Source organism: Aeromicrobium flavum (assembly GCF_007992115.1).
Lineage (GTDB): Bacteria > Actinomycetota > Actinomycetes > Propionibacteriales > Nocardioidaceae > Aeromicrobium > Aeromicrobium flavum.
On record NZ_BJZQ01000004.1, the window covers coordinates 1 to 56,136 of the forward strand.

A 56,136-nucleotide genomic window follows, 5' to 3' on the forward strand; every position below is an offset into this window, starting at 1 on the left:
GGCGGGCGAATCTGCGCCACTCGCGGAGGTGGGGCGGGCCGAACTGCGCGCCTCGCGGAGGTGGGGCGGGCCGAACTGCGCCACTCGCGGAGGTGGGGGGTCAGCGGGCGGCGAGGGCGATGGCCAGCAGCAGGCAGCTCACGAACGAGATCGGCACGAGCCACAGGGCGGCGAAGGTGAGCGTGATCGTGGTGCCGATCTTCGGCGGGAAGAACCAGCGGGCGCGCGGCAGGTCGCCGGCCCCCTGCAGGACGCCCGGACCGACGCCGAGGCCTCGCCCCAGCCCCTTCAACCGCGAGAACACCCGGACTCCGCCGTTCGTTCCGGCCAGCTGCCCGAGCGCCTGCCGCGCCTCGGCGACGTCGTCGCTCATGGCGACGGCCACGCCCAGCTCGGTGGCGAACTGCTGCTCGTCGCCGACAGCCTCGAGGATCCGATGGCGCCGCCAGGCGAACGCACTCCAGACCGCAGCACCACCCGCGAAGGGCGCGCCCGAGACGACCTGCAGCCACACGTCGTCCGCAGCCAGCATGATGAGGCCGAGCCCCAGGACGAAGGGCGCGGAGGCGACCAGCAACGCCAGCGTCGGCCACCGCAGCACCCGGACGGCGAGCGTCAGCACCTTCGCTGCGCGCGCGGCGATCTCGGCGGTGCGGCCGTCCACGCGACCGGCGAGCCCGCCGACCGCTGCGTTGACGCGACGTCCCGTCCTCCCGATGCCCATACCGTCAGCCTAGGCGGCCGACCCACGCCGCCATGCGACCCATCCGTGCTCTCGCATGGGGCGTGAGTGACACATGGGACCAGCAGTGACGACACCGGGATCCCCGTTCGCGAACGTGTCTTAACTCACAGTTAAAACCTTGTTACGCTGCTGCCTCCACCGTTCCGCTCCTCGCGAAATCCCACCCTTGCGAGGCTCGTTCACCCGAAAGGTTCACCCGTGACCCGAACACCCCGTGCGGCGCGCCGCCTGGCCGCGCCCTTGTCCGTCAGCCTGATCGCCGGCATGGCCAGCGCGATGTCGCTGGCCGGCGCCGGTTCCGCGAACGCCGCCGACGTCACGCTCGCGAAGGACTTCGTCTACGACTGCAACGTGGTCGCCGGAGGCCTGAACCTCCGCCAGCACAACATCGGTGTCGCGATCTCGACCACCGTGCCGACCACCGTCTACCCGGGCCAGACGATCCCCTCGCGGGCCGTCAAGATCACGCTCACGATGCCCGAGAAGCTGCGCGAGTCCACGGTCGACCTGCTCGACGGCACGGCCGCGTCCGGCGCCTCCACGGACGCCGCCCTGGTCCTCACCACCGGCGGCAAGTCGTCGTCCGTCCGGATCCCGCGCCTCGCCGCGCCCAACACCGCGATCCCGCAGGTCGCCAACGCGCCGTGGAAGATCCCGGCCGCGGGCACCGTGCCGGCCATCACCGCCCCGAAGTACGCCACCGGCTCCGTCGCCCTCGGCGTGCCGGCCAACTTCACCATCGGAGCGACCATCCAGACCGGCGAGGGCCCGATCCCCTCGACGCTGACCTGCGTCGGCCCGGCCGATCGCGCCCTCGGCACGATCACGGTGGTCAAGGCGCCGAACGCCGCGCCGCGCATCGTCGGCAAGAAGACCATCAAGGTCGTCACCAAGAAGAACAAGGCGAAGTCCTTCGTCGTCAAGGCCAAGGACCCCAACGGCGATCGCCTGACCTACAAGGCCGGCAAGGTCTCCAAGAAGGCCGGCAAGGTCATCGGCAAGGGCCCGAAGTTCAAGTTCAAGCCGCGCAAGAACTTCAAGGGCAAGGCCTCCTTCTACGTCACCGTGAAGGACGGCAAGGGCGGCAGCGCCCGCGTGAAGGTCGCGGTCACCGTCAAGAAGAAGTGACCCTGTCACGTCCCTGACCGAAGGGGGCGGGCGCCGCGAGGCGCTCGCCCCCTTCGCCTATTTCAGGAACTTCGAGGTGCTGCGGTCCTTGAGCAGGTGCCCCCCGGTCTGGCACGTGGGGCAGTACTGCAGCGAGGAGTCGGCGAAGACCACCTCGGCGATGGTGCCGCCGCAGACGTCGCAGGCCTCGCCGGCCCGGCCGTGCACGCGCATCCGCTCGCGCTTGGCGTCCTTCAGCTGGGCGGCCGGCTTGCCGTCGGCCGCCGCGACGGCCTCGGCGAGCACCGTGGTGACCGCCGCCTCAAGCCGCGCGACCTCGTCGTCGTCGAGCTTCTCCGCGATCGCGAAGGGCGAGAGCCGGGCCGCGTGCAGGATCTCGTCGCTGTAGGCGTTGCCGATGCCCGCGATGACGGACTGGTCGCGCAGCAGCCGCTTGACCTGCATCCGGCGCTGCAGCAGGGGACGCAGCTCGAACCCCGGCGCCAGCGGGTCGGGACCGAGCCGCTCGATGCCCGCCACCTCGCGCGGGTCGCGCACGGCGTAGACCGCCAGCCCCTTGCGCGTGCCGGCCTCGGTGAGGTCGAAGCCCTCGTGCGGGCCCTCGCCGCGGTCGACCCGCAGGCGCAGGGCGATGGGTCCGCCCATCTTGACCCGCCCGTCGCCGAACCGGTCGCTCCAGCGCAGCCAGCCGGCCTTCGCGAGGTGGATCACCAGGTGCAGGCCGTCGACGTCGATGTCGATGAACTTGCCGTGCCGGCGCACGCCCGAGACGGTCAGCCCCGCGAACGCCGAGACCGGCGGGTCGTACGTCTTGAGCACCGCGAACGACGCGGGCTCGATCTCGGCCACGACGGCCCCGTCGAGCTTCTCGCCGAGCCAGCGCACCAGCGCCTCGACCTCGGGCATCTCAGGCATGGCGCCAGCCTAGGAGCATCAGCCGACGAACGTCAGCCACAGCAGCACGACGTTGAGCGCGACGATGGCCGACGCGGCCAGCGCCGCCAGGGCGGTGGTGAGTCGCCGGTTGACGTACTCCCCCATCACCGTCGACGACGAGGTGAGCCACACCAGCGGCACGACCGCGAACGGGATCCCCATCGACAGGACCACCTGGGACACGACCAGCGCCCGGGTGGGATCGATGCCCGCCAGCAGGATCGCGAGCGCCGGGACCAGCGTGATCATCCGGCGCACCACGGGCGTCAGGTTCCACGGCGTGAGGCTGCGCATCACCTCGGCGCCGGCGGCGCTGCCGACCGAGGTGGACGAAATGCCCGAGCCCAGCAGCGCCACGGCGAACAGCAACGCGACACCGGCACCGATCTCGCTGCCGATCAGGTCGTGGGCGCCGGCGATCGTGTCGGTGCCCGGCATCCCCTGCAGGTTCGCGGCGGCCATCAGCAGCAGCCCCAGGTTCAGCACCCCGGCCAGGATCAGCGCGAGGACGACGTCGGTGCGCGTGGCCGCCAGCAGCTCGCGCACGGACGTGTGCTCGCCGCGCCGGCCGAGCCGGTCGGCCGTGAGGCTCGAGTGCAGGTAGACCGCGTGCGGCATCACCGTCGCCCCGACGATGCCCGAGGCCAGCAGCACGCTCTCGGCACCGTCGAACCGCGGCACCAACCCGCCCGCGACGCCGCCGGCCGACGGGGGCCCGACCACCAGCCCGGCCAGGAAGCCCACCGCGATCAGCAGCAGGAAGCCGACGATGACGCGCTCGAGCGTCCCCTGACCCCGGCGGTCGCCGATCATCAGCACGAGCATCGCGACGACGGCGGTCAGGACCGCGCCCAGCGGCAGCGGCAGGTCGAACAGCAGCTGGAACGCGATCGCGCCGCCGATCACCTCGGCCAGGTCGGTCGCGATCGCGATGCCCTCGGCCTGCAACCAGTAGGCGAAGCGTGCTCTCGTCGGGATGCGCCCGCCCACCTGGGCCGCGAGCGACCGGCGCGTGACGAGGCCGAGCTTGGCCGAGAGGTACTGGATCAGCACGGCCATCAGGTTGGCCAGCACGATGACCCAGACGAGCGTGTACCCGAACTGCGCCCCGGCGGTCAGGTTGGTGGCGACGTTGCCGGGGTCGACGTACGCGACAGCCGCGATGAACGCCGGGCCCAGCAGGACGACGCGGCGGCGGAGCGCGTGCGTCACCCGGCCAGCAGGTCCTGGTACTCGGGGTGCTTCTCGATGTAGTGCTTGACGTAGCTGCAGGTCGCGCGGACCTTCTTGCCCTGCGAGCGGACGTCGTCGAGCGCGTGGGCCACGAGCTGGCTCGCCAGGCCCTGGCCCTCGAACCGCTCGTCGATCACGGTGTGGGGGAAGACGACGACGTCGCCCTCGACCCGGGCCTCGGTGTGCCCGGCCGTCTCGCCGTCGACCGCGATCTCGTACTGCCCATCCGCCTCGTGGTGCGTGATTTCGACCGTCATGGCTCGACCCTGCCACACTCGCGTGCCACCCGCCGCGCGTCTCAGGCGCGCTCGCCGCGCCCGGGACGACCGAACGGGTGCCCCCTGCCGATGGCAGCGGGCACCCGTTCGTCGTGGGGGGCGGGTGTCAGTCGATCTCGCGCTTGAGGATCTTGCCCGTGGCCGTCATCGGCAGCGCGTCGCGGAACTCGACGATGCGCGGGTACTTGTACTGCGCGAACTGGCCCTTGGCCCACTCACGCAGCTCGGCCTCGGTGGTGGCGTCGTCGGCGTTCTTGACGACCACGGCCTTGATCTCCTCACCGTGGGACTCGTGCGGGACGCCGATGACCGCGACCAGCGAGACCGCGGGGTGCGTCATCAGCACCTCCTCGAGCTCACGCGGGTACACGTTGTAGCCGCCGCGGATGATCATGTCCTTGCTGCGGTCGACGATGTAGAAGTAGTCGTCGTCGTCCTTGCGGGCGAGGTCGCCCGTGCGGAACCACTCGTCCCGGATCGCCTCCGCGGTGGCGGCGGGGCGGTTGTAGTAGCCCTTCATGATGCCGTGGCCCTTGATGGCGATCTCGCCGATCGCCTCGGGGTCGTGCGGCACGTCGCTCCAGTCGTCGTTGATGAGCTTCATCTCGACGCCCTCGACGGCGCGACCGATCGAGCCGACCCGGACGGGCTCGCCGCGCACGCCGAACGAGGCCACCGGCGACGTCTCCGACAGGCCGTAGCCCTCCTGGATGACGATGCCGAACTTCTCCTCGAACTGGCGGTGGATGTCGGCCGGCAGGGCGGCGCCGCCGGATGCGGCGACGCGCATGTTCTTGGCGATCGACTCGACGTCGACGCCGCCGTCGGACGCCGCGAGCGCCTGCAGCAGGCCCCAGTACATCGTGGGGACGCCGGCGAAGAAGGTGATCTTCTCCTTCAGCAGCAGCGACATGGCCGCGTCGGGCTCGAAGCGCGGGAGGTAGACGATCGTGCCGCCGTAGAGGACGGCGCTGTTCTGGATGACCGTCTGGCCGAAGATGTGGAACAGCGGCAGGACGGCCAGGTAGGTGTCGGGGTCCTCCTCGGACGCGCCGAACAGCGAGACGCCCAGGCCGGCGTTGGCGAGCAGGTTGCGGTGCATGAGCTCGGCGCCCTTGGGCTGGCCCGTGGTGCCCGACGTGTAGAGGATGACGGCGGTGTCGTCGTCGTCGCGCTCGACCGTGGTGAACTGCGGCGACTGCTGGGCGACCAGCGGGCCGTAGTACTCCGGGGGCTCCATCGGCTCCGGCGCGGCCGAGTCGAGCTTGATCAGGAAGAACTCCTTGCAGCCCTCGACCTCGTTGAAGCCGGCCCAGGCGCGGTCGCCGATCGGCAGGTCGGGCGTGCCCTCGAACGCGATGAACGCGACGGCGTCGGAGTCGTCCAGGTGGTAGGCGACCTCGCGCTCGGACAGCAGGACGTTCAGCGGGACGACCGCGGCGCCGGCCTTGAGGATGCCGAAGTAGGCGATCGTGAAGTAGGGCAGGTTCGGGATCGAGATCGCGACCTTGTCACCGGGCTTGATGCCGCGCGAGACGAGCAGGTTGGCCACCTGGTTGGCCGCGCCGTTGAGCTGGGCGTAGTTCAGGCGCGTGTCGCCGAAGACGATGGCGGTGCGCTCGGGGTACTTCGCGGTCGTGTCGTCGAGGATCGCGGCGAGGTTGGTCACGGTAGCTTCTTTCCGGGGGTGTGGCCTTCGTTACCCACGCACTGTAACGAAGCGCACACGCCCCGGAATCGCCCGCCCTCAGCAGCCGTCGCGCATCAGGCTCGGCTTGTCGCCCTCGGTCACCTCGACCATCGTGATCCGCGCGCCGTCGGAGAGCCGCTCGGGATTCTCGTCGAAGAGGAAGCCGATCCACCGGCTCCCCTCCCTCACGAACAGCCCGGTCTGGGAGTAGCCCGCCTCCTCCGGGTCCGACAGGGCGGTGCCGTAGGCGCGCCGCAGGAATCCGTAGCTGTTGCCGACCGAGATGCCCTGCGCGGTCTCGGCGCCGTCCTTGCGCATGCCCAGCGAGGCGATCGTGCCGTCCGGGCGCACCTGGAGGTCGAAGCCGTCCGCCAGGTCGCCGGCCCAGACGTACCGCGTGCCCTCACAGACCTTGCCGCTGTCGTCACGCTCGACCAGGCCGGTGGCCACGGCGTCGTCGACCGGCGTGCCGACCAAGATCGGCTCGATGGCCCCGGGCACGACGTCGCCGATAGCCAGTGCCTCGCCGTCCGGGCCGATGGGGTCGGCCGGCGACCAGGAGGGGCCCCGGCGGTCGCTGCGAGCGGCCTGGAGGTCGCTGCCCTTGGTCGGCGCCGTGGTGGGTGCGGACGTCGCGTCCTCTCGGACGGCGGCCGAGGCCGGGCGGGCGTCCCACTGGCGCGCGGTGAAGCCGGCGCCGATGCCGGCCACGACACTGGCGGCGACGAGTGCGGCTGCGATCTTGCGGTTCATGGTGTCCTCACCGACCGCCGCCCTGGCGGTCTCACTCTCCTGATGCCGCCGGCACCCGGAAAGTTGTCCCGAGTTCTCATCCGGCCGACAGCCGGTCGCGCAGGAACCCCCGAGCCGTGTGGATCCGCGCCTTCACCGTGCCCAGCGGCACGGCGAGGATCGTCGCGATCTCGTCGTACGTCAACCCGCCGAGATCGCGCATGACCAGCGCGTCGACCGTCTCACGATGCCTGACCTCGAGTGCCTCGATCGCGTCCAGCAGGTCCAACCGCGTGCCCGCCATCACGCTCGTGCGCGCCGGATCGGCCGCCTCGGGCACCGCGTCCAGGCCGCGCTCGTCGAACCGCCGCTTCAGCGTCCGGTAGGTCATCCGCGCCTGGTTGGTCGCGATCATGCCGGCCCAGGCCTCGAAGGCGCCGCGGCCGGACCACGAGTCGAGCTTCGTGGCGATGGCCAGCAGGGCGTCCTGGGTGGCCTCCTCGGCGTCCTGCGGATGAGGCAGGATCCGCCGGCAGCGGCGCAGCACGAGCGGCCGCACCTGCCCCAGCAGCGCCTCGAGGGCCGCGCGATCACCGGATCGCGCGCGGTCGACGAGGGGTGTCTCGACGTCCACCGTCCCTCCTGACCCGATACTGGTTCCGATGCGACAGATCGGACGGTACCGGCTCGACTCCGTGCACGGGGTCGGAGCCTTCGCGACGGTGTGGCGCGGGTACGACCCCGAGTTCGACGTCGAGGTCGCCGTCAAGGTGCTGGCCGACAACTGGGCCCACCACGCCGACGTCCGCGAGCGGTTCCTCGAGGAGGCCCGGCTGCTGCGCCGGATCGACGACGCCCGGGTCGTGCGCGTGCACGACGTCGGCGTCCAGGACGACCGGCCCTACTTCGTCATGGACTTCGTGCCGGGCGGGACCCTGGCCGACCGGGTCGGACACGTCAGCGTGGAGGAGGCGATCGCGGCGGCGGTCGCGGCGTGTCACGCGGTCCAGGCGCTGCACGACCACGACGTGCTCCACCGCGACGTCAAGCCCTCGAACCTGTTGGTGTCGGCCGGCGGCGCGGTCCTGGTCAGCGACCTCGGCAGTGCGAAGCGACTGGCCGAGGCCAGCGGGATCACCGTCACCACCGGCACCCCGGCCTACATGGCCCCCGAGCAGGCGTACGGACGGCCACTGGACGCGCGCACCGACGTCTACGCACTCGGCGTGCTGACGCACGAGCTGGTCACCGGCCGGCTGCCCTTCGACGGCCCGCTCGGACGCACCGCGAACGACCGCGTCGCTCCCGCCGGCGCCGGGCCACGGGTCGACGCCGCGCTCGCCGCGGCGCTCGCGGTCAGGCCCGAGGACCGTCCGGCCTCGGCCGCCGCGCTGGCCGAGCTGCTGGAGTCGACCGAGCACGCACCCCGGTCCTTCGTGTCGCCGTGGCTCGTCGCCCCGGTCATGGCACTGGCGTTCGTCGTGGCCGCGGTCACGACGTGGTGGCTCGGCTGAGCCGAGCAGTCACCAGGTGAGGCCGGTGAGCCGCTCGTAGGCCTCGATGTACCGGTCGCGGGTGCGCTCGACGATCTCGTCGGGCAGGCGCGGCGGCGGGGTGTCGGAGGCGCGGTCCCAGCCCGACTCGCCGGTCAGCCAGTCGCGCACGAACTGCTTGTCGTAGCTGGGCTGCGCCTGCCCGGGCTGGTACCGGTCGGCGGGCCAGAAGCGCGAGGAGTCGGGCGTCAGGACCTCGTCGGCCAGCACGATCGTGCCGTCCGGCCGCGCGCCGAACTCCAGCTTGGTGTCCGCGAGGATGATGCCGCGCTCGCGGGCGATCTCCTCGGCCCGGCCGTAGACGGTCAGCGTCAGGTCGCGCAGGCGCTCGGCCATCTCGGCGCCGACGGTCTCGACGACCGCCTCGAACGAGACGTTCTCGTCGTGCTCGCCCAGCTCGGCCTTCGTCGCCGGGGTGAAGATCGGGGTGTCGAGGCGCGAGGCGTCCACCAGGCCGTCGGGCAGCGGGATGCCGCAGACCGCGCCGGTCTCGCGGTAGTCGACCAGGCCCGACCCGGTCAGGTAGCCGCGCGCCACGCACTCGACGGGGAACATGTCGAGCCGCTCGACGACCAGCGCGCGTCCCGCGACCACGGCCGGGACGTCGGTGCTGACCACGTGGTGCGGCACCAGGTCGGCCAGCTGGTCGAACCACCACAGGCTCATCCGGGTGAGGATCTCGCCCTTGTCGGGGATCCCGGGCTCGAGGATGAAGTCGTAGGCACTCACGCGGTCGGACGCGACCATCAGCAGGTCGTCGCCGTACGTGTACAGGTCGCGCACCTTGCCCGAGTGCAGGTGGGTGGCTCCGGGGATCTCCAGCGGCATGGGATCAGGCTAGAGGTCGGCCCGCCCACCGACGTGGCGGATCCCGCGTAAATTCGAGTTACAGGTATGGCAGGCTGGCCCGGTGTCTTCCACCCGGGCCCTGACGACGACCCTCCTGGTGTCGGCCCTCGTGGTCTACAGCGCGCAGGGGATGCTCGTCCCGGTGCTCGCGCCGGTCACCCGCCTCGTCGGCCTCGGCGAGGTCGACCTCGGCGCCGTGATGACGCTCTCGGCCGCCATGCTCGTGATCAGCGGGCCGTGGTGGGGCCGCGAGGTCGACCGCATCGGCGTGCACGCCGTCCTCGTGCGCGGGCTCGTGCTGGCCACCCTCGGCGCGGTCGGCTTCGCGGTGATGACCGAGATCGCCGCTCGGGAGGAGCTTCCCCGCGCGGTCGTGCTGACGGCCTTCGCGCTCACCCGCGGCGTCCTCTACGGCCTGGGCTTCGCCGCCGTCCCCGTGGCGGGCCTCACATACCTCGCGTCCACCAGCGACGGAGCGGTCGCGCGCACCAAGGCGATGGGCGCGTTCGGTGCGGCCCAGGGCCTGTCGCTGGTCATCGGGCCGGCGCTGGGCGGCCTCGCCGCGATCGGCGGCCTGCTGCTGCCGGTGCACCTCGCCCCCGTGCTGGTCGGCGCCACCCTCGTGGCCGTGTGGCTGCTGCCCGCGCCCGAGCGCCAGCAGCGTCCCGAGCGCGAGCGACTCGGCTTCCGTGACCCGCGCGTCCTGCCCTACCTCGTCGCCGGCGGCGCGCTGTTCCTCGGGCTGGCCCTCGTCGAGATCATCCTGGGCTTCCTCGTGCAGGACCGGCTCGGCCTGAGCGACACCGAGACGGCCCAGGTGGTGGCCGTCGCCGGCGTCCTGATCGGCGTGGGGTTCGCCGCCACGCAGGCCTTCGTGGCGCCGCGGGTGCCCGGCGGCCCTCGCGGCCTGCTGGTGGCCGGCAGCCTGCTGGCCGCCCTGGGCTACGTCGGGGCGATGTTCGCCACGTCGACCGCGACGCTGCTGCCGGTGATGGTCGTGATCGCGGCGGGACTGGGGCTCGCCCTGCCCGGGTACAACGCCGGCGCCACGCTGGCCGTCGAGCCCTCGGAGCACGCCGCCGTCGCGGGCCAGCTGTCCGCGACCGTCGGCCTCACCTACGTCGCGGGACCGGTGCTCGGCGCCGGGCTCTACTCCGCCTACGACCTGGCGCCGATCATCGGTGCGGCGCTGCTGTCCCTCGTCGCTGCCGTCCTCGCCTCACGACTGACCCGCGCCGCCTGATCGTGCCACGATGACGCCATGGGCATCGTGCATCCGACCTCAGAGCTGACTCCGTCCAAGGCCGAGCTGTTGCGCGCCTGGCTCCCGGCCCAGCCGTGGTGGCCCGAGGGCGCTGCGGTCCCCGACTTCGAGGCGAGCTTCCGCTTCGACGACCCCGCGGGCGAGGTGGGCATCGAGACGTTCCTGTTCCGCGTCGGCGACACCGTGCTCCAGGCGCCGCTGACGTACCGCTCTGCCCCGGTCGACGGGAGCGTGCTGGTGGGCGAGCTCGAGCACTCGGTCCTGGGACACCGCTGGGTGTACGACGCCGCGAGCGACCCGGTCTACGTCGCGGAGGCGTCCCGCGTGATCCGCGAGGCCGGCACCGAGGTGACGATGCTGCAGCCGGACGGCACCCCCATCGCCCGGCGCCCGTTCACCGCCTCGGTCCGCGGCAGCGGCAGCGGCGACGGCTCACTGCACGTGGCCCGCCTCCTGCACCCCTCCGGCCCGACGGAGGCCTCCGGCATCCTCACCGCGACCTGGGCCGAACAGCCCGACCCCGTGGTCCTGGCCTGGCTCACCTGAACCGCTGGGCGTGACGTTCCGGGGGTCGACACGCCGTGCGACACCCCGCGAACGTCACTGCCAGCGCTTCGTCAGAGGATCGCGCCCGGGGCGTAGGCGGCGGCCTCGGGGTGGCGCTGCAGGACCGTCTCCGCCTGGGCGATGACGGCCGCGACCTGCGACGTGGCGGCACCGGTGAAGGTGAGCGGCTCGGCGACGAGACGGCGCAGGTCGTCGGCGGTCAACCCGAGACGGTCGTCGCCGGCGAGGCGGTCGAGCAGGTCGTTCTCGGCGGTGCCCTGCTCGCGCATCTGCAGGGCGACGCCGACCGCGTGCTCCTTGATCGCCTCGTGGGCGGACTCGCGGCCCACGCCGTGGCGGACCGCGGCCATGAGCACCTTGGTCGTGGCCAGGAACGGCAGGTAGCGGTCGAGCTCGCGCTGGATGACGGCCGGGAAGACCCCGAACTCGTCCAGGACGGTCAGGAACGTCTCGAAGAGTCCGTCGGCGGCGTAGAACGCGTCCGGCAGCGCCACCCGGCGCACGACCGAGCACGACACGTCGCCCTCGTTCCACTGGTCGCCCGACAGTTCGCCGACCATCGAGGCGTAGCCCCGCAGCACGACAGCGAGGCCGTTGACGCGCTCGCACGAGCGGGTGTTCATCTTGTGCGGCATGGCCGACGAGCCGACCTGGCCGGGCTTGAAGCCCTCGGTGACGAGCTCGTTGCCGGCCATCAGGCGGATCGTCAGCGCCAGGCTCGACGGGGCGGCCACCAGCTGCACGAGCGAGCTGATCGCGTCGAAGTCCAGCGACCGCGGGTAGACCTGGCCGACGCTGGTCAGCGTGCGCTCGAAGCCCAGGTGCGCGGCGACGCGCTGCTCGAGGTCGGCCAGCTTCGTCTCGTCGCCGCCGAGCAGGTCGAGCATGTCCTGGCCGGTGCCGACCGGGCCCTTGATGCCGCGCAGCGGGTACCGCGCGATGAGCTCCTCGACGCGCTCGATCCCCACGAGCAGCTCGTCGGCGGTCGTCGCGAAGCGCTTGCCGAGGGTGGTGGCCTGGGCCGCCACGTTGTGGCTGCGGCCGGCCATGACGAGCTCGGCGTTCTCCCCCGCCAGCCGGCCGAGTCGGGCCAGGGCCGCGACGGCGCGGTCGCGCAGCAGCGCCAGCGACTCCCGCACCTGCAGCTGCTCGACGTTCTCGGTCAGGTCGCGCGACGTCATGCCCTTGTGGATGTGCTCGCTGCCGGCGAGGGCGGCGAACTCCTCGATGCGCGCCTTCACGTCGTGACGGGTCACCCGCTCGCGCGCGGCGATGGACTCCAGGTCGACCTGGTCGACGACGGCCTCGTGCGCCTCGATCACGCCGTCGGGGGTCTCGATCCCGAGGTCGCGCTGGGCCTTCAGGACGGCGATCCACAGCTGGCGCTCGAGGACGATCTTGTGCTCGGGCGACCAGATGCGGGCCAGCTCGGCGGAGGCGTAACGGGAGGCCAGGACGTTCGGAGTGGTCACCGGCCCATTGTCGCAGGGCGACCGCCCGCTCCGGGACGGCGCTCAGTCCACGAGAGCGGTCAGCCGACCGGGCACGGCCGGACGACCCGGCCCTCGTCGTCCAGGACCTGGCCCTGACGCTTCACGCTGCGCACGATCGTCGACCGGTCCTTGACCCGCCAGCCGGGCACGAGCTCGGCCGCGCGGGCCTCGAGGTCGAACACCTCACCCAGGCTCGAGACCCGTGCCACCAGGGCCAGGTTCGCCGGGCCCACCACGGCGGCGCACCGCACGACGTACGGCTCCGCCCCGATCACGGCGCCGGCCTTCCGCGGGTCGTCGCAGCAGACCTCGAGCATCACGGCGCGGCCGGCGCCACCGGCCGATGCGACGACGTCGCAGCCCAGCCGCAGCGCCCGCGACCGCAGCACCCGGTCGAGCATGCGCCGAGCGGTCGGCTCGGGCTTGTCGAGCCGGCGGCCGATGTCCGCGACGGACATCCGGGGGTCCTCCATCAGGATCTTCGTGATCTCCTTGAGCACCTCGTCGCTCGGCGGCGTCGTCGCGCCACCCTGCGGGCGCGCCAAGCTGCGCTGCTGCTCCTCGTCGAGGATGTCGAGGCGCCACTGCGTGTCCTCGTTGTGCACCTGCGCCAGGAAGAACATCCGGGTCGCGAACACGTCGGGGTCGTCGCCCACGAGCGCGTGCACCGCCTCGCGCATCGGGGCGAGGCCGCGGCCGATGAGCACGACGGCCACGTCGTCGTCCCCGCCCAGCAGGTCGACGGCGTAGACGTCGGGCACCTTCGCGATCCGCTCGGCGACGCGGACCTCGGTGCCGGGGCGGCACCGCAGCTTGAGCACCACGCCGTCGCGGTCGGGCGCGAGCTGCTCGGCACTGGGGCGCACCACGAACCACGCCAGTCGCTCCTCGACGAGGCGGTCCCACCGCCGGGCGGCGGTGGCCGGGTCGACGCCGATGGTGCGGGCGATCGCACTCCAGGGGGCGCGTGGCGCGATCTGCAACGCGTGTACGAGCGCCAGGTCGATCTCCGGGAGCTCCGGCAGGGACTGGTGGGATCCGTACATGCGTCGGACGATATCGGTCTGCCGGTCAGGGGCGTCGGGGGATGACGGTTCTGGCACATCTGCCCCAGTTCTGGTGACGGAATTCAGCGCAGGGGCGACAGGGCGATGTCCCTGCGATGGTGGGCACCGCGGATCTCGACGAGGTCGACCCCGGCGTAGGCACGACGCCGCGCCTCGTCCAGATCGGCCCCGACCGCGGTGACCGACAGGACACGACCGCCGGAGGTCACCAGCGCACCGTCCTCGTCGATCTTCGTGCCGGCGTGGATCACGTCGACGCCCTCGAGCGCGTTCGCCGCGTCGAGGCCCTCGATGCGGTCGCCCGCGACCGGCGCCTCGGGGTAGCCCTCCGCCGCGACGACGACCGTGACCGCCGCGCCGTCGTGCCACTGCGGCAGGCCGACGTCGGCGAGCGACCCGGTGGCGGCGCCGTGCAGCAGCGCCGACAGCGGCGTCCTGAGCAGCGACAGCAGCGCCTGGGTCTCGGGGTCGCCGAACCGTGCGTTGAACTCCACGACCTTCGTGCCGCGGGAGGTGAGGGCGAGGCCGGCGTAGAGCAGTCCCTGGAACGGGGTGCCGCGAGCAGCCATCTCCTCGACGGTGGGCACGAGGACGCGTCGGGTCACCTCGGTCACGAGGTCGTCGGGCGCCCACGCGAGTGGCGTGTAGGCCCCCATGCCACCGGTGTTGGGGCCCTCGTCGCCGTCACGGGCCCGCTTGAAGTCCTGGGCGGGCTGCAGCGGCAGCACGGTCGAGCCGTCGGTGATCGCGAACAGCGAGACCTCGGGGCCGTCGAGGAACTCCTCGATGACGACCCGGTCGCAGGAGGCGGCGTGGTCGACGGCCTCCTGGCGGTCCTCGGTGACGACGACGCCCTTGCCGGCGGCCAGCGCGTCGTCCTTGACGACGTACGGGGGTCCGAAGGTGTCCAGTGCGTCGGCCACCTGCTCGGGGGTCTCGCACACGCGCGCCATCGCCGTGGGGACGTCGGCCGAGGCCATGACCTGCTTGGCGAACGCCTTCGACCCCTCGATCTGGGCCGCCGCGGCGCTCGGCCCGAAGCAGGCGATCCCCACCTCGCGGACCGCGTCGGCCACGCCCGCGACGAGCGGGGCCTCCGGGCCCACGACCACGAGGTCGGCCCCGACCCGCGAGGCGAGGTCGGCGACCGCCGCGCCGTCGAGCGGGTCGACCGGGTGCAGCGTGGCCACGGCGGTCATGCCCGGGTTGCCGGGGGCGGCGTGCACCTCGGTGACCTGGGGGTCGCGGGACAGGGCCAGGGCCAGGGCGTGCTCGCGGCCGCCGGTGCCGATGACGAGAACCTTCACGCGCCGAGCCTAGCGAGCGCCGTCGCCGCCCGGTCCATCCGCGGCCGCCCGATCGCGCGCCACGAGGGCCAGGGCGCTCCACGGCCGCGGCTCGTCGCCGCCGGTGAGGAAGCTGCCCCACGTCAGCGGCAGGTCCTGCGGCAGGCTCAGCTCGTCGAACGCCCGGCTCCACCCGCCCAGCAGGCCGGCGTCGTACCGGCCGGACGCGAGCAGGAACGACGTGACGGCCGAGACGGTGGCCCGCCGGTCGGCGTCCTCGTCGCGCAGGAGGCCGGCCAGGTCGGCGCCGAACCGCTCCGCGTCGAACTCGGGCCAGGACGCCGCCGCGTGCAGGCCGTCGCGGAGCAGCTCCGGGAGGCGGTCCCAGCCGACGACGTCGTCCCGGGACGGCTCCGACATCGCGGTGGACACCGCCACCACGACACCGCGCGCACCGATGCCGCTGAAGAGGCCCGCCATCGCCTCGGGTCGCGAGCACTGGCGCTCGAGGACGAGCAGGAGCCGCGTCAGGCCCGCGGAGTCCTCGCGCGTGGGCGGCTCGGTCATGAGCGAGTCGGTCATCGGCCGGTCATTCGTCCGTGTGGGTGTTGCGCCCGGTGACCACGTCACCGAGGACCGTGAGGACGGCGTCCAGGTCGAGCGGCACGAGCGTGACGTCGACCGGCTCGGCCCCGTGGCGCGGCGGGTGGTCGACGCGGTACCAACCCTGGGTGCCGGCGTCGACGATCGTGACGCTCGCGTCGATCGGGCGCTGGGCCCAGTTGCCGTTGGCCCGCCACGCGAGGCGCCAGTTCGCGATGACCTCGTCCAGGGCGTCGACACCGGTGGCCTCGACACCGCGCGCCGAGACGGCCGCGTCGATCACGGTGGTGTCGGTGCTGAGGGTCTGGCGGTCGTCGGCGACCTCACGCTCGAAGATGCCCAGCCACTGGCGCAGCTGGTCGCGCAACAGGCCGAACTCGGTGGCCGTCACGACGACGGCACCCTCGGCGTCCGGGGCACTCGTGGTGGCGCGTCCGTCGGGCAGCCAGCCGATGAACATCGGCGACAGGGTCGACCCGTCGAACCGCTCGACCACGACCGAGCGGGCCGGCGCCACGGCGACCTCGACGAGACCCGCGGCCGTGGGGTTCAGGCCCGCGGGACCGACGAGCCCCGCCTCGCGCAGGCGACCGGGCACGTCGCCGGGGGCGGTGGCGCCGGCGTGGACCTCCGCCAGCAGCAGGAGGTCGTCGTAGCCGACCGTCAGTTGCAGGAAGGTCTCGTCGAGATGAGGCACAGCAGCTCCAGTCTTGGCAGTGTCGTCGTTCATCGGATCACCACGGGGTGACCTTGTCCCAGGCCTTCGAGGCCGCCTCCCCGAGGTCGGACGCCCGCTCGCTGATGTCGTCCCAGTTGTCGACGACCTCGGCGCCCGCCCAGACCAGCCCGCTGCCCACGGCGAGGGTGGCGGTCACAGGGTTCGGCGCGATGAGGAACGCGGTGCTGGAGGCGCTGAACGCGGTCTCGGCGACGTCCGCGACGTACCCGGCACCCTCACGCTCGAACGCCTCGACCGGATTGCCCTGCTGGTAGAGGTCGTACGCACCCATGCCGGTACTCGCGACGCCGCCCACGATGCCCAGCCCGCGCATGGCGGCGAGGCCGCCCTTGGCCCCCTTCGCCAGCGGGTCGGCCCAGCCGGCGGCGGGCATCTTGCCCTTGACGAACGACCCGTCGGGGAGGGTCTTGCCGACCATCCACTTCGGTGCCTTGAGCAGCGACTTCGGAGGAGCCTGGTGCTTCGCTCCGCCGGAGAGCATCCACTCGGCCCACTTCCCCGCGCGGCCGCCGCGAGCCATCAGCTTCTCGTACATCTTGATGTTGAGCTTGCTGGTCTGGGCGATCGGTGCGACGCCCTGGCTGATCTTCTTCATCTTCATCAGGCCCGTGGCCACGGCGATCAGGGGGAAGTCGTCGTCGTCGCCGAAGCCGAAGTTGTTGCCGAACTCGGCCAGCAGGTACGAGCCCAGCAGCTCGCCGAGCTTGTCGCGGACGTCCGCCACGGGCAGGTCGACCTGCCCCGAGTCGTCCAACAGCACGGCGAGGTCGGCCAGCCCGTACAGGACGTCGGCCTGCTCCTCCAGGTACGTGGCCTTCTGCTCGATCCCCTCCAGGCTGGGCAGCGCGATCGGACTCGCGCTGCGCGCCGCGGTCGCCTGCGTGCGGATCGAGGACGCGAGGCCCTCCGCCCGCCCGGCAGCGCGGGTCAGCTTCGTGTAGTCGAGTTCAACGGTCATCGCAGCAGCTCCCCCATCACCGAACCAGCACACCAGGTGCTCACGCCGGGTCCCCTCGGCCCGGGCGCGGAGTCACCACCGACGTGATGCCCCGGGAACGAATAGTGCCACGTCAACTGCCGGGGCGCCGCAGTCTGCGTGCACCGTGCCTCGGGGCGCGGCGTCACCAGGACTGCTTCTGGCTCATCACCATCCACAGGGCGATGTGCTCGGGCCTCGTGTCGCGGGCGACGCGCGGCGCGATGATGTCGTACTCGCGCACGAACGACCACTCCGCCACCGCCATGTTGATCGGCGACGCCCAGCGGCGTGAGCTCACCAGGGTGCCGGCGTCGCAGCGCAGCGTCAGCAGCGTGGGCAGCGCCCGGTTCGTGAAGTGCATGCCCGGCAGGACGAACGAGGGGTCGCCGGTGATCTCGTGCCGTTGCCGGCGCAGCAGGCCCACGGGGCCGTTCGGGACGCTGGACACCGTGGCGACCTGACGTCCGTTGAGGGCGATCGGGACCCCGTCGGCGAAGAGGTCGTGGAACCGGCTCTCCTGCTGCTCGCGGACGGGCCGGCGGTCGGTGATGTCCATCGTCACCGTCACGTCGCCGATCGTGGCGTCGATCGCATCGCGGCGCCGCGCGATGTGCACCGGTCCCCACCGGGTCCAGCGGAAGAACCGCTGCGTGTGGCTCACCTCGGTCACAGAACTCCCCCGTTCTCGTCGTCTGTCAGAGCAGGTCGTGCAGGACGATCGTCTGCTCGCGGTCCGGACCCACGCCCACGGTGCTGATCCGCGCGCCGCTGATGGCCTCGACCGCCCGGACGTAGGCCTGGGCGTTCGCCGGGAGGTCGGAGAACTCGCGCGCGGCGCTGATGTCCTCGTGCCAGCCCGGGAAGTACTCGTAGATCGGCTTCGCGTGGTGGAACCCGGTCTGCGTCATGGGCATCTCGTCGACCCGCTCGCCGTCCACGTCGTACGCGACGCAGACCGGGATCTGGTCCCAGCCGGTGAGCACGTCGAGCTTGGTCAGGACGAAGTCGGTCACGCCGTTGATCCGCGCGGCGTACCGAGCCACGGGCGCGTCGTACCAGCCGCAGCGCCGCGGACGACCCGTCGTGGTGCCGAACTCGCCGCCGTTGGTGCGCAGGCGCTCGCCGTCCTCGTCGAACAGCTCGGTCGGGAAGGGACCCTCGCCGACGCGGGTCGCGTAGGCCTTGACGATGCCGATCACCCGGGTGACGCGCGTGGGCGGGATCCCCGAGCCGGTGCAGGCGCCGCCGGTGGTGGCCGAGGAGCTGGTCACGAACGGGTAGGTGCCGTGGTCGACGTCGAGCAAGGTGGCCTGGCCGGCCTCCAGCAGCACGGTCTTGTCGGCCTTGAGCGCCTGCTCGAGCACCAGCGTCGTGTCGGCGACCATCGGGCGCAGCCGCTCCACGTGGCCCAGCAGCGTCTCGACGATCTCGTCGGCCGACACGGCGCGACGGTTGTAGATCTTGGTCAGGATCTGGTTCTTCAGGTCCAGGGCGCCCTCGACCTTGGCGCGCAGGATCTTCTCGTCGAAGAGGTCCTGGATGCGGATCCCGAGGCGGTTCATCTTGTCGGCGTAGGTGGGGCCGATCCCGCGGCCGGTGGTGCCGATCTTGCGGCTGCCGAGGAACCGCTCGTTGACCTTGTCGAGCGTGCGGTTGTAGTCGGCGATGACGTGCGCGTTGGCGCTGACGAGCAGCTGCGACGTGTCGATGCCGCGGGCGTTCAGGCCGTCGATCTCCTGGAACAGGACGTCGAGGTCGATCACGACGCCGTTGCCGATGACGGGGACGCAACCGGGCGAGAGGATGCCGCTGGGCAGCAGGTGCAGGGCGTACTTCTCGTCACCGATGACGACGGTGTGGCCGGCGTTGTTGCCGCCGTTGAACTTCACGACGTAGTCGACGCGACTGCCGAGGAGGTCGGTCGCCTTGCCCTTGCCCTCGTCTCCCCACTGGGCTCCGACGATCACGACTGCGGGCATGCGATGCCACCCCTCCACCAGACGGAAAGCCCCGCAACGGGGGCTCTTGCCCGTCAATCCTAGCGAGGGGAGGCGGTGCGGGGGTTCGACGTGGGGCTCACGGGACGTCAGGGCCGGAAATTCAGTCAGATGTGCCAATTGAGACAACGTGATGGACGTCACGCCAAAGTGCAGTAGCCTCCATGCAACTGCTCGTGTAACGGTGAGTTGCAACACTCCCCCCGGGCACCATCCGGCGGCCGAAGGAGGACCCCCATGCATCCCCACCGTCTGACACTCGTCCCAGCGGGCGATGTCCATCTGTGGGTGCCGCGGTCCTCGACCCTGCGCGCGTTCGCGACGACCGCGCCCGATCCCCGACCCGTGACCCCTGACCAGGAGCGACGGCTCGAGGTGGCCGGTGTGCCGCGCCAGCCCGAGGACGAGGTCAACCCGTGGATCGGCCTGCGCGCCACCTTGCACGGCGCCGACTTCGTCTCGTTCGCCGGCACCCTGCGCCGCTTCTGCGCCCGCCACGAGAGCCTGCGCTGCATGTTCGTGCGGCGTGAGGACGGCAGCTTCGAGCGCCGCATCATCGACCCCGAGTTGATCGGCTTCCAGCCCCGGCACCTGGGTACCTTCGACGACCGCGGCGAGACGTTCGACGCCGTCATGGCCGAGCTCGACGACCGCACCGGCCCCCTGTCGTGGCCCGCGGCGACCGTCCTCACCGTCACCGAGCCGAACGGCGACATCACCGTGTTCGCGGCGTTCGACCACGTGACGTTCGACGGCTACAGCGCGTACCTGACGATGGGCGAGCTCAAGCAGCACCTCGAGGCCGAGATCAACCACGCGCCGCTGCCGGCCCCGGTCGGCAGCTACGTCGACTTCGCCGTCGACCAGCGCGCGGCCCAGGACGCCATCAGCCCCGACTCCCCGGCGCTCGAGCCGTGGCGCCGCGCGGCCGACGTCTCGGGCAACCTCCCCGGGCTGCCGCGCGCCACGGGCGTGCGTCGTGGTGACGAGATCCGCCACCGGCTCCGCTTCCCCACCTTCGCCGGGCCGCGGCTGAGCCAGGCGTTCGAGGACTGGTGCCACCAGCACCGCGTGCCCCAGCCGCTGGCCTACACCGCCGTCCTGCTGCGCGCGATGGTGGCCGAGGAGGACGACGCCGCCATCACCGTGTTGATGTCGACGCACAACCGCACCCGGCCCGAGTGGCACGAGGCCATCGGCTGGTTCTCCGGAATCGTCCCGATGACCGTCGACGTGGGGCGTGACCTGCCGCTGCTCGAGGTCATCCGACGGACCGCCGAGGCCTGGCAGTTCGGCAAGACCGCCGAGACCGTCCCGCTGCCGCTGGCCAACCAGCTGCTCGGCACCTCGATGCGCCCGGCCACCGTCCTGTCGTTCATGGACTCGCGCCACGTGCCCGGCCGCGACGGCTGGGAGGAGATGGACTCCACCGTCTTCCTCGGCGAGGTCGAGCCCAGCGACGAGATGCACATCTACATCAACGCGATGCCCTACGGCATGGAGCTGGCGCACCGCGCGCCCGACACCGCCCCGTGCACCGAGTTCCTCGACCGCGTCATGGGACGCATGCGCGAGCAGATGACCGCCGTCACCCGGCAGGTCAACGACCCGATGGAGGCCCTGGCATGAGGATGGCGCGGATCGAGGAGCTCGAGACGATCGACGGCGAGGTGTTCCTGCTCCGTCCGTCCGACGAGTCCCGCAGCGCCCTGGCCGCGGCGCCGGCCAACGACCAGCGCCCGTCGTACATGCAGGACCAGCACGTCCGGCTGCGCCGCGCGATGGAGCGCGCCGGATCCGCCGACGCGAACTGGCTGGGCCTGTGCTTCGACGTGCCCGGCACCCTCGACGTCGACGCGCTTCAGCGCGCCGCCACGCGGTGGGTGCAGCGCCACGAGGTCATGTGGGGCACGTTCCGTGACAACCCCGAGGACCCCAACGGCGAGATGACCCGCCACGCCATCGCCCCGGAGCAGCTGACCCTGTCGGTCACGCCGCTGGGCATGCACTCGGGCGACGGGGTCAACCAGGTGATCCTGAAGCAGTTCACCGACGCCGTCGACCCGATCGACAACTTCGGCTACGCGATCGCCGGCGTGTCCGGCACCGACCGCTCGACGATCTTCTGCGGCCTCGACCACTGTTACGGCGACGGGTTCAGCGTGCTGCTGGCGTACATGGAGCTCTCGCAGCTGTACGCCGCCGAGACGGGCCGCCCCCACACCGAGCTGCCCGAGACCAAGGGCTACATGACCTACGCCCAGGAGGAGCGCGCCGACGCCCAGCAGTACGGGATCGACCACCCGGCGATGCAGTTCTGGGCCGACTACGCGATGGACGGCGCCGGCCAGAAGGACGGCTTCCCGATGGACCTCGGGATCCCCGAGGGCGAGCGGTTCTGGCTCATCCCGATGGACTACGACATCCTCACCGGCGAGGAGTGCGACCGCCTCGACGAGATCGCCGCCGCCGAGGGCGCCACGTTCCCGTCGGTGATCTACGCGTCGTTCGCCATGGCCGCACGCGACCTGGCCGGCAAGAGCGCGTACCGCTTCCTCAACCCCGTGGCCACGCGCACCACGCCCGAGACCCTCACCACGATGGGCTGGATGGTCAACGTCCTGCCCATCCACATCCCGGTCGGTCCCGGCGACGGGCTCTTCGAGATCGCCCGCGGCGTGCGGCAGAAGTTCCGCGACGCCCGGGTGTGCGAGCCGGTGCCCGCCCTGCGCGTCATGGAGGTCATCCGCGAGGTGTTCGGGTTCTCGCCCGACGACGCCAGCCGGCCGGCGATCGTGTCCTACCTCGACGGCCGCATGATCCCCGGCCAGGAGCAGTGGGCGGCCGACCGGTTCTACGGCACCACGGGCCAGGGGTACGACGAGGACGTCAACGTCTGGATCAACCGCACGCCCACCGATCTGTACGTGATGTGCAGCGTTCCGCAGACCCCCACGGCCGTCGAGAACGTCGACCGCTTCTTCACGCACGCGTCGGCGATCCTGCGCGAGGCGCTGAACCGGTAGCGTCGGGGCGTGGACTCATGGCTCGCGGTCAGTAATGCGGATGCAGGAACCTCCGACGAGACCGTGATCGCCGAGGCGCTCGGCGCCCTGCGCCGGGTCGCCCACGTCGACCACGTCGCCACGGAGGATCCCGACGACCTCGGTCGCGCCCTCGCCCGGCATCCCGACGTCGACCTCGTGATCGCGATGGGCGGCGACGGCAGCCTCCACGCGGTCGTGCAGGCGCTCCACGACGCCGGTCGACTGCCGGACACGGCCGTGGGCCTCGTGCCGCTGGGCACCGGCAACGACTTCGCGCGCACGCTCGAGCTGGCGGAGGACCCCGTCGACGCCGCCCGCCAGCTCGCGGTCGGCACCGAGCGCGCCATCGACCTCATCGTCGACGACCACGGCATCGTGGTCGTCAACGCCGCGCACGTCGGGATCGGGGCCGAGGCCGCGGCCCGGGCGGAGCCGGTCAAGTGGGCCTTCGGCCCCCTGGCGTACGTGCTCGGGGCGGTGTCCACCCTGTTCAGCCGCAGCGCCGACGTGCACGTCACGATCGACGACGCCACCCTCAGCGGACGCGTCGCCCAGGTCGCCGTCGGCAACGGACGGTTCGTGGGTGGCGGTGGCGAGCTGCTGCCGCACGCCGTGATCGACGACGGCCTCATGGACGTCGCCGTCGCCTTCGCCGCGCGCGTGCACCAGCGCGTCCTCTACGCCCTGCACCTGCGGCGCGGCACGCACCCCGAGGCGAAGTTCGTCCACTACACCCGGGCGACGTCCGTGCGGGTCGTCGGCGATGCCGTCCGGTGCACCACCGACGGCGAGCTGACCGAGCTGCGCACCGAGCACGCGTGGAAGGTCACGGCCGGCGGCCTGCGGATGCGCCTGCCCCGCTGACCGCCGATCCGGACGTCAGCCGACGAGCGCCTCGTAGGCCTCGAGGCTGGACTCGCGCAGGAACTCGCGGCAGCGGTGCGCCTCCTCGGTGTCGCCGAGTCGCTCGCTGGCCGTGGCCAGCACCGCGAGGGACTGCAGGAAGCCCCGGTTCGGCTCGTGCGACCACGGCACCGGACCGTGGCCCCGCCAGCCGTTGCGGCGCAGGGAGTCCAGCGAGCGGTGGTAGGCCGTGCGCGCGAACGCGTACCCCTCGAGGTCACGACCCGCGGCGAGCGCGGCGTCGGACAGAAGGGCCCAGGCGGCGACGGAGTCGGGGTGACGACCGGCGACCTCGTCGGCCTCCGCACCCTCGGCCAGCAGCTCGGCGCCGGGGTCGGCCGGCAGCAGGGTCTCGGGCGGTTCTCCCAGAAGGTTCGTCATGCCCGTGAGCCTAGACGCGCGCCGGCTGTGTCACCGCTGGTGGGTGTGCGCCACGTAGACGTCGCAGGGCGCGTGCGCGGCGACGTCGCGGGCGATGCTGCCCAGGATGCGCGCGAGCCCCTGCACGCGCTTGTTGCCGACCACGATGACGTCGGCGCCGAGCTCCTCGGCGGCGCTCACCAGCGCGTCGGCGGGGTTGCCCTCGGCGGGCGCGTAGGTCATCTCGAGGTCGGGGAAGTCGCGGCGCAGCTCGGCGAAGACGTCCTGCGCCACGCCCTTGGCGGTGAGCTCGGTGCTGACGAGGATGGTGTCGGTGCCGTGGCCGATGCGCTCGGCCTCGAACGTCCCGTACGCCGACAGGATGTGCAGCCGCGCACCGAGGGCCGAGGCCAGGACGGCCGCCTTGCGGGCCGCGGCGGCGGCGGTCGGGGAGTCGTCGACTCCGGTCACGACGATCTTGGGCATGGGTCCCCCTTCAGGCCGGCAACGGGCGGCCGGCGTCCTCGCCGGAGCCTAGTCGCTCCCGTGGCTCACGAGCCCGCGCGACCGCGGGATTCCAGCCCGCGGGACGCCCCGGGGCGGACACGCGAACGGCGGGGACGACCACGTCGTCCCCGCCGTCGACGAGCGCGTGCGGTCAGTGCGTGCCGGCGCTGCGCAGGTTCTCGCAGGCCTCGACGACGCGCGCGGCCATGCCCGCCTCGGCGGCCTTGCCCCAGGCGCGGGGGTCGTACGTCTTCTTGTTGCCGACCTCACCGTCGACCTTGAGGACGCCGTCGTAGTTCTGGAACATGTGCGCGGCGACGGGACGCGTGAACGCGTACTGGGTGTCCGTGTCGACGTTCATCTTGACGACGCCGTAGTCGACGGCGGCGCTGATCTCCTCGGGCAGCGAGCCCGAGCCGCCGTGGAACACGAAGTCGAACGCGCGCTCGGTGCCGTACTTCGCGGCGACGGCCTCCTGGGCGGCCTGGAGGACCTCCGGGCGGAGCTTGACGTTGCCCGGCTTGTAGACGCCGTGCACGTTGCCGAACGTGAGGGCCGTGAGGTAGCGGCCCTTCTCGCCCAGGCCGAGCGCCTCGACGGTGGCGATGGCGTCCTCGGGCGACGTGTAGAGCTTGTCGTTGATCTCGGCCTCGACGCCGTCCTCCTCGCCGCCGACGACGCCGATCTCGACCTCGAGGATGATGTTCGCGGCGTGCGCCTTGGCCAGCAGGTCCTGCGCGATCTCGAGGTTCTCGGCCAGCGGCACGGCCGAGCCGTCCCACATGTGCGACTGGAAGTACGGCAGGCCGCCGCCCTTCACGCGCTCGGCCGACGCCTCGAGCAGCGGCCGGACGAAGCCGTCGAGCTTGTCCTTGGGGCAGTGGTCGGTGTGCAGCGCGACGTTGATCGGGTACTTCTTGGCGACCTCCTGGGCGAAGGCCGCGAACGCCAGCGAGCCCGAGACCATGTCCTTGACGGTGGGGCCGGAGAAGTACTCGGCACCACCGGTGGAGACCTGGATGATCCCGTCACTCCCGGCCTCGGCGAATCCGGCCAGGGCGGCGTTCAGCGTCTGCGACGAGGAGACGTTGATCGCGGGGTAGGCGAAGTGGTTGGTCTTCGCCTTGTCGAGCATCTCGGCGTAGACGTCGGGAGTGGCGACGGGCATGGGTCCTCCTGAAGGAACTCGTGGTCCGGGTCAGTATTCCACCGATGACAGGTCGGCATGCTCACGGATCCAGGCATGCATCGCGATCGCCGCCGCGGCACCGGCGTTGATCGACCGCGTCGAGCCGAACTGGGCGATCGCCACCATCAGCTCGCACACGCGCGCCGCCTCGTCGGTGAGCCCGGGACCCTCCTGGCCGAACAGCAGGACGGTGTCGCGCGGGAGGGGCGTGGACTCCAGCGGGACCGCGCCGGGAAGGTTGTCGACGCCCACGATCGAGAGGCCCTCCTCCCCCGCCCAGGCGGCGAACGCGTCGACGTCGGGGTGGTGCTGCACGTGGACGTAGCGGTCGGTGACCATCGCGCCGCGACGGTTCCAGCGACGCCGGCCGACGATGTGCACGCCGCCCACGTTGAACGCGTTGGCGGTGCGGACGATCGACCCGATGTTGAAGTCGTGCTGCCAGTTCTCGATGGCGACGTTCACGCGGTGCCGGCTGCGGTCGAGGTCGGCGACGATCGCGTCGACGGTCCAGTAGCGGTACCGGTCGACGACGTTGCGGGTGTCGCCCTCGCGCAGCAGCTCGGGATCGAGGCGCGGGTCGTCGGGCCAGGCGCCGCGCCACGGGCCGACGGTCACGCCACCCCGTAGCGCTCGCGGTACGCGCGGACGGACGGCAGGTGCTCCGCGAAGCGGCCGGACTCCTCGAGGTACTCGATGATGTCGTCGAAGGAGACGATCGACGTCACCGTGATCCCGAAGTCCCGCTCGACCTCCTGGATCGCCGACAGCTCGCCCGTGCCGCGCTCGCGGCGGTCGACCGCGACGACGACGCCGGCCACGGACGCGTCGAGGCCGTCGACCAGGGCGATCACCTCGCGGATCGCGGTGCCGGCGGTGATGACGTCGTCGATGACGAGCAGGCGTCCCTTCGGCTCGGTCCCGACGAAGAGGCCGCCCTCGCCGTGGTCCTTGGCCTCCTTGCGGTTGAAGCACCAGGGCACGTCGCGGTCGTGCGCGTCGGCCAGCCGCACAGCGGTCGCCGCCGCCAGGGGGATGCCCTTGTACGCCGGGCCGAGGAGCACGTCGAACGCGAGCCCGCCGTCCACGATCGCGTCCGCGTAGAAGCCGCCGAGGGCCGCGAGCCGCGCGCCCGTGTCGAAGGCCCCCGCGTTGAAGAAGTACGGCGAGGTGCGCCCGGACTTGAGGGTGAACTCACCGAAGCGCAGGACCTCGTGCTCCAGGGCGAATTCGATGAAGCGGCGCTGGTAGTCGTGCACGGGCCCAGCCTAGGGCGCGCCGTTCACGCCTCCTTGCGGACGCTCTCCTCCAGGTCGCCCACGACGACGTTGCGATCGTCGGTGCGGAACAGCTCCGAGCAGGTGACGAGGGTGACGACGGCCTCGGTGGCCTCCTTGCCGCCGGCCTCCGGGTCGGGCACGGGCCACAGCGGCCACGAGGTCGTGAATGGGACCCGGACCTCGTCGCCGTCCTGCCGCAGCCGGTAGGTGTGGACGTGCGTGCGGGTCTCGACGACGATCCGGTCGCCGGCCTCCAGCTCGAGGAACCGGCGGAACGGCTCGCCGTGGGTGATGCGGTGTCCCGACAGCACGAGGTTGCCGACCTTGCCAGGCAGCGCGCTGTCGGGGTCGCGCCCGACTCCGCGCGCCAGGGTGGCGTCGTCGTCACCGTCGAGGATCGGCACCTCGAAGTCCTTGCCGAAGCGGGGCACCCGCAGCAGCCCGCGGCCGTCGACGTCGCGGTCCTTCGACTCGGGCGCCTCCCACGCGTCGACGATCTCGCCGCGGATCCGCTCGTGCTCACGCTGGGCGACGATGTTCGTGCCCCAGTACTGCCACCCGACCCAGCCCAGCACCCCGACGCCCGACAGCACGAGGACCAGCCCCACGATCAGCAGGAAACGGGACCCGCGGGCACGGGTGGAGGACTCCGACATGCCTCCATTGTGAGGTGCTCGTCCACCCCTTCCGAAAGAAGTTGAAAATGTGACGAGCGTCTTGCCCGTTTTCACTTCCGTCCCATCGGGGCGCATGTATGCTGAAGAGGCAGGTGCGGGAACTCCTCGGAGCGCCCCTTCTGCCGTCGGTCCGCCGTTTCACCCCCCGAGAACGGCGGGCCGACCTTTTTCTCCCCCCAGCCTCCGCCGCCGCGCGACGTTATCGTCGTGGCGTGAAACAGCACAGCGCGCGACTCGACGGCCTCGGTGTCACGATCTTCGCCGAGATGGCGCAGCTGGCGGTCACGACGGGCGCGGTCAACCTCGGTCAGGGATTCCCCGACGAGGACGGGCCGGAGGAGATCCGCGAGGCCGCCCGCCGCGCGATCACCGCGGGCCACAACCAGTACGCGCCCGGCACCGGCATCCCCGCGCTGCGCGAGGCGATCGCGCGCCACCAGTGGCGCTTCCACGGCCTCGAGGTCGATCCCGACACCGAGGTCGTCGTCACGACCGGCGCGACCGAGGCGATCGCGGCCGCCGTGCTGGGTCTGGTCGATCCCGGGGACGACGTCCTTGTGCTCGAGCCCTACTACGACTCGTACCGGGCCGTCATCCAGATGGCCGGCGGGCGGCACCGGCCCGTCACGCTGCGCGCCCCGGACTTCCGGCTGCCGGTCGACGAGCTGCGGGCCGCCGTCACCCCGCGGACGACAGCCATCGTCCTCAACACGCCGCACAACCCGACCGGCTCGGTGCTGACGCCGGACGAGCTGTCCGCCGTCGCCGCGATCGCGATCGAGCACGAACTCGTGGTGATCAGCGACGAGGTCTACGAGCACCTGACGTTCGGGCGCCCGCACGTGCCGATCGCGACACTGCCGGGGATGGCCGAGCGCACGCTGACCATCAGCAGCGCCGGCAAGACGTTCTCGTTCACCGGGTGGAAGGTGGGCTGGGCCACCGGGCCCGCGCACCTGGTCTCGGCGCTGTTCGGCGCGAAGCAGTTCCTCAGCTACACCTCGGGCACGCCGTTCCAGCACGCCGTGGCCGAGGCGCTGGACCTGCCCGACTCCTTCTACTCCTCGTTCGCCGACGGCCTGCGGCGCAAGCGCGACCTGCTGTGCGCGGGCTTGGGCGACGTCGGCCTGGGCGTCTTCGTGCCCGAGGGGACCTACTTCGCCACCACCGACGTCGCGCCGCTGGGGTTCGCCGACGGACTGGAGTTCTGTCGCGCGCTGCCCCAGCGGGTCGGCGTCGTGGCGATCCCGCACCAGGTCTTCCACGACGACCGGCCCGACGGGTCGAATCCCGGCCGCACCCTCGTGCGCTGGGCGTTCTGCAAGCGGGACGAGGTGCTGGAGGAGGCGCTCGCGCGGCTCCGCCGGCTCACCGACCCCGTCTGATCACAACTGCAACTCATGTTTGCATGTGTCACAGGTCACCCCTAGAGTCCACGGAAGTGCACTTTCGGAGGGGGACTCTCGTGGGGCGAACGGTCAAGGCGCTGCTGGTGGCGTTGCTGGGTTCAGTGGTGGTGGTCGCCGGCGGGACGGGCGCGGCCACGGCGGAGTCGGGATGGTGGGTGCCGACGTCGACGCCCAGCCCCGAGTCGGAGGTCAACGCCACGGGCGAGCCGCGGCGCGGCACCACCCCCGACGGCGACGTGTCGGGCTACATCGACGCCCACACCCACATGTTCATGGACCTCGGGATGGGCGGGAACGCGGTCTGCGGCTCCACGTTCAGCGAGAAGGGCATCGCGGACGCGCTCAAGGACTGCGACCGGCACGGCGTCTCGATCCTCGAGAACCTGACGAACGAGGCCGCGGGCCGCGGCATCCTCGACCGGCACGACACCGTGGGCTGGCCGACCTTCAAGGACTGGCCGACCTACTCCTCCTTCACCCACCAGCAGATGTACTACAAGTGGGTCGAGCGGGCCTGGCGCGGCGGCCAGCGCGTGATGGTCAACGACATGGTGTCCAACCCGGGCCTGTGCCCGATCCTCGGCATCGTCGCCGGCCCCAACAAGTACAGCTGCGACGACATGGACACCGTGCGCCGCCAGATCCAGGCCACCTACGACCTGCAGGACTTCGTCGATCGCCAGTACGGCGGCGCCGGCAAGGGCTGGTACCGCGTCGTGAAGACGCCCGAGCAGGCGCGCCAGGTCGTCGCGGACGGCAAGCTTGCCGTCGTGCTCGGCGTCGAGGTGTCCGAGCCGTTCGGCTGCAAGCAGGTGCTCGGTGCACCGCAGTGCACGAAGGCCGACATCGACGCCGGACTCGACGAGCTGAAGGGCAAGGGCGTGGCCAGCATGTTCCTGTGCCACAAGTTCGACAACGCGCTGTGCGGCGTGCGGTACGACGAGAGCACGGCCGGGCTGCTGGTCAACGCGGGCCAGTTCCTGACGACCGGCACGTGGTGGAACCCCAAGACGTGCAAGGAGGGCGAGATCGCCGACAACACCGTCATCGGTGGCGTCCTGCCCAGCCAGATCGCCAGCGTGCCGGGCCTGCCGGCGGTGCTGCCGCTCTACCCGAAGGGTCCGCACTGCAACCCGCGCGGCCTGACCGAGCTGGGCGAGTACGCCCTGCGCGGGATGATCAAGCGCAACATGATCGTCGAGCTCGACCACATGAGCGCCAAGGCCGCCGGTCGCGCCCTCGACGTCCTCGAGGCCGAGGCCTATCCCGGCGCCGTGTCGAGCCACGACTGGATGGCCGAGCCGTACATGGACCGGTTGTACGCCTTGGGCGGCTTCGCGACGCAGTACGGTCACACGGCCACGGAGTTCGCCGACCAGTGGCGCGAGACCAAGCCCCTGCGCGACAAGTACGGCGTCGCCTACGGCTACGGCACCGACATGAACGGCTTCGGCGGCACCGCGTCACCGCCGAGCGATGCCGCCAAGATCTCGTACCCGTTCACCGGTCGCGACGGCACGGTCTTCGACCGTCAGGTCACCGGCGAGCGGACGTGGGACTACAACGCCGAGGGCGTCCCCCACTACGGGCTGGTGCCGGACTGGATCGAGAGCCTGCGCGTGCTGGCGGGGTCCGCGATCGTCGACGACCTGGCGGCCGGCTCGGAGTCGTACCTGCGCACGTGGGGCGCGACGACGGCGTTCGCTCCGGGAGCCAACCTCGCGCGCGACGCCATCGCCTCGGCCAGCTCGGTCGAGCGGAACCTGCTGACCGACCTGCGTCCGGGACGCGCGATCGACGGCAAGGCCTCGACCCGCTGGGCCAGCCGGTGGGGACAGGACGACGCTTGGCTCCAGGTCGAGTTCCTGTCGGCGCGCCCGGTGCGCAAGGTGACCATCGAGTGGGAGAAGGCGTACGCCCGGCAGTACCGGGTGCAGACCTCGCTCGACGGGAAGACCTGGCGTGACGTCGACGTCGTGGGTACCGGCAACGGCGGCCTCGACACCGTCACCCTCGACCGGCCCGTGTCGGCCCGGTTCGTGCGGATGCAGGGCGTCGAGCGCGCCACGAGCTACGGCTACTCGATCAAGGAGCTCGGCGTCTTCAGCTGAGCCCGGACGAAGACCGCCCCAGCCTCTCGATGGTGGCTGGGGCGGTTCGCGCCGGTGCTGCTCCGGCTCCACTTCGGCCGAAGCCCAGAAAGCGATGGCGTCAACCTACAGGTACCGGAGTGACCTCCCGGCGACAGGTCCCATCCGCCTCTTCAACCCCACTGGTCACACGCGGCCGGCGATGAAGGCGGTCGCACGATTGAGGTCGCCGTTGAACGCGTAGGCCAGGTGCGGCAGGAACCGGCCGTCCGGCGCGGGGTCGCACACGAGGTCCTTGGGCTGGCAGTAGCTGACGGACCGATCGGCGTACGGAGCCGGCAGCGACCGGTCCACCTTGCGCAGCGGGTCACCGAACAGCGCGATCGCTGCGATGTGGTCCGAGAGCTCGGTCGGCAGCGGCGACGGTGCGGGCATCGGGGCATTGGCCGTGCCGGTGAGGTCGACGCCCAGCGCGCCGTTGACGACCTGCGCGCCCTGGGAGTAGCCGACGAGCACCTGCTGCTCCTCCGGGCAGGCCGCGGCGCGCTCGGTCACCGTGGCCACCAGGTTCGTGATGCCGTTGGGCACGGAGTCGCGGCCGATGCTGGCCGGATAGTCCAGCGCCGTCGCCTTCGTGCCCGGCACCTTCGCTCGCACCTTGCCGACGAGGCCGTCGCCGATGATCCAGCCGAACGTCCCGGGCTCGCCGGTGCCCCGGACGACGATGACGTTGACGTCGGCACAGTCGTCGGCGGCGGTGGCAGGCGCCGCGGCCGCGGGTGTCGCCACCGTCGCGAGGGCCAACAGGCCTCCCGCCAGTGCACAGGTCGTGCGCAGGTTCCTCATGGACGTTCCTCTCCTCGGTTTCAGCCCGAGAACAGGAGGCGATCGGGTCACGTCCCGCCGGAACCGTAGCGTGGAAGGAAGGCACGCCGAGAGCCCTCCGCCCAGGATGCGGGACGGGCCTCAGCCGCGGACGCGGCGGATCCGCTCCGCGAAGTCATCGAGCACGCTGAGGATCTCCGGGCTCTGCCACACCCTGTTCCGCTTGGCCGAAGCCGGTTGCACGAGGACTCCGCCCTTCTCGAGCGTCTCGATGGCGCGGAGGGCGGCGACGTCGGATATCCCGAGACTGCTCTGGATGTAGGCACTGTTGATGACGGGCTGCGCGATGAGTAGGTCGGCGACGTTCCATGCCGACGCGTCCGAACGCGCCTTGACGCGGTCGTTGAAGGACACGCGCACGTGCTTGAGCTCGTCGACCAGCCTGCGCCCGGCCCCGACCGCGAAGATGGTCGCCGCATTGAAGCGCTCGACGATCGGCGCGACATCACCTCTTCGATAGGCGCCGAGCGCCTCGAAGTACGAACCGGTGTTGACGAGAAGGCCGGACGAGACCGGCACGGTGATGCGCTTTGAGAGTCCTCGATGAGCGAACATCGCATGCACGAGCGCTCGGCCAGTCCTTCCGTTGCCGTCGGAGAACGGGTGGATCGTCTCGAACTGGGCATGGGTGATCGCCACCTGCGCCACGGCCGGCAGGTCGTCCCGGTTGGCGAAGTCGACCAGATCCGCGATGGCCGATTCAACGTGTTCGTGATGAGGCGGGACGAAGTCGGCGCGGTGTGGCCCAGCATCGGACCCTCCGATCCACACCTGCTGGTCACGCCACCGGCCGGCGCGCTGCGGCTGCGAATCGCCCAGGAGTGCGAGGTGCATGGCGAGGATGCTCCCCTGGTCGATCGATTCCGAGAGCCTCAGCGCGGCCTCCATGGCATGCACGTTGCCGCGGACGAGCCGGGCGTTGACGTTCGCGTGCTCGCCCAGTTCGGCCAACGCGATCTGGCGTGCGCCCGCGGTGAGGTTCTCGATCTGGGAGGACGAAGCCGATTCGGTGCGCAACAAGATCGCGCTCATCGGTCCGATCTCGGAGAGACCGGCTGCGGACGTGCCGAAGGTCGCCCCCACGTGCTCATCGAACCGAGCGGCCTCGCGGGCGGCCTCCTCGGACTCTGCCAGCAGCGAGGCCGGCAAGGGCGGGTCGAGCGTGGCGATCCGCGGAACCACGGCCGCCTCGTAGGGCCCGGCATGCTTCCGCCGCTGGGTCCTGGAGACGTGACCGTCCTCGATCTCCCACGGTCGTTCTTCGAACGTCAGGGCAGGCCACGGCTGAGGCGGGGCGAACTCTGCATCAGTAGCCATGACTCCACCATACCGAACCTTAATGACATATCGTTCGGTTTGAGTCAGGACAACCGAACGATGCCGGGCTGATGGGAAGCATGGCCGATCGCGGGGTGGAGGCCGGGACCGAAGGGAAAAAGGCGGAGCCGCCTGTCAGAATCGAACTGACGACCTTCTCATTACGAGTGAGATGCTCTACCGACTGAGCTAAGGCGGCGCGATCCGGCGAGGATCGCCCGCCGAACCAGAGTGGACTATACCCGGTACGGACACCGGACCGGAAACCCGGGCTCTGACCGTATGATCGGCGCGTGGACGAACCGACCCAGGCCGAGCTCGACGACATCCGTTCCAGCATCGACAACATCGATGCGGCGCTGGTCCATCTGCTGGCCGAGCGGTTCAAGTGCACCAAGCGCGTCGGTCGCCTCAAGGCCGAGCACGACCTGCCTCCCGCCGATCCCGACCGCGAGTCGCGTCAGATCGAGCGGCTGCGCGAGAAGGCCCTCGAGGCCGACCTCGATCCCGCGTTCGCGGAGAAGTTCCTGAACTTCATCATCAGCGAGGTCATCCGCCACCACGAGGCCATCCGCGACTGAGCGCTGGCAGTGACGTTCGCGGGGTGCCTCACGGCGTGTCGGCCCCGCAAACGTCACTGCCAGCGCTTCCGACGCTGCCCGCGGGTCACTTCTCGGCGCAGACCGTGCCGTCCTTCGGGACGGTGCCGTCGGTGAGGTAGGCGTCGACCGCGTCGCGGATGCACTCGTTGCCCGAGGTGTAGGCGGTGTGCCCGTCGCCCTCGCGGGTGAGCAGGACGCCGGTGTCCAGCTGCTCGGCCATCGCCTCCGACCACGCGTACGGCGTGGCCGGGTCGCGGGTGGTGCCCACGACTAGGATCGGCGGAGCGCCCTTCGCCGTGACGGCCTGCTGGGGTCGGGTGCCCTTGATCGGCCAGTCGTGGCAGGCCATGACGCCCCAGCCGAGCGACGCGCCGAACACCGGCGAGGCGTCGCGGAACCTCGGGATCAGCGCCTTCGTCTCGGCGGCGTCGGGAGCGTCGTCGGTGTCGAGGCAGTTGACGGCGTAGATCACCTGGCCGGAGTTGGTGGCGAACGACCCGTCCTGCTTGCGGTCGAAGTAGGTGTCGCTCAGCACCAGCATGATCTCGCCGTTGCCCTCGGTGAGCCCGCGCAGCGCACTGGTGAGGTACGGCCAGGACTCCTGCGAGTACAGCGCCATCGCCATGCCGTAGAACGCGCGGCCCTGGGTGAGCTCGCGACCGCCGCGGACCTTCAACGGCGTCTGGCTGAGCTGGTCCATCAGGCCCGTGATGCGGGTCATCGCCTCGTCGACCGAGTCACCGACGGGGCACTCGCCTCGGTCGACGCAGTACTCGAGGTAGGAGACGAGCGCCTGCTGGAAGCCCGTCGCCTGGCCGAGGCCCGACTCGGCCGCGTCGAGCGAGACGTCGACGGCCCCGTCGAGCACCATGCGCTCGACCTTGTCGGGGAAAAGCTCGGCATAGGTGGCGCCCAGCTGGGTGCCGTACGAGAAGCCGAACCACGTCATCTTGTCCTGGCCCAGGACGGCGCGGACCACGTCGTGGTCGCGGGCCGCCTCCTCGGTGGAGACGTGGGCGGCGAGCGCCCCGGAGTTCTCGCGGCAGGCCTCGCCCATCTCCTGCACCGAGCGGGTCAGCGCCGCGATGCCCGCGTCGTCGGCCGGGTCGGGATCGGTGTCGATGAACGCGTCGAAGCGGTCGTCGGACAGGCACTCGAGCGGCGTGCTCTCGCCGACGCCGCGGGGATCGACGCCCACGACGTCGTGACTGCGCCGCAGGCTGCCCGGCATCTCGGAGGCGAGGTAGCCCACGAACCCCTGGGCCGACCCGCCCGGGCCGCCCGGGTTGGCGAAGATCGCCGAGCCGCCGTCGCCGGTGGCCGGCACGCGACGCACCGCAAGCCGCAGCGTCTCGCCGTCGGGCTCGGCGTAGTCGACCGGCACCTCGATCGTGGTGCAGCGGTCGTCGCGGCAGTCGCGCCACGTGGGCTCCTGCTCGTAGAACCGCTCGAGGCCGGCCGGCGCCTTCTCGCCCGTCGGCTGGGGGTCGGGAGCCGAGCGGTCGACGAGGAAGAGCGCGCTGACAGCGCCGCCCACGAGGGCGATCACGAGCAGCGACACCAGCGCGACCACCGTGAAGCGCCTCACCCGAGGAACCTCGACATCATGTGCTCGAGCGCCAGCTGGGGTGCGGCGTTGGCCTGCAGGGCGTCGCGGCACGCCACGATCGCGTCGATCGAGGTCAGGGTGCCCTCCGCGGTGGTGCGAGCGGCCATGGCCGCGATGTCGGCGGCGACGTCGGCGTTGATCGGCGCGGCGCCGGTGCCCAGCTGCAGGGTCAGCACGTCGCGCTGGAACGACAGCAGGTCGAGCAGGACGCCGTCGATGGCGTCGCGGGCCATGCGCTTGCGGCGCCGCTCCTGCTCCTTCGTGAGGGACGACAGGGCACCGGCGTACCCGGCGGGGCGACGGCCCCGCTCCTCGACGCCCCAGGACGTCTGCAGGTTGGTGAGCTCGCGGGCGTCGAGCACGTCGCAGCGCTCCTTCGCACGGGCCGTGGCCTCCTGGTCGATGCGCTGGGCCGCCCGCAGGCAGTCGCCCAGGCCGCGCAGGCCGACCGGCAGCGCCAGGATCTCGGCACGGCGGCGGCGGGCGTCGGGATCACGCGCGAGTCCGCGGGCCCGGCCGATGTGGCCCTGGGCGGCCGCGGCGGCCTGACGGGCGACCTCCTGGTCGATCCCGTCGCGCTCGTGGAGGAGGCGCGCGATGGCGCCGGCGGGCGGGGTGCGCAGCAGCACCGGGCGGCAGCGCGAGCGGATCGTCATGATGACGTCCTCGACCGCGGGCGCGCACAGCAGCCAGACGGTGCCGGGGGCCGGCTCCTCGATCGCCTTGAGCAGCGCGTTGGCGGCCTGGTCGGTGAGGCGGTCGGCGTCCTCGACGACGAGGATCTGGTACCGCCCGAGCGACGGGTGCAGGGCCGCGCGGCGCACCGCGTCGCGGGCGGCGTCGACGCCGATGCTGAGGCCGTCGGTGTTGATGACCGCGATGTCGGGATGGCTGCCGGCGGCCGCCGTGACGCACGAGTGGCACTCGGCGCACCCGCCGCGCTCGCACTGCAGCGCGGTGGCGAACGCGATCGCCGCGTTGGACCGCCCCGAGCCGGGAGGACCGGTGAACAGCCACGCGTGGGTCATCTGGCCCGCGACCGCCGAGCCGAGCGTGGCGACGACGTCGTCCTGCCCGACCAGCTCGTCCCAGACCGGCGCGATCACGCCGCTCCCCCGCGTGCCTGCGGCAGCCAGGGCTCGACGGCGGCGCGGACCCGCGCGTGGATCGTCTCAGGATCCTCGCCGGCGTCGAGGACCACGTAGTGGTCGGGGTCGGCATCGGCGAGGTCGAGGAAGTGACGACGGACCCGGTCGTGGAACTCGACCGGCTCGCCCTCGATGCGGTCGGGCGCGCCCGCCCGGGACAAGCCGGTGCGCGGGTCGATGTCGAGCACCACCGTGAGGTGGGGCCGCAGGTCGGCCGTGGCCCAGCGCGCCAGCGGCTCGAGCTCGGCGACGTGCAGGGCACGGCCGGCACCCTGATAGGCGAGCGTGGAGTCGACGTAGCGGTCGGTGATCACGACGGAGCCGTCGGCCAGCGCGGGCAGGATCATCGTGTCGACGTGCTCGGCCTTGTCGGCGGCATAGATCAGCGCCTCGGTGCGGGGCGACAGGTCGCCGGTGGCCGGGTCGAGCAGGATCGAGCGCAGCAGCGATCCGACCCCGGTGCCGCCGGGCTCGCGCGTGAGGACCACGGGATGTCCGAGCGACTCCAGCCACTGCGCCAGCAGGCGGGACTGCGTGGACTTGCCCGAGCCCTCGCCCCCCTCGAACGCGACGAAGACGCCGACCTCGGTGACGAGGGGGTCGTCCGATGCATGCATGGGGCGAGCCTAGTCGGGCTGCCTGACACCGCCCCGACCACTCGCGGGCTACTCGGCCGAGGTCACCTCGGCGACGTCGTGGTCCGGGCCGAGCAGCAGCGCCTGCGCGAAGCCCGCGATGGCCGCACCGATCACCGGCGCCAGGATGAACACCCACACCTGCGCCAACGCGTCGGCCCCGGCGAACCAGGCCACGCCCAGCGACCGCGCCGGGTTCACCGAGGTGTTCGAGACCGGGATGCTGATCAGGTGGATCAGGGTGAGCGCCAGGCCGATCGAGAGGCCGGCGAAGCCCACGGCCGCACGCTTGGCGGTCGCGCCCAGGATCACGAACAGGAACACCGCCGTGAGCACGATCTCGATGACGACGACCGAGGCGAGGTTGTAGCCCATCGGCGAGCGGTCGCCGTAGCCGTTCGTGGCGAAGCCGGTCGCGACCGGGTCGAAGCCGCCCTCGATGCCCTTGGCGATGACCAGCAGCACGGCACCGGCGACGGAGGCGCCCACGACCTGGGCGACGACGTAGCCCGGCAGGTCCTTCCAGGCGAACCGCTTCGCGACCGCGAGCCCGACCGACACGGCGGGGTTGAAGTGGCCGCCCGAGACGTGGCCGAAGGCGTAGGCACCGGTCAGGACCGTGAGGCCGAACGCGAACGCGACGCCGAGCCAGCCGACGCCCACCGCCATCTGGGCGTCGACGGGGATGGCGGTGGCGGCGAAGATCGCCGTGCCACAGCCGCCGAACACCAGCCAGAACGTGCCGAGCGCCTCGGCCGCCAGCCGCTGGACCATCGTGTACGTGGGTGGCTCGATCATGACGACTCCCGGGTGTGAGGTTGCCTGACACCGTAGGGGAGATCGAGCCGCCCGACGAGGGTCGCGAGCCCGGGCGGACGTCAGGACTTCTTGGCGGGAGCCTTCTTCGTGGTCTTCTTCGCGGCCGCCTTCTTCGCCGTCGACTTCTTGGCGGGCGCCTTCTTGGAGGTCTTCTTCGCGCCCTTCTTGGCGGGGCCCTTCGCGCGGCGCTCGGCCAGCAGCTCGACGGCCCGCTCGTGCGTCAGCGTCGCGAGATCGTCGTCCTTGCGCAGCGTGGCGTTGTACTCACCGTCGGTGACGTAGTCGCCGAAGCGGCCGCTCTTCGCGACGATCGGCTTGCCGCTCGTGGGGTCCTCGCCGAACTCCTTGAGCGGAGCGGCCGCGGCCCGGCGGCCGTAGGTCTTGGGCTGGGCGTAGATCGCCAGCGCCTCCTCCTCGGTGATCGTCAACAACTGCTCCTCGGACTCCAGCGAGCGCGAGTCGGTGCCCTTCTTCAGGTACGGGCCGTAGCGACCGTTCTGGGCGGTGATCTCCTGGCCCTCAGCGTCCTGGCCGACGACGCGCGGGAGGGTCAGCAGGCGCACCGCGTCATCGAGGCCGATCGAGTCGAGGTCCATCGACTTGAACAGGCTCGCCGTGCGCGGCTTGGCGTTCTTCTTGGCGTCCTCGGGCAGCGTCTCGGTGACGTAGGGGCCGTAGCGGCCGTTCTTCGCCACGACCTCGAGGCCGGTCTCGGGGTGGGTGCCGAGCACCTTCTCCAGGCCGGCCGGCGTGGCCAGCAGCTCCTTGGCCTTCTCGAGGGTGAGCTCGTCGGGCGGCAGGTCCTCGGGCACGTTGGCGCGGGTGGGCACCTCGGCGCCGTCCTTGCCGGCGACCATCGGCGGGCCCTCGACGTAGGGACCGTAGCGGCCGACGCGGACGGCGATGTCGTCGCCGAGCTCGAACGTGGCGAGGCCGCGCGCGTCGATCTCGGGGAGGTTGTCGACGAGCTTCTTGAGGCCGGTGTCCTTCTCGTTCTCGCCGGACCAGAAGCCCTCGAGGACGGCGACCCGGTTCTCGCGGCCGTGCGAGATCTCGTCGAGCACGCCCTCGAGCTCGGCGGTGAACTCGTACTGCACGAGCCGCGGGAAGTGCTGCTCCATCAGGCGGATGACGCTGAAGGCCACCCAGGCCGGCACGAGAGCCGTGCCCTTCTTGTAGACGTACCCGCGGTTCTGGATCGTGTTGACGATCGAGGCGTAGGTGGAGGGACGACCGATCTCGCGGTCCTCCAGCTCCTTGATCAGGCTGGCCTCGGTGTAGCGCGCCGGCGGCTTGGTCTGGTGGCCGGCGGCCGCCAGCTCGACGGCGGTGACGCTGTCGCCCTCGGAGAGGTTCGGCAGCTTGGTCTGCTGGTCGTCGCCCTCGGCGTCGTCGCCCTCGGTGGCCTCGACGTACGCCTTGAGGAAGCCGTGGAACGTGATGGTGCGGCCGGAGGCGCTGAACTCGACGTCCTCGCCCGAGCCGGCGGCGGCGCCGATGCGGATCGACACCGAGTTGCCCTTGGCGTCGGCCATCTGCGACGCGACGGTGCGCTTCCAGATCAGCTCGTAGAGCTTGAGCTCGTCGCCGGACAGCCCGGTCTCGCGCGGCGTGCGGAACGACTCGCCGGCGGGACGGATGGCCTCGTGCGCCTCCTGGGCGTTCTTGACCTTGGAGGAGTAGACGCGCGGCTTGTCGGGCAGGTAGTCGGGGCCGTAGAGCTCCTTGACCTGGGCCCGCGCGGCGGTCAGCGCCGTCTGCGACAGCGTGACCGAGTCGGTGCGCATGTAGGTGATGTAGCCGCCCTCGTACAGCTTCTGGGCGATCGACATCGTGCGCTGGGCGCCGAAGCCGTGCTTGCGCGAGCCCTCCTGCTGCAGGGTCGTCGTGCGGAACGGCGCGTACGGGCGGCGCGTGTAGGGCTTGGACTCGACCGAGCGGACGGCGAACTCACGACCCTCGAGGGCCGTCGCGAGCGCCCGGGCACCGGACTCGTCCAGGTGCACCACGTTGCCCTTGAGCGTGCCGGTGCTGTCGAAGTTCGAGCCGGAGGCGACGCGCTTGCCGTCGATCGTCGAGAGCTTCGCGGGGAACCGCGAGGGCTCCAGGTCGCAGCCGAAGGTGGCCTCGAGGTCCCAGTAGTCGGCCGAGCGGAAGGCGATCCGGTCGCGCTCGCGCTCGACGACGAGGCGGGTGGCGACGGACTGGACGCGGCCCGCGGACAGGCCGCTCATGACCTTCTTCCACAGCACCGGGCTGATCTCGTAGCCGTAGAGGCGGTCGAGGATGCGGCGGGTCTCCTGCGCGTCGACGAGGTCCTGGTCGATGTCGCGGGGGTTGGCGATCGCGCGCTGGATCGCCTCCTTGGTGATCTCGTTGAACGCGATCCGCTTGACCGGCACCTTCGGCTTGAGCTCGTCGAAGAGGTGCCACGCGATGGCCTCGCCCTCGCGGTCCTCATCCGTCGCCAGGACGAGCTCGTCGGCGTCCTTCAGCAGCCGCTTGAGCTCGGTGATCTGCTTCTTCTTGTCGGCCGGGACGACGTAGACCGGCTCGAAGCCGTTGTCGACGTCGACGCCCAGGCGCGCCCAGGACTCGCCCTTGTACTTGGCGGGGATCTGGTCGGCGCCCTGCGGGAGGTCGCGGATGTGGCCGACGGAGGAGGACACGACGTAGCCGTCGCCCAGGTAGGCGGCGATGCTGCGCACCTTGTTGGGCGACTCGACGATCACGAGTGATGTCACGTTGGGGTTCCTCCGAGCAGGCCAGATGGGGACGTACGGCCGATGGAGGCCCACCGTAGCGCCTCAGGTCAACCATTTTCCCCACCGGTGTCGGTCATGGGAGAATCGTGCGAGTGGAGAAGGTGACCTACGCCCAGGTGCTTCGGGCCCCGGGAACCATCCCGCTCTACCTGGCCGCGTTCCTCGCCAGAATCCCGATGATGGCCCTGCCGCTGGTGCTCACGCTGCTCGTGGTGGAGGGCCTGGACGGCTCCTACGCCGAGGCCGGACTGGCCGCCGCGGCCGAGACCGTCGGCGCCGCGATCGGCGCCCCGTGGCGTGGCCGGCTCATCGACCGGCTGGGCGTGCGTCGGGCGATGCTGCCGTCGATCGCGGCCCTGTTCGTGGTCTACCCGCTGGCGGTCATGGCGACGTACGCCTGGCTGTTGCCGCTCGCCTTCGTCGCCGGGCTCTTCCTCGCCCCGGTCCACTCGATCGTGCGCGTCTCCCTGGCCGCGACGCTGCCGCAGTCGCACCACCGCAGCGCCTTCGCCCTCGACTCCGTCGCGTCGGAGGCCTCCTTCATCATCGGCCCCGCGGCGGCCGGCGCCCTGGTCGTGGCCGCGTCGCCGCAGGTCGCGCTGCTGGCCGTGGCCGGCACCGTGTCGGTCGGCCTCGCGATCCTGTGGGCGCTCGACCCGCCGACCCGCAGCGTGGACGCGCCCGCGAGCACCCGGGTGCCCGGGTTCGGCTGGGTCACTCGCGACATGGTCTTCCTGTTCCTCATCTCCGGCGGCGCGATGATCGCGCTGATGGCGACCGACCTCGGGATCATCGCCTCGCTGCGCGAGCTCGACGCGATCGGTCTCGTCGGCGTGGTCTACCTCGGCTGGGGCCTGTCGTCGCTCGTCGGCGGACTGGTCTACGGCGCTCGTCCCGCGTCGATCCGGCCCACCTACCTCCTGCTGGCGATGGGCGCGCTGACGATCCCGATCGGCGTCGCGCACACCCCGTGGGTGCTGGCCCTGGCGTGCATCCCGGCCGGCCTGCTCTGCGCGCCGATCATGACCGCGTGCACCGAGTGGATCGCCCGGCTGAGCAAGGAGTCGGTGCGCGGCGAGGCGATGGGCTGGCAGGCCACCGCGTTCACCGTCGGCGGGGCGATCGCCGCGCCGCTCATCGGTGTCGCGATCGACCGCGGCGGCGCGGCAACGGGCTTCGCGGTCGGCGGCGGGGCCGCTTTGCTGATCGCCGTGCTGGCGCTCGTGGGTCAGCGGCGGCCGGTCCCGGTCACGCGGGACTGAGCTCGAGGAAGCCGTCGGCGACGAGCTCGGCGATCGCCGGCTCGTACGTGCGGCGCAGCTCGGCCGCGTCCTGCTCGAGCAGCTGGGCCAGCGCGTCGAGGAGCTGGCCGGCGGTCAGGTCGCCGTCGCTCGCCGAGAGCAGGCCGGCCTCGATCGTGTCGAGCTGGCGCGTGGGCCGGAGGCCGGACATCCGCACCGCGCGGATCACGGCGGGATCCGTGGCCCCGACCGGGCCGACGGTCTCCTGCACGACGTCGCCGCCCACCTGCCACCGACGGTCGAGCAGGCCGCCCGCCGCGGCGGCGTCGGCGCGGTCGCGCCACGCGAGGAACTCGGGGCCCACGGGCTGGGCGACGGGTCCGGTCCACTCCTGCAGGCGCACCTGCGGGACGTCCCGCTCGGCCTTGCGCAGGGTGATCCAGCCGAACCCCATCGCCTCGATCCGCTGCTGCTCGAACCACGAGAGCCAGCGGTCGTAGCGCTCGACGTGGCCGTCGCGATGCCGCAGCCCGGCGTCGGCCAGCCACATCTCGGCGTACTCCGGCAGGTCGACGCGCTCGCGCTGGACCACCCAGGCGTCCAGGCCCGTCGGCTCGATCCATCCGGCGAGGCGCTCCTGCCACGGCACGCCGTCCTCGTGGATCCACGCGGCGAGCAGCTGGCACCAGCCGCCGTCGTTGAGGTGGCGGTCGGCGCCCGAGACGATGCGGCGCACCACGTCGTCGCCGGGGAGGCCGGTCTCGCGGTAGACCAGCCGGTCGCCCTCGGGCGGCGAGACGACGAAGGGCGGGTTCGTGCAGATCAGGTCGAAGCGCTCGCCCTCGACGGGCTCGAACAGGCTGCCCTCGCGCACGTCGACGTCCACCCCGTTGAGCGCGGCGGTGAGGCGGGTCAGGGCGACGGCGCGCGGGTTGACGTCGGTGGCGACGACCTCGCGGGCATGGGACGTCAGGTGCAGCGCTTGGACCCCGCAGCCGGTGCCGAGGTCGAGGGCGCGGCCGACCGGGGGCCGCACCGTGAGCTGGGCGAGCGACGACGACGCCTCACTGATCCCCAGCACGTACAGCGGGTCGCGCGGGTTCTCGCGACCGTCGAGGCCCGGCGTGAGATCGCAGACGACCCACCAGTCGTGCTCCTCGTCGCCGTAGGGACGCAGGTCGAGCAGGGCGCGGACGTCGTCGCCGTCGACCCCCACCAACCCGAGGGACTGCGCCGCCTCCCAGGCATCGCCCAAGGCGGCCTGCGCGGCCGACCGCGGCACGGCCGACTGGAGCTGGAACAGGCGGATGAGGGTGGAGAGCGGGGAGCCGTCGGCCGTCGCGCGGAGGCCGGGCACGGTCTCGTTGCGTGCCAGCGCACGCCAGGCCTCGTCGCCGAGCACCCCGTGGACGGTGTCGACGGTGAACCCGTCGATCGCCCGTCGCAGTGCGGCGACGTCCCGGTCGGACACGGTCAGTGGACCAGCTCGTCGATCGAGGTGTGCAGGCCGAAGACCTTGTCCAGGCCGGTGATCGCGAAGATCCGCAGCAGCCGCTCGCTCGTGCAGATGATGTCGAGCGAGCCGTTGTCGGCGCGGACGCGCTTGAGCGCGCCCACGAGCACACCGAGGCCGGTGGAGTCGAGGAACGCCACGTTCTCGATGTCGATCACGAGCCGGGTGTGTCCGTCGTCGATCGCACCGACGACGACCTCGCGCAGGCGCGGAGCGGTGTAGACGTCGATCTCCCCCGCGACCTCGACCACGTGGAACGGCGGCGACTCACGTTCGGTGAGCGTCAGGTCCATGACCGCATTCAATCATCCGTCACCCCGTGTTCCCACTCGAAGACCGTGCGCCACGCCGTCAGGGCGGTGAGGGAGACTTCCAGCATGGCGTTGCACCCGGCTCTCGCGCGTCACGCCGAGCGACTGGTGCACGTGCAGCACCACCCCGCGGTCGAGCCGGTCGTCGAGACGTGGCCCGACTGGATCGACCCCGAGGTGCGCGCGCTCTTCGCCGCCGAGGGCGCCGACGTGCTGTGGGGCCACCAGGCCGAGGCGCTGGCCGCCCTGCACGAACGCCGCCACGTCGTGGTGGCCACCGGCACGGCCTCGGGCAAGTCGCTCGTCTACCAGGCGGCCGCGCTGCAGGCCCTGCGCGACGGGCGGGGCGGCTCCGGACTGTCCGGCGCCCGGCGGCCCTCCGTGCTCTACCTCGCGCCCACCAAGGCCCTCGCCGCCGACCAGCTGCGCCGCCTGCCCGTCGACGCCCCCGGTCTGCGACCGGCCACCGTCGACGGCGACAACAGCCGCGAGCAGCGGGCGTGGGCGCGCGACCACGCGAACTGGGTGCTGGCCAACCCCGACATCCTGCACCGCACGATCCTGCCGACGCACGAGCGCTGGGCCCGGCTGCTGGCGGGCCTGCGGGTGGTGGTGATCGACGAGTGCCACCACTACCGCGGGGTCTTCGGCGCCCACGTCGCGCTCATCCTGCGCCGCCTGCAGCGGGTGTGCCGCCACTACGGCGCCGACCCGCTCTTCGTGCTCTCGTCAGCCACGGTGGCCGAGCCTGCCGCCTCGGCCGAGCGGCTCCTGGGCGCGCCGGTCACCGCCGTGACGGAGGACGCCTCGCCGCACGCTGCCCGCACCGTCGCGTTCTGGCAGCCGCCGCTGCGCGCCAGCCGTGACGGCGTCGAGGTCCGCCGTGCGGCCGGCTCCGAGGCCGCCGACCTGCTCACCGACCTCGTCGTCGACGGCACCCGGACCCTGGTGTTCGTTCGCTCGCGCCGCGGGGCCGAGCAGCTGGCGATGACCACCCGGCGGGCGCTGGCCGAGGTGCACCCCGACCTGGTCGAGCGCGTCGCGACCTACCGCGGCGGCTACCTGCCCGAGGAGCGGCGCGAGCTCGAGGCGCGGCTGCGGTCGGGCGACCTGCTCGGACTGGCCAGCACCAACGCGCTCGAGCTCGGCATCGACATCGCGGGCCTCGACGCGGTCGTGTCCGTGGGATTCCCCGGCACGCGCGCGGCCCTCTGGCAGCAGTGGGGCCGCGCCGGGCGGGCCGGCGTCGACAGCGTGGGCGTGATGATCGCCCGCGACGACCCGCTCGACTCCTTCCTCGTGCACCATCCCGAGGCCGTGCTCGGCGCACCGGTCGAGGCCACGGTCTTCGACCCCGACAACCCCTACGTGCTGGGTCCGCACCTGGCGGCGGCCGCGCAGGAGCTGCCGCTCACCGAGGCGGACTTCGACCGGTTCGGCCCGCGGGCGGCCGAGGGAGTGGCCGCCCTCGAGGCCGCCGGGATGCTGCGCCGCCGGGCGTCCGGCTGGTTCTGGACCAGCCGCGAGCGGGCCGCCGACCTGGCCGACATCCGATCCGCCGGTGGCCACCCCGTGCAGATCGTCGAGGGCAGCACGGGCCGGCTGGTCGGCACCGTCGACGCCGGGTCGGCGGACGCCGAGGTGCACGAGGGCGCCATCTACGTCCACCGCGGCGAGGACCACCTCGTCGAGGCCTACGACCCCGAGCAGGGCACGGCGGTCGTCCGCCGTGCGGACGTCCACCACACGACGAGCGCCCGCACGGCCACGGCGGTGACGATCGTCGAGCAGCGACGCGAGGTCGCGTGGGGTCCGGCGACGATCGCGTTCGGCGACGTCGAGGTGGTCAGCCAGGTGATCGGCTACCAGGTCCGCGACCGCAGCACGGGTCGCGTCATCGGCGAGGAGCCGCTCGACCTGCCCGAACGCACGCTGCCCACGGCCGCGGTGTGGTGGACGCTCGACACCGACGTCGCCCTCGGGCTCATGGACCCCGAGCTGCTGCCCGGCGCCGCCCACGCCGCCGAGCACGCGGCGATCGGCATCCTGCCCCTGCTGGCCACGTGCGACCGGTGGGACATCGGCGGGCTGTCCACGGCCCATCACGTCGACACCGGACGGCTCACCGTGTTCGTGCACGACGGCCACCGCGGGGGTGCCGGATTCGCCGAGCGCGGCTACGAGCAGATGGCCGCCTGGCTGCGCATGACCCGGCAGACGATCGCCGACTGCGGGTGCCGCGACGGGTGTCCCTCGTGCGTCGTGTCGCCCAAGTGCGGCAACGGCAACCACCCGCTCGACAAGGCCGGCGCCGTCGTGCTGCTGGACGCGGTGCTGGCCTCGGCCTGAGTCCCTCGGCGGCTGGCAGCGGTTGGGAACCCATGCAAGAGTGGACAAGTTTGCACACTGACCACACCTGTCACACGATGGAGGACTTCATGGCCACCGGCCGCGAGCGACCAGCCGACGACCACCTGACCGAACCCACCTCACACCCGGTCACGGAGACGCGGCTCGACCGTGCCGTCTTCGCCATCGCGGCCGTCGTGGCCCTGGGCGTGGTGCTGTGGGGCATCGTCGACCAGGCCTCGCTCGGCGACCGCGCCGGACAGGCCCAGTCCTGGGTGATCGAGTACACGGGCTGGCTCTTCGTGCTGTCGACCACCGGCTTCGTGATCTTCGCGATCTGGCTGGCCGCGAGCCGCTACGGCAAGATCCCCCTCGGGCGTGACGGCGAGCGGCCCGAGTTCCGGACGTCGTCGTGGATCGCGATGATGTTCAGCGCGGGCATGGGCATCGGCCTGATGTTCTGGGGTGTCGCCGAGCCGCTGACCTTCTACCTCGCCCCGCCGCCGAACACGACCGACCCGGCCACCGACGCCGCGGTCCAGGCCGCCATGGCCCAGACGCTGTTCCACTGGACCCTGCACCCGTGGGCCGTCTACGCCGTCGTGGGCCTCGCGATCGGCTACGGCACCTTCCGGCTCGGCCGGCCCCAGCTGATCTCGGCGGCGTTCGTCAAGGTGATCGGTCGGCGCCAGGCGCAGGGACCGATCGGCAAGGCCATCGACATCATGGCCATCTTCGCCACGCTGTTCGGCTCGGCCGCGTCGCTGGGCCTGGGCGCGCTGCAGATCGGTGCCGGGATCGAGCACAACGGTTGGGTCGACTCGGCCAGCGAGACGCTCCTGGTCTCGATCATCGTCGTCCTCACGGTGCTGTTCATCCTCTCGGCCGTGTCGGGCGTCGCCCGGGGCATCCAGTGGCTGTCCAACATCAACATGGTGCTGGCGCTGCTGCTGGCGGCGTTCGTGTTCGTCGCCGGCCCGACGCTGATGATGCTGAACCTGATCCCCACCGCGATCGCCGACTACGTCGAGTACCTGCCGCAGATGGTCGGCCGCACCACCGCTCGCGGCGAGGACGTCACCGACTGGCTCGGCGGCTGGACGATCTTCTACTGGGCCTGGTGGGTCTCGTGGACGCCGTTCGTCGGCATGTTCATCGCGCGCATCAGCAAGGGCCGCACGATCCGTCAGTTCGTCACCGGTGTGCTGCTCGTGCCGAGCGCGGTCAGCCTGCTGTGGTTCGTCATCTTCGGTGGCGCCGGCATCAGCGAGGCCGACGCGATCAGCGGCGGCGAGTCGTCGGTGGACTCGAACTACGCACTGTTCGACCTGCTGCAGCAGTACCCGATCGCGTCGGTCACGACCGTGCTGGTGATGGTCCTCGTCGGCATCTTCTTCGTCTCGGGCGCCGACGCGGCCTCGCTCGTGATGGGCACCCTGTCGCAGCGCGGATCGATCGAGCCCAAGACCTGGCTCGTGATCTTCTGGGGCGGCGTCACCGGCGCCGTCGCGGCGATCATGCTGCTCATCGCCGACCCGGGCGACCCGGTCGCGCTGCAGGGCCTGCAGGCACTGACCATCGTCGCTTCCCTGCCGTTCCTGCTGATCATGGTGCTGCTGTGCGTGTCGCTGTACCGCGACCTGCGCACCGACCCGATCATCCTGCGCGAGGACCTCGGCCAGAGTCTCGTCGAGGACGCGGTCATGCTCGGCGTCGACCGCCACGGTGAGGACTTCGCCCTCGTCGTGGAGGAGAGCGCCACCGGTGGGACGACGACGGTCGTCACCGCGGCAACGTCCGTCGACGACTGAGTCCGGGCGCCCCGGCCGGGTCCTCACTCGAGGTACCAGGCCGGGGCGGCACGGGCGCGCTGTTCGGACGCCCACCGGCCGATCGTCCACCGCGGGCCCACCGCCCGCACCGTGACGGTGGCGACGTCGGCGTCCATCCGGCACTCGGCGAGCCGGGCGCCGTTGCGTCGAGCCAGGCGGCGGGCCTCGGCGCAGGCGTCCTCGCCCTCGACGCTGGCCCGGGACGCCGCGAGTGCCGTCAGGTCGGCTGCGGCCGCCGCCCGCTGACGCAACGACACGGCGAACGCCGCCTGCAGACAGATGAACGCCACCAGGCAGGTCAGTGCCACGACCGCGAGCGCGTGGACCGTCGCGGACCCGCGAGCACCGCGCCTCACTCGACCACCGCCACCGACCGGCCCTCGAGGTCGAGGTGGACGGCGTCGAGGAGCGGCATCCGCGCCCGGAACCGGACCGTGACCCGGGCGAGCCCGTCGTCGACCTCGACCCTCACCCTGGACCCGGGCACCGCCGCGCGAGCGGCGCGACGGGCGTCACCCGCCCCCTCCCCTCGGGCCAGCACGCGAGCACCGTCGCGCGCCGCGTCGGCCACCCGCATCTGGGTGAGCCCCAGGGACACGACCCAGACGAGCGTGAAGGCCACGAGGACCACGAACGGCAGCACCATCGCCGTCTCGGCGGTGACCATGCCGCGCTCGGTGCGCCTCACCACGGCCACCGGAACAGCTCGGGCAGCGTGAGCGAGAACGCCCGCGTCACGTGTTCGACGAGGAACTCGCCGATCCAGTCGGACACGACGGGCTCGGGCCCGATGAGGATCCCCGCGATCGCCGTGACGCCCACGGTCGCCCCGACGGCGTACTCGGCCGTCACCTGACCGCGCTCGCACCGGCGCGGCGTCGTCCTTGCGTGCATGTCTCCTCCTCGGGGAGTGGCTCGCGCGGCGACCGTTCTCGGCGGACGCCGCGCGAGCTCGGGGTCAGAACGGCAGCAGGTCGGGGATCTTGGTGATCAGGTCCTGCATCAGGTCGCCGAACCAGTCGGACTGCCCGATCTTCACGAGGACGCCGCCGATGGTGCAGGCGCCCAGGGTGCCGACGGCGTACTCGGCGGTGCTCATGCCGCGCTCGTCCGTCCGTGCGGCGCGACGGAGCAGTGCGGTGGTGATCTTCATGAGGTGTTCCTCTCTCCGGATGATGTGACACCCGAAGATGGGGCTCAGCGGCCTCGAGGTGCGGTGCGCATCCGGGGCTGGGGACAACCGGCACCGCTGGACACGGGCTGGGGAGAACTCAGAAGCCGGCCGACCCCAGGGCGGCGAGCACGGTGGGCGCGACCCCGACGAGGACGAACGCCGGCAACAGGCACAGCCCCATCGGCACGGTGGTGCGCACACCGACGCGCCCGACGCTCTCGCGTCGCGCTGCGCGCGCCCGCCGGCGCAGGTCGTCGGCGGTGTCGCGCACCAGCGGCACGATCGCGGCCCCGGACGTCTCGGCCCGGGCGAAGGCGCGTCCCACCGGCTCGAGGACATCGCCGTCGAGCGACCGCCACGCCATCGCGGGGTCCGCCGCCAGCCTCACGCGGTGGGCCAGCGCGATCAGCTCCTCCCCCAGGGGCGCCGGCGTGTGGAGGGCCACCACCCGCACCGCGTCGTGGGGCGAGCGCCCCGCAGCCAGGACGGCCGCGACGAGGTCGAGCGCCAGCGGCGCCTGCCGGACGAGCAGCTCACGGTGCCGCCGCGACCCGGCCGACTCCCAGCCGGCGGCCTGCCGGTGCACCAGGGGCGCCGCCGCGAGCCCGGCCACCAGGCCCACGGGACCGAACAGCAGCAGCGACAGCAGGGGCACCGAGAGGGCAGCGACGGCGGGCAGCCCGGGCCGGGGCACCGTCCCGCCGCCGCGCAGCCGCGTGGCCCGTCGACCGGCCGCGCCGGGGAGTGCGACGAGGATGGCGGCCGCCACCAACAGGCCCGCGGTCACACGCCCGCCTCGACGCGGTCGGCGATGAGCTCGATCCAGCGCATCCCGACGAGAGCGAAACCGGTCCCCGCGGCCACGCAGAGCGCACCGGGCACCGTCGTGAGGACGACCTCCACGGGGTCGACCCCGAGCCCGGAGCCCAGGCCGAGCCCGAGTGGTGGCATGGCCACCATCAGAGCGGCCGTGGCCCGCGCGGGCGCCACGCCGGCGGCCAGCTCACGCTCGAGCTCGCGCTCCTCGCGCAGGGCCTCGCGCACCCGCTCGAGGGTCGCGACCAGCGGGGCACCGCACGCCTCCGACACCGCCCATGCCTGCCCCACGGACCGCAACGGCTCGGCTCCGGGACGGCCGCCCTCCGCCATCAGGGCGGAGGCCACGTCACCGCCACCACCCGCCGCGGTGGCCGCCGACGCGAGCGCCCCCGACTCGGCAGCCGCTCGCTGCAGCGCCAGGACGGGCGGGACGCCACTGCGCAGCTCGGTGACGAGTCCGTCGATCACGGCCTGGCACCGGTCGCGCTCCACGGTCCGGCGCCGGCGGGAGGCCGCCCGGGTCCAGCGCAGAGCCGTACTCGCCGCGATCGCCGACGCGGCCCACGCCACGATCGTGGGCGCCGGAGGGAGCACCAGCAGGCTGGCGACCAGTGCCGAGGCGATCACCAGCCAGAGCTCGCGGCGCCCCGGCCGCGGCCAGGCGGCCCCGGACACACGGATCCTCACCCACGACGACGGCGGTCTCCCCACCAGGACCGCAGCGGCCGCCAGCACCGCGGCCAGGAGGCTCACGCGTCGACGACCCGACCGCGGCGCACGACCAGCCGCGACCGCACGACCAGGCGACCACCGGGCTCTGCGGCGACGTCGGCGACGGCTGCGACCTCCCGGCGCCCGTCGGCGTGACGGACCACGTGGACGACGGCGTCGAGCCCCGCACCCACCTGCGCCTGCACCGCGTCGCGGCTGAGCCCGGCCGCGACGCCGAGCGCCTCGAGCCGTGCCGGGACGTCGTCCGGGGCGTTCGCGTGGACGGTGCCGCACCCGCCCTCGTGACCGGTGTTGAGCGCGGCGAGCAGGTCGACCACCTCGGCCCCGCGCACCTCGCCGACGACGATGCGGTCGGGGCGCATCCGCAGCGCCTGGCGGACGAGGTCCCGCAACGTGACCGTGCCGGCACCCTCGATGTTCGGCGGCCGTGCGACCAGCCCGACGACGTGCTGGTGGTCGGGTCGCAGCTCGTCGGAGTCCTCCACGACCACGATCCGCTCCTCCGCCGGGACGAGTCCCAGCAGGGCCGCCAGGACGGTCGTCTTGCCCGAGCCCGTGCCCCCGGTAACGAGGAAGCTGCGCCGGGACGCGACGAGCTCGCGCAACGCCGTCGCCATGGCCGGCGCGACCGATCCGCGCTGCTCGAGCTCGTCCAGCGACAGAGCCCGGCGGGGCGGGACGCGCAGCGAGATGACCGTCCCCGTGCGCGCCACCGGCGAGAGCACGGCATGCAGCCGCGTGCCGTCACCGAGCCGGCCGTCGACCCACGGCGACGCGTCGTCGAGCCGGCGACCGGTGGTGGCCGCCAGACGCTGTGCCAGCCGCCGCACCGTGGCCTCGTCGGCGAAGGTCACGTCGGGCCGGCGGACGAGCCCGTCGCCGGCGTCCACGTAGACGCCCTCCGCCCCGTTGACCAGGACGTCCGTGACGCCCGGGAGCTCGAGCAGCGGCTGCAGCACGCCGGCGCCGAGCACCTCGCTCCTCAGCTGCTCGACGATGGCCAGCACCGTGGTGGTGCCCCACAACTGGTCCTCGGCCCGCAGGGCCTCGGCGACCGTGTGGGGCGTGGGCTCGGCGCCCGATCCCGCCAGTCGCCGGCGCACCCGCTCGACCACGTCGCCGTCCGTTCCGCTCATCGGAGGCCGACCGTGTCGAGGACCCGCCGGGCGGCCGCCACGACGGACCGGGCGCGCATCGGCCCCAGCCCGTGCTCGAGGTCGGCGGGCAGCCGCCGCGACGAGCCGATGTCGGCCAGCACCGGGAGCCCCAGCTCGCGACCCACCGCTGCCGGCGGCATCCCCGATGGTGCGGAGCGGGTGACGACCGCCATCGCGCTCGACCAGGCCTCGAGGCGCTCCGCCAGGGCCCGTGCCGCCACCACCCCGCGCAGGCGGCGCGGCACGACGAGCACCGTGAGGACCGAGCGCGACACCAACTCACGCCCGAGTCCGTCGAGGTGACGCGGGACGTCGGCCACGACGACGTCGAACCCCCGCATCGCCGCCGCGATCACCGGGGTCGCGCCTCCCACCGGCGTGCCGGACCGGCCGAACGAGACCAGGGCGAGGCCACGGTCGACGGGCAGGGTGGAGACGAGCTCGGCCGCGCCGACGTGGCCGACCGCGCCGTCCAGGTCGTTCCAGCGCGATCCGGTCGCCGCCTCGCTGCCGGTGAGGAGGTCGAGTCCGCCGCCGGTCGGGTCGCCGTCGATCAATACCGGCGCGAGGTCGCGCCGTGCCGCGAGACCGGCCGTCGCCGCCGCGAGCGTGGACGCACCGACGCCACCCGTCGCGCCCACGACGGTGATCGCACAGGCCTCGCCCGACCCGTCGAGCGCGCGCACGAGGGCCCCGACGATCGCGGCGTCCTCGGTGGCCGCCAGGACGTCACGGGCGCCGAGGTCGAGCGCCTCCCGCCACGCCACTCGCGGGTCGGGAGCCACGACGACCACCTCGTCGCGGCGCGGGAGGTCGACCGCCAGCAGCGACCCGAGGTGGCGCGCGTCGACGAGCACCGCTGGCGCGGACCGCCAGGCCCGCCGGACCCGGTCGAGGTCGGCGATGGTCTCGGCCTCGTGGCCCGCGGCGGCACACCAGCGCCGAGCGCTCTCGGCGAAGGACTCGTCGCTCGTGACGACGAGAGGCGGGGCGAGGTCTTCACGGTGGTCCATGCGCCCACCGTGCCCGCGGCCCCAGCGCGGCGACAGGGGTCGTCACCGGGGTGTGGACGACGGGACCGATGTGACGCACCTTGTGGACGAAAGGCGAGGTCGACGGGGTCGGACCGCCTACGCTGGGGGCCATGGCGACCCCCGCGGGACGTCCCGCCGCCTTCTTCGACCTCGACAAGACCATCATCGCGAGGTCGAGCACGCTTGCCTTCAGCAAGTCGCTCTTCGCCGAGGGACTGCTCAACCGGCGCACCGTGCTGCGCAGCGCCTACGCCCAACTCGTGTTCAGCACGGGCGGCGCCGACCACGACATGCTCGAGAAGATGCGCGTCGAGATCAGCCGGATGGTCACGGGCTGGGACGCCGTCACCGTGCGCCAGATCGTCCGCGAGGCCCTGCACGACGTCATCGAGCCGTTGGTCTACGCCGAGGCGCTCGACCTCATCGACCAGCACCGCGAGGCCGGCAACGACGTCATCATCGTGTCGGCCTCCGGCTCCGAGATGGTCGAGCCGATCGCCGAGATGCTCGGTGCGAAGCACGCCATCGCCACGCGCCTCGAGGAGGTCGACGGCCGCTACTCGGGCCAGATCCTGCACTACTCGTACGGGCCCCACAAGGTCACGGCGATGCGCGAGCTGGCCGAGCGCGAGGGGTACGACCTGTCCCGCAGCTTCGGGTACTCCGACTCCGAGACCGACATCCCGATGCTCGAGGCCGTCGGCCACCCCTTCGCGGTCAACCCCGACAAGGGCCTGCGCCGCCGCGCGGTCGAGGAGGGGTGGACGATCCTGACGTTCGAGCGGCCCACCGCGCTGCGCTCGCGGCTGGTGCCCGAGTCGACCACCGGCAAGGCGATGGCGCTCGGCGGACTCGCGGCCTCGGCCTCGCTGCTGGCCTTGGGGATCAGCGCCGCACTGAAGCGACGGCCTCGCCCCGAACCCTTGTGATCCCAGCGCTTCTGGGGCACATTGGAGTCAGAACTCCAGAGCAGCCCGCACCACGGCACCCACGCGGCGACCTCCCTTCATTCAGGGCAATCGCACCCGGGACACCCGCAGCTTCTTCGACAACCGCGGCCCCGAGGCGATGATCAACGAAGGCACGCATGATCACCGTGACGTCCGGGCACCACGACGGCGTCGGGCCTCCCTCGGCGCCGTCGTCCTGTGCGCGAGGGCTCAGCGCGAGGGCTCAGCGTGAGGACAGGGGCGACGCCTCGGCCCCGCGGGTGTAGGCCTCCGCCGCGTACAGCAGCCACTGGTGCACGCCGGTGTCCTCGGACCCGTAAGCCGCGAGCCGACTGAAGTAATCGGGGGCCGCTGCCACGTGCCCGGCCTCGGGCACCGTCACCGACGCCGGGTCGACACCGCGGGACACCATGACCAGGCGCTCCGCGGCCCGGGCGACCACGCCGTTGTGCGAGACGAACGCGCCGGCCGCGGCGATCTCGGCGTGCACGAGCGCCGCGACGACGAGCGCCGGGGCCTCGGTCTTCTCCGCCAGCAGCGAGGCGAGCTGCGTGAGCCGTGCCGTGCCCGTGGGGTTCACGGGCCGTCCGAGATCCTCGTCCGGGACGGAGCCCGCGGCCGCCAGGGCGTGCAGCCGGGCGACGGCCTGGACGGGCGATCGCTGCCACGTGGGCAGCAGGCCGAGCAGCTCGGTCGAGAGCCGGACCGCCGCCCGGGCGGTGGCGTCGCCTCCCCCGGACGCGAGCTCGTCGAGGTCGCACTCGCTGCCCTCGAGGGTCGCGTTCGCCCAGGCCCCGATCAGCAGCGAGCGCGCCGTGTCGTCGGGCGTGCTGCGGCGCAGGCCGCGGTCGCGCAGGATCGCGTCCATCCCGTCCCGAGCGGCCCGGAAGGCCGAGGGGACACCCTCGAGGGAGGCGGCGGCGATGAAGGGATCGGACACGCACGCAGCGTACCCAGCGCGCGTCCGGGCCCCGGTCGTGCCCGGCGGTAGCCTCGGAGGGTGGACGTCATCCCCGCAGCACGCGCCGCCAAGTGGATGGTCGGCGACCGGCTGTCCACCGTGCTGCACCTCGGGGACGGCGGACTCGCCTACGAGCTGGCCGAGCAGGGGCACGACGTGCTCGTGCTGGGCGACGACGTCTCGCAGGTGCGCAACCCCGAGCTCTCCTACGTCTGCTCCGGCGGCGACCGGCTGCCGCTGCGGTCCTCGACCTTCGACGTCGTCATCACCCCCTTCTTCGAGGAGTCGCCGGCCGCGCTGGCCGAGTACGCCCGCGTGCTGGTGCCCGGCGGCCTGCTGTCGAGCATGAGCCGGCGGTACGACGACTCGATCCCGTGGATGCGCCGCCTGCGCGCCATCACCGGCGACCGCGAGGCCCCCGAGCCCGCCGTCGACACGTTCTCCGCCTCGGGCCTGTTCGGCACACCGGAGGTCGAGGTCTTCAACGCGTGGGAGGAGCTCGACCTCCCCCACCTGCTGCGCTTCGCCGAGCAGACCCGCCGCCCCACCGTCCCGGAGTCCGCGCTGGGCGCCGTGCACGACCTGTGGCGCGAGTACTCGACCAGCAGCTCCAAGCTGCGCCTGCGGCACGAGACGCGGTGCGTCCGCGCGGTCGTCGACAAGTCGGCGCTGGCCTCCGAGCCCGACCCGCCGGACGCGATCCTGCTCTCGCTGGACTGACGTGGGTCCCCTCGACGTCGCGACCGCCGTGGTGGTCGTCGCCGTGCTCGCCGGCCTGGCGCTGCTCACGCGGTGGGTGCTGCTGAGCCGCCGCCGCAGCCTCGGCTCGCCCGAGGACCGGGCCACCTACCAGACCCTGCACACCGCAGCCCTGGCCGCGCCCGCGCTGCGATCGGGCCTCGACACCGAGAGCGCGAGCCGCGCCCTGCCCCACCTGCGCCAGCTGATCGGCGGCCGCACGGTCGGGATCACGGACACCCACGGACCGCTCGGCTGGGCCGGCACCGACGAGACCGAGCTGACCGCCGACCTCGTCGGGGTCGTGCTCGAGTACGGCCGGGCGCAGGCGTCGAACCGCGTGATCGTCGCGCCGCTCTCGGTCGAGGGCCGGGTCGTCGGCAGCATCGTCGTGGTCGACGACAGCGCCTCCGCCGGACTGGCGCGCACCACGATCGAGGTCGCCGGGTGGGTGTCGAGCCAGCTCGAGCTCGCCGAGCTGTCAGCCTCCCGCACCGCGCTCATGGAGGCCGAGCTGCGGGCCCTGCGCGCGCAGATCTCTCCGCACTTCATCTACAACTCGCTCGGCGCGATCGCGTCGTTCGTGCGCACCGACCCCGAGCGCGCCCGCGAGCTGCTGCTGGAGTTCGCGGACTTCACCCGGTACTCGTTCCGCCAGCACGGCGACTACACGACGCTGGCCGAGGAGCTGCGCTCGATCGAGCGGTACCTCGTGCTCGAGAAGGCCCGGTTCGGCGACAAGCTGCGCGTCGTCACCCGCATCGCGCCGGAGGTGCTGAGCCTGACCGTGCCGTTCCTGACCGTGCAGCCGCTGGTCGAGAACGCCGTCCGGCACGGCCTCGAGCGCAAGCCCGGCCCGGGCACGCTGACCGTCACCGCCCAGGACGCGGGCGCGGAGTGCCTGATCTCGATCGAGGACGACGGCGTGGGCTCCGACCCCGAGA

The 56,136-nt window shown here is 72.1% G+C and carries 56 protein-coding genes and 1 tRNA gene (1 of these 57 only partly in view); 16 read left to right on the forward strand and 41 right to left on the reverse strand.

What is annotated here, in order from left to right; genetic code table 11:
* Window positions 1-100 precede the first annotated feature (100 nt).
* A complete protein-coding gene (locus AFL01nite_RS05530; protein ID WP_146826288.1) occupies window positions 101-724 on the reverse strand; it encodes a hypothetical protein in 624 nt (207 codons plus the stop codon).
* Between the two features lie 219 nt (window positions 725-943).
* Here AFL01nite_RS05530 and AFL01nite_RS05535 point away from each other — a divergent pair, with 219 nt between their 5' ends.
* Window positions 944-1,873 carry a DUF6801 domain-containing protein gene (locus tag AFL01nite_RS05535; RefSeq protein ID WP_146826290.1) on the forward strand — a complete coding sequence of 310 codons (930 nt, stop codon included), beginning with the start codon at window positions 944-946 and terminating at the stop codon, window positions 1,871-1,873.
* Between the two features lie 57 nt (window positions 1,874-1,930).
* Here AFL01nite_RS05535 and AFL01nite_RS05540 read toward each other — a convergent pair whose 3' ends face one another.
* The 6 genes from AFL01nite_RS05540 to AFL01nite_RS05565 form a co-directional block, all read right to left on the reverse strand.
* The gene (locus tag AFL01nite_RS05540; RefSeq protein ID WP_146826292.1) at window positions 1,931-2,788 is read right to left on the reverse strand and encodes an Fpg/Nei family DNA glycosylase; all 858 of its coding nucleotides are present in this window, start codon (window positions 2,786-2,788) and stop codon (window positions 1,931-1,933) included.
* Between the two features lie 18 nt (window positions 2,789-2,806).
* Complete coding sequence (locus AFL01nite_RS05545) at window positions 2,807-4,021, reverse strand: Nramp family divalent metal transporter (RefSeq protein WP_146826294.1); 1,215 nt, start codon at window positions 4,019-4,021, stop codon at window positions 2,807-2,809.
* Entirely contained in the window at window positions 4,018-4,299 is a 282-nt protein-coding gene (locus tag AFL01nite_RS05550; protein WP_146826296.1) for a GNAT family N-acetyltransferase, read from the reverse strand. The genes AFL01nite_RS05545 and AFL01nite_RS05550 overlap by 4 nt, the downstream gene beginning before the upstream one ends.
* 127 nt (window positions 4,300-4,426) lie before the next feature.
* Window positions 4,427-5,989: a long-chain-fatty-acid--CoA ligase gene (locus AFL01nite_RS05555; protein ID WP_146826298.1), complete on the reverse strand. Its 1,563-nt coding sequence runs from the start codon at window positions 5,987-5,989 to the stop codon at window positions 4,427-4,429.
* A 78-nt stretch (window positions 5,990-6,067) separates the two neighbouring features.
* Window positions 6,068-6,763 carry a hypothetical protein gene (locus tag AFL01nite_RS05560; protein WP_146826299.1) on the reverse strand — a complete coding sequence of 232 codons (696 nt, stop codon included), beginning with the start codon at window positions 6,761-6,763 and terminating at the stop codon, window positions 6,068-6,070.
* A gap of 76 nt (window positions 6,764-6,839) precedes the next feature.
* The gene (locus AFL01nite_RS05565; RefSeq protein WP_146826301.1) at window positions 6,840-7,376 is read right to left on the reverse strand and encodes an RNA polymerase sigma factor; all 537 of its coding nucleotides are present in this window, start codon (window positions 7,374-7,376) and stop codon (window positions 6,840-6,842) included.
* Window positions 7,377-7,404: 28 nt separating this feature from the next.
* Here AFL01nite_RS05565 and AFL01nite_RS05570 point away from each other — a divergent pair, with 28 nt between their 5' ends.
* The gene (locus tag AFL01nite_RS05570; protein WP_146826303.1) at window positions 7,405-8,256 is read left to right on the forward strand and encodes a serine/threonine-protein kinase; all 852 of its coding nucleotides are present in this window, start codon (window positions 7,405-7,407) and stop codon (window positions 8,254-8,256) included.
* Window positions 8,257-8,265: 9 nt separating this feature from the next.
* Here the strand turns inward: AFL01nite_RS05570 and AFL01nite_RS05575 are convergent, their stop codons facing one another.
* On the reverse strand, window positions 8,266-9,123 hold the full coding sequence (locus AFL01nite_RS05575; protein WP_146826304.1) for a phosphoribosylaminoimidazolesuccinocarboxamide synthase: 858 nt from the start codon (window positions 9,121-9,123) through the stop codon (window positions 8,266-8,268).
* 82 nt (window positions 9,124-9,205) lie between these two features.
* Here AFL01nite_RS05575 and AFL01nite_RS05580 point away from each other — a divergent pair, with 82 nt between their 5' ends.
* Window positions 9,206-10,387: an MFS transporter gene (locus AFL01nite_RS05580; RefSeq protein WP_146826306.1), complete on the forward strand. Its 1,182-nt coding sequence runs from the start codon at window positions 9,206-9,208 to the stop codon at window positions 10,385-10,387.
* 18 nt (window positions 10,388-10,405) lie between these two features.
* Window positions 10,406-10,954, forward strand: coding sequence for a maltokinase N-terminal cap-like domain-containing protein (locus AFL01nite_RS05585; RefSeq protein ID WP_146826308.1), 549 nt, complete (start codon window positions 10,406-10,408; stop codon window positions 10,952-10,954).
* 71 nt (window positions 10,955-11,025) lie between these two features.
* On the opposite strand, the gene purB is transcribed toward AFL01nite_RS05585, so the two are convergent.
* The 8 genes from purB to AFL01nite_RS05625 all read right to left on the reverse strand — a co-directional run bounded on the left by purB (window position 11,026) and on the right by AFL01nite_RS05625 (window position 19,121).
* A complete protein-coding gene (purB, locus tag AFL01nite_RS05590) occupies window positions 11,026-12,447 on the reverse strand; it encodes an adenylosuccinate lyase (protein WP_146826310.1) in 1,422 nt (473 codons plus the stop codon).
* 59 nt (window positions 12,448-12,506) lie between these two features.
* Window positions 12,507-13,514, reverse strand: a complete 1,008-nt coding sequence (locus tag AFL01nite_RS05595) for an Lrp/AsnC family transcriptional regulator (protein WP_146826312.1) — start codon at window positions 13,512-13,514, stop codon at window positions 12,507-12,509.
* 83 nt (window positions 13,515-13,597) lie between these two features.
* Complete coding sequence (gene purD / locus AFL01nite_RS05600; RefSeq protein WP_146826314.1) at window positions 13,598-14,842, reverse strand: phosphoribosylamine--glycine ligase; 1,245 nt, start codon at window positions 14,840-14,842, stop codon at window positions 13,598-13,600.
* A 9-nt stretch (window positions 14,843-14,851) separates the two neighbouring features.
* Window positions 14,852-15,403, reverse strand: a complete 552-nt coding sequence (locus AFL01nite_RS05605) for a hypothetical protein (protein WP_146826316.1) — start codon at window positions 15,401-15,403, stop codon at window positions 14,852-14,854.
* A gap of 7 nt (window positions 15,404-15,410) precedes the next feature.
* Window positions 15,411-16,154: a hypothetical protein gene (locus AFL01nite_RS05610; RefSeq protein ID WP_146826318.1), complete on the reverse strand. Its 744-nt coding sequence runs from the start codon at window positions 16,152-16,154 to the stop codon at window positions 15,411-15,413.
* A gap of 4 nt (window positions 16,155-16,158) precedes the next feature.
* On the reverse strand, window positions 16,159-17,121 hold the full coding sequence (locus tag AFL01nite_RS05615; protein WP_146826320.1) for a hypothetical protein: 963 nt from the start codon (window positions 17,119-17,121) through the stop codon (window positions 16,159-16,161).
* 163 nt (window positions 17,122-17,284) lie between these two features.
* A complete protein-coding gene (locus AFL01nite_RS05620) occupies window positions 17,285-17,812 on the reverse strand; it encodes a hypothetical protein (protein WP_146826322.1) in 528 nt (175 codons plus the stop codon).
* Window positions 17,813-17,837: 25 nt separating this feature from the next.
* Entirely contained in the window at window positions 17,838-19,121 is a 1,284-nt protein-coding gene (locus AFL01nite_RS05625; protein WP_146826324.1) for an adenylosuccinate synthase, read from the reverse strand.
* A gap of 255 nt (window positions 19,122-19,376) precedes the next feature.
* Here AFL01nite_RS05625 and AFL01nite_RS05630 point away from each other — a divergent pair, with 255 nt between their 5' ends.
* Genes AFL01nite_RS05630 through AFL01nite_RS05640 form a run of 3 tightly spaced genes read left to right on the forward strand, consistent with a single transcriptional unit; the run spans window position 19,377 to window position 23,050 of the window.
* Window positions 19,377-20,768 (forward strand): condensation domain-containing protein, encoded by a 1,392-nt coding sequence (locus tag AFL01nite_RS05630; protein ID WP_146826326.1) that lies wholly within the window; start codon window positions 19,377-19,379, stop codon window positions 20,766-20,768.
* Window positions 20,765-22,165 (forward strand): condensation domain-containing protein, encoded by a 1,401-nt coding sequence (locus AFL01nite_RS05635; protein WP_146826328.1) that lies wholly within the window; start codon window positions 20,765-20,767, stop codon window positions 22,163-22,165. Before AFL01nite_RS05630 ends, AFL01nite_RS05635 begins: the two co-directional genes overlap by 4 nt.
* Window positions 22,166-22,174: 9 nt before the next feature.
* Window positions 22,175-23,050, forward strand: coding sequence for a diacylglycerol/lipid kinase family protein (locus tag AFL01nite_RS05640; RefSeq protein ID WP_146826330.1), 876 nt, complete (start codon window positions 22,175-22,177; stop codon window positions 23,048-23,050).
* Between the two features lie 15 nt (window positions 23,051-23,065).
* On the opposite strand, the gene AFL01nite_RS05645 is transcribed toward AFL01nite_RS05640, so the two are convergent.
* The 6 genes from AFL01nite_RS05645 to AFL01nite_RS05670 form a co-directional block, all read right to left on the reverse strand.
* Window positions 23,066-23,470 carry a DUF3151 domain-containing protein gene (locus AFL01nite_RS05645; protein ID WP_146826332.1) on the reverse strand — a complete coding sequence of 135 codons (405 nt, stop codon included), beginning with the start codon at window positions 23,468-23,470 and terminating at the stop codon, window positions 23,066-23,068.
* A gap of 30 nt (window positions 23,471-23,500) precedes the next feature.
* Window positions 23,501-23,935: a universal stress protein gene (locus AFL01nite_RS05650; RefSeq protein WP_146826334.1), complete on the reverse strand. Its 435-nt coding sequence runs from the start codon at window positions 23,933-23,935 to the stop codon at window positions 23,501-23,503.
* Between the two features lie 172 nt (window positions 23,936-24,107).
* Window positions 24,108-25,124: a class II fructose-bisphosphate aldolase gene (gene fbaA, locus AFL01nite_RS05655; protein ID WP_146826336.1), complete on the reverse strand. Its 1,017-nt coding sequence runs from the start codon at window positions 25,122-25,124 to the stop codon at window positions 24,108-24,110.
* A gap of 30 nt (window positions 25,125-25,154) precedes the next feature.
* Window positions 25,155-25,763, reverse strand: a complete 609-nt coding sequence (locus AFL01nite_RS05660; protein ID WP_146826338.1) for a TrmH family RNA methyltransferase — start codon at window positions 25,761-25,763, stop codon at window positions 25,155-25,157.
* Entirely contained in the window at window positions 25,760-26,404 is a 645-nt protein-coding gene (gene pyrE / locus AFL01nite_RS05665) for an orotate phosphoribosyltransferase (protein WP_146826340.1), read from the reverse strand. Before pyrE ends, AFL01nite_RS05660 begins: the two co-directional genes overlap by 4 nt.
* Before the next feature lie 23 nt (window positions 26,405-26,427).
* On the reverse strand, window positions 26,428-27,081 hold the full coding sequence (locus AFL01nite_RS05670; RefSeq protein WP_186813828.1) for a sortase domain-containing protein: 654 nt from the start codon (window positions 27,079-27,081) through the stop codon (window positions 26,428-26,430).
* A gap of 233 nt (window positions 27,082-27,314) precedes the next feature.
* On the opposite strand from AFL01nite_RS05670, the gene AFL01nite_RS05675 reads away from it, so the two are divergent.
* Window positions 27,315-28,487 carry a pyridoxal phosphate-dependent aminotransferase gene (locus AFL01nite_RS05675; protein WP_246119602.1) on the forward strand — a complete coding sequence of 391 codons (1,173 nt, stop codon included), beginning with the start codon at window positions 27,315-27,317 and terminating at the stop codon, window positions 28,485-28,487.
* Window positions 28,488-28,567: 80 nt separating this feature from the next.
* A complete protein-coding gene (locus AFL01nite_RS05680) occupies window positions 28,568-30,622 on the forward strand; it encodes a discoidin domain-containing protein (RefSeq protein WP_222593406.1) in 2,055 nt (684 codons plus the stop codon).
* A 165-nt stretch (window positions 30,623-30,787) separates the two neighbouring features.
* Here AFL01nite_RS05680 and AFL01nite_RS05685 read toward each other — a convergent pair whose 3' ends face one another.
* From AFL01nite_RS05685 to AFL01nite_RS05695, 3 genes are all read right to left on the reverse strand, one after another.
* The gene (locus tag AFL01nite_RS05685; RefSeq protein WP_146826347.1) at window positions 30,788-31,447 is read right to left on the reverse strand and encodes a cutinase family protein; all 660 of its coding nucleotides are present in this window, start codon (window positions 31,445-31,447) and stop codon (window positions 30,788-30,790) included.
* A gap of 120 nt (window positions 31,448-31,567) precedes the next feature.
* On the reverse strand, window positions 31,568-32,668 hold the full coding sequence (locus tag AFL01nite_RS05690) for a Fic family protein (RefSeq protein WP_222593407.1): 1,101 nt from the start codon (window positions 32,666-32,668) through the stop codon (window positions 31,568-31,570).
* A 261-nt stretch (window positions 32,669-32,929) separates the two neighbouring features.
* A tRNA-Thr gene (locus AFL01nite_RS05695) sits at window positions 32,930-33,002 on the reverse strand.
* Between the two features lie 94 nt (window positions 33,003-33,096).
* On the opposite strand from AFL01nite_RS05695, the gene AFL01nite_RS05700 reads away from it, so the two are divergent.
* Window positions 33,097-33,384, forward strand: coding sequence for a chorismate mutase (locus AFL01nite_RS05700; protein WP_146826351.1), 288 nt, complete (start codon window positions 33,097-33,099; stop codon window positions 33,382-33,384).
* An 85-nt stretch (window positions 33,385-33,469) separates the two neighbouring features.
* Here AFL01nite_RS05700 and AFL01nite_RS05705 read toward each other — a convergent pair whose 3' ends face one another.
* From AFL01nite_RS05705 to topA, 5 genes are all read right to left on the reverse strand, one after another.
* A complete protein-coding gene (locus tag AFL01nite_RS05705) occupies window positions 33,470-34,993 on the reverse strand; it encodes an alpha/beta hydrolase (protein WP_186813829.1) in 1,524 nt (507 codons plus the stop codon).
* A complete protein-coding gene (locus tag AFL01nite_RS05710) occupies window positions 34,990-36,120 on the reverse strand; it encodes a DNA polymerase III subunit delta' (protein WP_146826356.1) in 1,131 nt (376 codons plus the stop codon). The genes AFL01nite_RS05705 and AFL01nite_RS05710 overlap by 4 nt, the downstream gene beginning before the upstream one ends.
* Entirely contained in the window at window positions 36,117-36,779 is a 663-nt protein-coding gene (gene tmk, locus AFL01nite_RS05715; protein ID WP_146826358.1) for a dTMP kinase, read from the reverse strand. The genes AFL01nite_RS05710 and tmk overlap by 4 nt, the downstream gene beginning before the upstream one ends.
* A 48-nt stretch (window positions 36,780-36,827) precedes the next feature.
* Window positions 36,828-37,595, reverse strand: coding sequence for an aquaporin Z (gene aqpZ / locus AFL01nite_RS05720; protein WP_246119603.1), 768 nt, complete (start codon window positions 37,593-37,595; stop codon window positions 36,828-36,830).
* Between the two features lie 80 nt (window positions 37,596-37,675).
* A complete protein-coding gene (gene topA, locus AFL01nite_RS05725; protein WP_146826360.1) occupies window positions 37,676-40,360 on the reverse strand; it encodes a type I DNA topoisomerase in 2,685 nt (894 codons plus the stop codon).
* A gap of 113 nt (window positions 40,361-40,473) precedes the next feature.
* On the opposite strand from topA, the gene AFL01nite_RS05730 reads away from it, so the two are divergent.
* Window positions 40,474-41,643 carry an MFS transporter gene (locus tag AFL01nite_RS05730; RefSeq protein WP_146826362.1) on the forward strand — a complete coding sequence of 390 codons (1,170 nt, stop codon included), beginning with the start codon at window positions 40,474-40,476 and terminating at the stop codon, window positions 41,641-41,643.
* Here AFL01nite_RS05730 and AFL01nite_RS05735 read toward each other — a convergent pair.
* Window positions 41,630-43,093 carry a DUF7059 domain-containing protein gene (locus AFL01nite_RS05735; RefSeq protein ID WP_146826364.1) on the reverse strand — a complete coding sequence of 488 codons (1,464 nt, stop codon included), beginning with the start codon at window positions 43,091-43,093 and terminating at the stop codon, window positions 41,630-41,632. The two genes, AFL01nite_RS05730 and AFL01nite_RS05735, sit on opposite strands and share 14 nt — an antisense overlap.
* Before the next feature lie 2 nt (window positions 43,094-43,095).
* Window positions 43,096-43,428, reverse strand: coding sequence for an STAS domain-containing protein (locus AFL01nite_RS05740; protein ID WP_146826366.1), 333 nt, complete (start codon window positions 43,426-43,428; stop codon window positions 43,096-43,098).
* Between the two features lie 84 nt (window positions 43,429-43,512).
* Here AFL01nite_RS05740 and AFL01nite_RS05745 point away from each other — a divergent pair, with 84 nt between their 5' ends.
* Both AFL01nite_RS05745 and AFL01nite_RS05750 read left to right on the forward strand, forming a co-directional pair.
* The gene (locus AFL01nite_RS05745) at window positions 43,513-45,795 is read left to right on the forward strand and encodes a DEAD/DEAH box helicase (RefSeq protein ID WP_146826368.1); all 2,283 of its coding nucleotides are present in this window, start codon (window positions 43,513-43,515) and stop codon (window positions 45,793-45,795) included.
* A gap of 89 nt (window positions 45,796-45,884) precedes the next feature.
* On the forward strand, window positions 45,885-47,606 hold the full coding sequence (locus AFL01nite_RS05750) for a BCCT family transporter (protein WP_246119604.1): 1,722 nt from the start codon (window positions 45,885-45,887) through the stop codon (window positions 47,604-47,606).
* A 23-nt stretch (window positions 47,607-47,629) separates the two neighbouring features.
* On the opposite strand, the gene AFL01nite_RS05755 is transcribed toward AFL01nite_RS05750, so the two are convergent.
* The 8 genes from AFL01nite_RS05755 to ssd form a co-directional block, all read right to left on the reverse strand.
* Entirely contained in the window at window positions 47,630-47,983 is a 354-nt protein-coding gene (locus AFL01nite_RS05755; RefSeq protein WP_146826372.1) for an Rv3654c family TadE-like protein, read from the reverse strand.
* Window positions 47,980-48,315, reverse strand: a complete 336-nt coding sequence (locus AFL01nite_RS05760; protein ID WP_146826374.1) for a TadE family protein — start codon at window positions 48,313-48,315, stop codon at window positions 47,980-47,982. The genes AFL01nite_RS05755 and AFL01nite_RS05760 overlap by 4 nt, the downstream gene beginning before the upstream one ends.
* Window positions 48,312-48,521, reverse strand: coding sequence for a DUF4244 domain-containing protein (locus AFL01nite_RS05765; protein WP_146826377.1), 210 nt, complete (start codon window positions 48,519-48,521; stop codon window positions 48,312-48,314). Before AFL01nite_RS05765 ends, AFL01nite_RS05760 begins: the two co-directional genes overlap by 4 nt.
* 64 nt (window positions 48,522-48,585) lie before the next feature.
* On the reverse strand, window positions 48,586-48,780 hold the full coding sequence (locus tag AFL01nite_RS05770) for a DUF4244 domain-containing protein (protein WP_146826379.1): 195 nt from the start codon (window positions 48,778-48,780) through the stop codon (window positions 48,586-48,588).
* 118 nt (window positions 48,781-48,898) lie between these two features.
* A complete protein-coding gene (locus tag AFL01nite_RS05775) occupies window positions 48,899-49,588 on the reverse strand; it encodes a type II secretion system F family protein (protein ID WP_186813830.1) in 690 nt (229 codons plus the stop codon).
* Entirely contained in the window at window positions 49,585-50,373 is a 789-nt protein-coding gene (locus AFL01nite_RS05780) for a type II secretion system F family protein (protein WP_146826382.1), read from the reverse strand. The genes AFL01nite_RS05775 and AFL01nite_RS05780 overlap by 4 nt, the downstream gene beginning before the upstream one ends.
* Complete coding sequence (locus AFL01nite_RS05785; protein ID WP_146826384.1) at window positions 50,370-51,488, reverse strand: TadA family conjugal transfer-associated ATPase; 1,119 nt, start codon at window positions 51,486-51,488, stop codon at window positions 50,370-50,372. The genes AFL01nite_RS05780 and AFL01nite_RS05785 overlap by 4 nt, the downstream gene beginning before the upstream one ends.
* Entirely contained in the window at window positions 51,485-52,522 is a 1,038-nt protein-coding gene (gene ssd, locus AFL01nite_RS05790; protein WP_146826385.1) for a septum site-determining protein Ssd, read from the reverse strand. The genes AFL01nite_RS05785 and ssd overlap by 4 nt, the downstream gene beginning before the upstream one ends.
* A gap of 131 nt (window positions 52,523-52,653) precedes the next feature.
* Here ssd and AFL01nite_RS05795 point away from each other — a divergent pair, with 131 nt between their 5' ends.
* On the forward strand, window positions 52,654-53,472 hold the full coding sequence (locus AFL01nite_RS05795; protein ID WP_146826387.1) for an HAD family hydrolase: 819 nt from the start codon (window positions 52,654-52,656) through the stop codon (window positions 53,470-53,472).
* 244 nt (window positions 53,473-53,716) lie between these two features.
* Here the strand turns inward: AFL01nite_RS05795 and AFL01nite_RS05800 are convergent, their stop codons facing one another.
* Window positions 53,717-54,433, reverse strand: a complete 717-nt coding sequence (locus AFL01nite_RS05800; protein ID WP_146826389.1) for a Fic family protein — start codon at window positions 54,431-54,433, stop codon at window positions 53,717-53,719.
* A 60-nt stretch (window positions 54,434-54,493) separates the two neighbouring features.
* On the opposite strand from AFL01nite_RS05800, the gene AFL01nite_RS05805 reads away from it, so the two are divergent.
* Entirely contained in the window at window positions 54,494-55,174 is a 681-nt protein-coding gene (locus tag AFL01nite_RS05805; RefSeq protein WP_146826391.1) for a class I SAM-dependent methyltransferase, read from the forward strand.
* A 1-nt stretch (window position 55,175) separates the two neighbouring features.
* Window positions 55,176-56,136: the 5' portion of a sensor histidine kinase gene (locus tag AFL01nite_RS05810; RefSeq protein WP_246119605.1), read on the forward strand. Its footprint extends 179 nt past the window's final position; 961 of the gene's 1,140 nt are visible here — the first part of the coding sequence; the start codon lies at window positions 55,176-55,178; its stop codon lies off the right edge, out of view.

What these genes read in the sequence shown, in the direction of transcription:
- AFL01nite_RS05530 (WP_146826288.1), bottom strand. Translation starts at nt 724, where the DNA reads ATGGGCATCGGGAGGACGGGACGTCGCGTCAACGCAGCGGTCGGCGGG.
- AFL01nite_RS05540 (WP_146826292.1), bottom strand. Translation starts at nt 2,788, where the DNA reads ATGCCTGAGATGCCCGAGGTCGAGGCGCTGGTGCGCTGGCTCGGCGAG.
- AFL01nite_RS05550 (WP_146826296.1), bottom strand. Translation starts at nt 4,299, where the DNA reads ATGACGGTCGAAATCACGCACCACGAGGCGGATGGGCAGTACGAGATC.
- AFL01nite_RS05560 (WP_146826299.1), bottom strand. Translation starts at nt 6,763, where the DNA reads ATGAACCGCAAGATCGCAGCCGCACTCGTCGCCGCCAGTGTCGTGGCC.
- AFL01nite_RS05570 (WP_146826303.1), top strand. Translation starts at nt 7,405, where the DNA reads ATGCGACAGATCGGACGGTACCGGCTCGACTCCGTGCACGGGGTCGGA.
- AFL01nite_RS05575 (WP_146826304.1), bottom strand. Translation starts at nt 9,123, where the DNA reads ATGCCGCTGGAGATCCCCGGAGCCACCCACCTGCACTCGGGCAAGGTG.
- AFL01nite_RS05585 (WP_146826308.1), top strand. Translation starts at nt 10,406, where the DNA reads ATGGGCATCGTGCATCCGACCTCAGAGCTGACTCCGTCCAAGGCCGAG.
- AFL01nite_RS05595 (WP_146826312.1), bottom strand. Translation starts at nt 13,514, where the DNA reads ATGTACGGATCCCACCAGTCCCTGCCGGAGCTCCCGGAGATCGACCTG.
- AFL01nite_RS05605 (WP_146826316.1), bottom strand. Translation starts at nt 15,403, where the DNA reads ATGACCGACTCGCTCATGACCGAGCCGCCCACGCGCGAGGACTCCGCG.
- AFL01nite_RS05610 (WP_146826318.1), bottom strand. Translation starts at nt 16,154, where the DNA reads ATGAACGACGACACTGCCAAGACTGGAGCTGCTGTGCCTCATCTCGAC.
- AFL01nite_RS05615 (WP_146826320.1), bottom strand. Translation starts at nt 17,121, where the DNA reads ATGACCGTTGAACTCGACTACACGAAGCTGACCCGCGCTGCCGGGCGG.
- AFL01nite_RS05625 (WP_146826324.1), bottom strand. Translation starts at nt 19,121, where the DNA reads ATGCCCGCAGTCGTGATCGTCGGAGCCCAGTGGGGAGACGAGGGCAAG.
- AFL01nite_RS05630 (WP_146826326.1), top strand. Translation starts at nt 19,377, where the DNA reads ATGCATCCCCACCGTCTGACACTCGTCCCAGCGGGCGATGTCCATCTG.
- AFL01nite_RS05635 (WP_146826328.1), top strand. Translation starts at nt 20,765, where the DNA reads ATGAGGATGGCGCGGATCGAGGAGCTCGAGACGATCGACGGCGAGGTG.
- AFL01nite_RS05645 (WP_146826332.1), bottom strand. Translation starts at nt 23,470, where the DNA reads ATGACGAACCTTCTGGGAGAACCGCCCGAGACCCTGCTGCCGGCCGAC.
- AFL01nite_RS05650 (WP_146826334.1), bottom strand. Translation starts at nt 23,935, where the DNA reads ATGCCCAAGATCGTCGTGACCGGAGTCGACGACTCCCCGACCGCCGCC.
- fbaA (WP_146826336.1), bottom strand. Translation starts at nt 25,124, where the DNA reads ATGCCCGTCGCCACTCCCGACGTCTACGCCGAGATGCTCGACAAGGCG.
- AFL01nite_RS05670 (WP_186813828.1), bottom strand. Translation starts at nt 27,081, where the DNA reads ATGTCGGAGTCCTCCACCCGTGCCCGCGGGTCCCGTTTCCTGCTGATC.
- AFL01nite_RS05685 (WP_146826347.1), bottom strand. Translation starts at nt 31,447, where the DNA reads ATGAGGAACCTGCGCACGACCTGTGCACTGGCGGGAGGCCTGTTGGCC.
- tmk (WP_146826358.1), bottom strand. Translation starts at nt 36,779, where the DNA reads ATGCATGCATCGGACGACCCCCTCGTCACCGAGGTCGGCGTCTTCGTC.
- aqpZ (WP_246119603.1), bottom strand. Translation starts at nt 37,595, where the DNA reads ATGATCGAGCCACCCACGTACACGATGGTCCAGCGGCTGGCGGCCGAG.
- AFL01nite_RS05740 (WP_146826366.1), bottom strand. Translation starts at nt 43,428, where the DNA reads ATGGACCTGACGCTCACCGAACGTGAGTCGCCGCCGTTCCACGTGGTC.
- AFL01nite_RS05745 (WP_146826368.1), top strand. Translation starts at nt 43,513, where the DNA reads ATGGCGTTGCACCCGGCTCTCGCGCGTCACGCCGAGCGACTGGTGCAC.
- AFL01nite_RS05750 (WP_246119604.1), top strand. Translation starts at nt 45,885, where the DNA reads ATGGCCACCGGCCGCGAGCGACCAGCCGACGACCACCTGACCGAACCC.
- AFL01nite_RS05765 (WP_146826377.1), bottom strand. Translation starts at nt 48,521, where the DNA reads ATGCACGCAAGGACGACGCCGCGCCGGTGCGAGCGCGGTCAGGTGACG.
- AFL01nite_RS05770 (WP_146826379.1), bottom strand. Translation starts at nt 48,780, where the DNA reads ATGAAGATCACCACCGCACTGCTCCGTCGCGCCGCACGGACGGACGAG.
- AFL01nite_RS05785 (WP_146826384.1), bottom strand. Translation starts at nt 51,488, where the DNA reads ATGAGCGGAACGGACGGCGACGTGGTCGAGCGGGTGCGCCGGCGACTG.
- ssd (WP_146826385.1), bottom strand. Translation starts at nt 52,522, where the DNA reads ATGGACCACCGTGAAGACCTCGCCCCGCCTCTCGTCGTCACGAGCGAC.
- AFL01nite_RS05795 (WP_146826387.1), top strand. Translation starts at nt 52,654, where the DNA reads ATGGCGACCCCCGCGGGACGTCCCGCCGCCTTCTTCGACCTCGACAAG.